The sequence below is a fragment of the Streptomyces sp. NPDC005303 genome (genome assembly GCF_040607335.1).
Lineage (GTDB): Bacteria > Actinomycetota > Actinomycetes > Streptomycetales > Streptomycetaceae > Streptomyces.
Genome location: NZ_JBEXGM010000017.1, coordinates 113909 through 165959, shown reverse-complemented (window position 1 = coordinate 165959; position 52051 = coordinate 113909). Strand labels below are relative to the sequence as shown.

Below are 52051 nucleotides of genomic sequence, written 5' to 3'. Positions count from 1 at the left end.
CCCGCTACGACAAACTCGCCCGCCACTACCAGGCCCTGGTCACCCTCGCCTGCCTACGACTCTGGCTCCCCTGACATTGCGGACAGACCCTAGGCCTGTCTCGGACTGTGGCCCTACGTCATCCCCACAGCACCGCCCCCAGCCACGCGCCCATGATGAGCAGACAGGTGAACAGTTCCGCCAGCACACTGGAGCCGCCCGAGCGCATCGCCGTGCGCAGGGCGGCCTTCGCCTCCCGGTGGCGGCCGAGGCGCAGGCGCTCGGAGACGTAGATGCCGCCCATGAACCCGGGGATCGCGCCGAGCACGGGGATCAGGAAGAAGCCGAGGAACGCGCCCACCCCCGCGTACACCCCCATGCGCGGGGTGGCCCCGCTCGCCCGCAGCCGGCGCGGCGGCAGCGACCAGCGCACCACCTGGGAGAGGAACAGGGCGACCGTGGCCCCCACGAGGACGCTCCACGCGACCGGCTGCGGATCCTTCAGCGCCCACCACAGGACCGCGGACCACACGAGCCACGACCCCGGCACGCCGGGCACCAGAACCCCGACCAGGCCGAACAGCATGACCAGGCCCACCAGCAGGAGGTCCCACACTCCCATGCGTCCAGGGTGCCCCCGGGCGGCTGGAGGCGCAGATCAGCCGGTTCGTCACCCCGACCGCGCGGTTGTCATGCCGGGGCGAGCTGTCGGGGCGACCTCTTTGAGCAACACGAGTTCGACGGTTCACTCGCCAGGCCGTTCGATGCGCGTGGTGGCACTTGATTTTCGGGATGCCCCGTTTCCATAAGGCCCGCGCAGTGGACAATTGGGGGCATGAGCCAGCAGGGGGGAAGGCCCACCGGTCACGAGGACGACTGGTGGGGGCAGCTGTACGACTCCACCGACGACACGGGCCCCACACGGGCCCCGGACACCCTGGACGACCGCTTCGCCTCGGCGGCGGGGACAGTGCGGGACGGGTCCGGGCCGGGTGCTGTGGACGAGCAGAGTCCTCGGCCCGGTACCGGGGTACCCGCGCCGCGGACAGGCGTCTCCGACGCGACGGCTCCCTCGACGGGCCGGCGCAGAGCCCCGTGGGAACCGCCCCCGGACACACCCGCGTCCTTCCCGCCCGGCCCCAAGCCACCCGGCTTCGTCGAGCGCGCCCCCGAGGACCGGACGCCCTCGGCGCCCGGTGGGCGTGCGTCCACGGAGACGCCCCCGGCCACGAACGTTCCGGCCTCACGTACGCCGACCGAACCCCCGAGGCGCCCCACGGCGGCACCCCCGCCCCCCTCCGCCCCACCTCGCCCCGCGGCTCCACCCCCGCCACCACAGGATGCCGACCGGGCCGTCGCGCCCGGCGCCGGGGACCCGGGAGGGTCGGTGCCGCGGGAAGGTGCCGATGCGAGTCCGGCGCAGGTTGCCGGCGACCGGCCCGTCCCACCCGGCCGTGGTGACACCCGTGGGCCCGGCTTCCGCGGAGGCGTCCCGGGTGAGCGCGGCCCGGACGGTGCCGTCCCCGATGAGGGTGACTCCGGGCGAGGCCCCGACCCCGCCACCACAACCCCCGCCGGCCGCGCCGAGGACGCGCCGACCCCTCGCCGCGCCGAGAGTCCTCCAGGGCCCTCGGAGCGAGGTGAGGCCGGTGCACAGCGCGGCGTAAGTGACTGGTGGGCTGCTCCAGGCGACCCAGCCCCCGCCCCCGCCCCCGCCCCCGCCCCCGAGGCCCAGGCCGTCCCAGACCCCCGCCCGGCCTCCGACCCGCGCCCCGCTGCGGGCACAGTCCCTGCCCCCGACCCCCACGCCGTCCCAGACCCCCGCCCCCCTGCGGAGCCAGGCCCCGTCCCCGACCCCCGCCCCGCTCCCGACGCCCGCCGCCTCCCCGATCCCCGCCCCGCTGCGGGCCCAGGCCCCGCCCCCGACGCCCGCCCCGCCCAGGACCCCCCTGCAGTCCCACCACCACCCCCCACCGGCCCCGGCTCCACCCAGCCCAACCCCATGCCCGAGCCCTCCGGTCACGGTCAGGACAGCGCGCCCCGCCAGGACGAATCCGGCCCCGCCCCACAGACACCCCGTACCGCCACCCGCTTGGACCTCCCCACACTCCCTCCCACTCCCGTCGGCTTCGTCGGTTCCGGTCCGCCCACCTACGACGCCGAACCCACCGCCCTCCCGCCCGCCGACCCCGACGAACTCGACGACCTGGTGGCGGACACCGTCCTGGACGGGGCCAGGTACGGGGCCTGCACGCTGCGGGCCGTGTCCGTGCGCGGGGACTCGGCCAGATTCCGGGGCGAGCCCCGGCGGGACTCCCTGCTCACCGCCCGCTTCGGCACCGGCGAGCAGGCGTTGATCCTCGTCGCCATGGCCACCGGCGCCCGTGCCACCCCCGGCGCCCACCGTGCCGCCGCCGAGGCATGTCACTGGATCGGGAGGGCCGTCGGACGCAGCCATGCCCGGCTCGCGCAGGACATCGGCGCCGCCCGCCGAGGTGACCTCAAGTCCGGGTTGCACCGGCTCACCGACCGCAGTCTCGGCAAGCTCAGGGCGAGCGCCGTGGAACAGGGCATCGACCCGGAGGAGTACGCCGCCACCCTGCGCTGTCTGCTTCTGCCCGCCGACCCGGACTGCCGTGTCCGCGTGTTCTTCGGCGTCGGCGTGGGCGGCCTCTTCCGCCTCCGCGACGGCGAATGGCACGACATCGAACCCCGGATCACCGATGTCACCGGCGAACCGGTCGTCGGCTTCGGTTCGCTGCCCTCCGAGACCCCCGACGGCGACCGCCTCACCATGGACCTCGGCATCCCGACGCCCCCGAGCCCCTACGAACCCGCACCCGAACCGCCGCGCGAAGCCTTCCGTTTCCGCGCCTCCGTCGCCCGCCCGGGTGACACCCTCCTGATGTGCACCGGCGGCCTCGCCGACCCCCTGCGCGGCGAGCCCGAACTGTGCGAGTACCTCACCAGAAGGTGGTCCGGGCCTCCGCCCGGTCTCGCCTCGTTCCTCGCCGACTCCCAAGTCCGGGTCAAGGGATACGCCGACGACCGTACAGCCGCCGCTGTTTGGGAGGCGTGATAGCGGCCAGTGTGGATTGATGGACCCAAGGAGACCGAAGGGGTGCATGGATCCATGGCCAAACAGAACGTCGCCGAACAGTTCGTGGACATCCTCGTCAAGGCCGGAGTGAAACGCCTCTACGGCGTCGTCGGCGACAGCCTCAACCCGGTCGTGGACGCGGTCCGCCGCAATGCCGCCATCGACTGGGTCCACGTACGGCACGAGGAGACCGCCGCCTTCGCCGCGGGCGCCGAGGCACAGATCACCGGGAAACTGGCCGCGTGCGCCGGCTCCTGCGGGCCCGGCAACCTGCACCTCATCAACGGCCTCTACGACGCCCACCGCTCCATGGCCCCGGTACTCGCCCTCGCCTCACACATCCCCTCCAGCGAGATCGGCCTCGGCTTCTTCCAGGAGACCCACCCGGACCGTCTCTTCCAGGAGTGCAGCCACTACAGCGAGCTGATCTCCAGCCCGAAGCAGATGCCGAGGCTGCTGCAGACCGCCATCCAGAACGCCGTCGGCCGCTCCGGCGTCAGCGTCGTCTCCCTCCCCGGCGACATCGCCGACGAGCCCGCCCCCGAGAAGGCCGCCGAGACCGCCCTCGTCACCTCCCGGCCCAGCGTCCGCCCCGGCGACGCCGAGATCGACAAGCTCGTCGAGATGATCGACGCCGCCGACAAGGTCACGCTGTTCTGCGGCAGCGGAACGGCGGGCGCGCACGCCGAGGTCATGGAGTTCGCGGAGAAGGTCAAGTCCCCCGTGGGGCACGCCCTCAGGGGCAAGGAGTGGATCCAGTACGACAACCCCTTCGACGTGGGCATGAGCGGGCTGCTCGGCTACGGCGCCGCCTACGAGGCGACCCACGAGTGCGACCTGCTGATCCTGCTCGGCACCGACTTCCCGTACAACGCCTTCCTCCCCGACGACGTCAAGATCGCCCAGGTCGACGTGCGTCCCGAGCACCTGGGCCGCCGCTCCAAGCTCGACCTCGCCGTCTGGGGTGATGTGAAGGAGACCCTGCGGTGTCTGACGCCCCGAGTGCGGGAGAAGAACAACCGGCGCTTCCTCGACAAGATGCTCAAGAAGCACGCCGACGCGCTCGAAGGGGTCGTCAAGGCGTACACCCGCAAGGTCGAGAAGCACGTCCCGATCCATCCCGAGTACGTGGCCTCCGTACTGGACGAACTCGCTGACGACGACGCGGTGTTCACCGTCGACACCGGCATGTGCAATGTGTGGGCCGCCCGGTACATCACACCCAACGGCCGTCGCCGTGTGATCGGTTCGTTCTCGCACGGGTCGATGGCCAACGCCCTGCCGATGGCCATCGGGGCGCAGTTCACCGACCGGAAGCGACAGGTCGTGTCGATGTCCGGCGACGGCGGATTCTCCATGCTGATGGGCGACTTCCTGACCCTCGTGCAGTACGACCTCCCCGTGAAGGTCGTCCTGTTCAACAACTCCTCGCTCGGCATGGTCGAGTTGGAGATGCTGGTCGCCGGTCTCCCCTCCTACGGCACCGCCAACAAGAACCCCGACTTCGCGGCCGTGGCCCAGGCCTGTGGGGCCTACGGCGTGCGCGTCGAGAAGCCCAAGGACCTGGCCGGGGCGCTGAAGTCGGCTTTCAAGCACAAGGGCCCGGCCCTCGTCGACATCGTCACCGACCCCAACGCCCTCTCCATCCCGCCGAAGATCAGCGCCGAGATGGTCACCGGCTTCGCCCTGTCCGCCTCGAAGATCGTCCTGGACGGCGGAGTGGGCCGCATGCTCCAGATGGCCCGCTCCAACCTCCGCAACATGCCACGGCCCTGAGGAGCCCGTGGATGCCAGACTGGGCGTATGCCGGAAATCGCCTTCACCGAAGTCGCGCCCGTCGTCCCGGTCCGGAACCTCGACGCTGCCCTGGAGCGCTACCGACGGCTGGGCTTCGCCGCGCGTGCCTACGACGGTCCACAGCGGTACGGCTTCGTCGAGCGGGGGTCGGTCTCGATCCACCTCAGCGAATGGTCCGAGCACGACCCGCTGCGCACCGGAGCCGTCGTCTACCTCTATGTGAGTGATGCCGACGCCGTCCACGCCGAGTGGGCCGCGTCCGGCGTCGAGGGCCGCTTCGTCGAGCCGGCCGACACGCCTTACGGGCTGCGGGAGTTCACCTACGTGGACGCCGACGGCACGGCTCACCGGGTGGGCTCCGCGGCAGTAAGGCCTTAGGTGCCGGACGGCACCCACGCCCGCTCACCGGCACTGTTCGTGCCGTACCAGAGACGGTTCAGGCCCTTGGTGCTGGTCGTGCGGAACGGGCGGCCGTGGTCGTCGATGCGGACCGTGCCGGTACGGCCCTGGGAGGACCAGTCGAGTTCGAGGTACCAGTTGCAGTCGTAGGTCTGCGTCGTCGCGGTGACCAGCAGCACCTCCGGGTCCGTGGCGGAGACGCGGTAGGGGAACTGCACCGCGGGGACGGTCTGTCCGGTCTCGTTGCCGGCGACCGGGTGGGTGACGGGGCGGTCGATGTCCAGGTTCACGTCGAAGCCGCGGGGGGTGATCCCGCCGCCGCAGCCCTGGTCCATGGAGTAGTCGATACCTGGTGCCGGGGAGCCGCGGCCCGTGATCCGGACGCGGAGCGCCTCCAGGACGACGGCCGTGGACGACCGTCCCTGCACGGTGATCTGCACCTTCGTCTCCCGCCCGTGGATCGCGCCCTGCGTGGCCGCCCAGATCCCGGCGTCCTGCACGAGCGGGGGCGGGGGCACCTCGGAGGGCGGCTTGTCGATGACGTAGTCGTGACCGCAGCTGCCCTCCCAGATCTGGGAGTTCGCGCTCCAGGTCAGGGGAGTGCCGACGGAAGTCCCCCGCGGCCCGGCCCCCGCGCCCTCCTTCGAGGTGCCGCCGCCGTGGGACGCCGAAGCGGAGGGGCGTGTCCGGGTGGCCTCGGCGGAGGGGGAGGCGGACGTGGCGGAGGGACTCGGTGACGGCGAACCGGAATGGCGGGGCAGGCCCGACGCGGTCGTCCGGGACGAGGGGTCAGGAGCCTGGGCCACCTTGTCCGAGGCGGGACGGCCGGACGGCAGCGCCGAAAGACTGCCCAGGGTGGCGAGAGTGACCACGACGGCGGCCGCGGTGACGAGGAAACGCCGGCGGCGGTACCAGGGGCGCGGCGGACGAGCGGACGCCGTCACCTGCCTGGTGTCCGGCGCACCCTCACGGTCGCCCGGTCGCTCGTCCTCGCGCTCCGAGCCCGGCCCACCGGACGCCTCCGCGCGCGGCTCTCCCCCTGCCGCGGTCGGCACGACGAGGGTCTCCGACGACTCTGTCGTCTCCACCGGCTCCGCCGGTTCCGTCGTCTCCGCGGTCCGAGGCCGCTGCCTCGCCGCCACCGCCGACAGCCACAGCCGGTGCAGTTCCATCCGCTCCTCGGCCGATGCCCCGCACAGCGCGGCGAACCGCTCCACCGGTGCGAAGTCGACCGGTACGGCGTCGCCCGCGCAGTACCGGTGCAGGGTCGAGGTGTTCATGTTCAGCCGCCGGGCCAGCGAACCGTAACTGCGGTCCGTGCGCTCCTTCAGCCGCCGCAGCAGGGCCGCGAACTCCTGGACATCGTCCTGTAATTCCGGTGCCGACAACGCTCTCCCCCTTGATCCCGCATCCCAGGCACTCCCTGTACCTGCACGTCAGACGCCCTGGGATGGTTCCATGCCGACGGATCCCGTGTCCCATGTTGCATCCGCCCGGTGTGACCGCTGATGCTCTTGGTGTCACACCGACCGGGCCGGACCGACCATCCGGCGTCGTGGTGGCATCCCACACTCATGCACGTATCTCACGGGGGACTCTCATGCCCAAGCGCAGTCGAGCAGGCGCGCTCACCGTACTCTCTCTCACCGGCCTCGCGCTGGGCGTCACACTCGCCGTGCAGGCCGGGGCCGCGCCGGCCGCGCCCAGGTTCCTCTCGGCCGGCGACCTCCCGCCGCACCCCTCGTCCCCCTGGACGGCGGGCAAGGTGACCGACGGCGTCCCGGACGAACTGCAGCTCTGTCTGAAGGACGCGCTGCCGGGCTACGACTCCCGGTACCGCGACTTCCGCACCGACCTGGACACCAGCGCCCGCCAGCTGACCATCGAGGTCGGCACCAAGGCCAAGGCCGCGGCCCTCGCCACCCGTATGAACAAGGAGATCCGCACCTGCGCGGACCGCCTCGAACAGGGCGACCCGGAACTCGAGGCGACGTACAAGGACTACGGCAAGGTCGCGGTCGAGGAGGGCGCCCGGGTGCACGGTCTGCACACGGAGTACTCGTACGGTGCCACCGACATCCGCCTGCTGTCCGTCGGCCGGGACGACCGGACCGTCACCGTCGTGGAGTGGTCCCAGATGGGCGACTTCGCCGACGCCCCGGTGAAGGCCTTCAAGAAGACGACCGCCACCGCGGTGAACAAGCTCCACTGAGCAGCGGGGCCGCCCTCCCGCACGGGGGTCGGGCGGGCGGCCCCGCACGGACCACCACACCATCACCAGCAGCAGCCGAAAGAAAACGGGGAACACAGATGAACACGACCAAGGCGACCCGCCGCACCACCCTGGCCCTCGGCCTCGCCCTGGCCCTCGGCCTCGGCGTCACCGCCCAGGCCTCCGCCGGAGCACCGCGCAGCGTCAGCGGCAAGCCCTCCGACAACATCACACGCATCGCCGACTTCTACGGCGCCTACATCGACGCGGTGACCGACGAGGGCGGCGGCGAACTCCAGGACGCCCTCCGCGCCCACTACCTCACGCCCGCCTTCCAGAAGGAACTGAACGCCTGGGAGGAGAAGGAGCACGCCGACGGCGTCCTGCGCGCCCAGAACGTGCCCCTCGCCTGGAAGGTCACCGACAACGGCACCACCGCCGCCCGCACCGAGGCCGTGGTCACCCTCACCTGGAGCGCCGGCCAGACCAGCACCCTCGTCGTCGACATGACCCGCGGCAGCCACAAGATCCTGCACATCGGCGCCAAGGGAATCGGGAGCAAGTAGCAGCGGATTCAGGCCAGTTTCCCTGCTGTCCCAACTCTTCGCCGGCTACGACGAGGTCGACAGCACGGAGTCGGCGGATCGGCGCATGCCGGGCGGTCCCGGTGTCCCGGAGCCAGGTGGGCCAGGAGCCCTACGGCACTTCGGGACCAAGGTCCACCGAGGAAACGGATGCGCCGGCTCACCCCCGCTCACCGGGCCCCGATCGACGGGCGCCGGTGGCGGGGGTGCACGCCGTTCAGGGGGCCGCGCGGTCGGTCGTACGGCAGGCTCCTCACCTGGAGGCGGCTCGGGTATGTGTGCATCCGGGGGCGGTCCCCACCTGGCCGTCCTGATCCGCCGACGCCTTCCGTTGCTCGGCATCACCCCGCCTACCAGGTGCTTTCCCAGAGCTTTCCGTCCGCGAAGGGATCGGCGCCGACCACGACATGCGGTGGGACCGGCACTCGGTTCGCCGGGCACATGCCAGTCGGCGGGAACCAGCGGCACAGGCACCGCATGACGGGCCGCCCGTGCGGACCGCCGCTTCATCCGAACTGCTCCGGCGCGCACGGCGGTTCGCGGCGCGCGGCCGGGATGCGTCCGCCCTGTCGGCGTGACCGTGGTCGCCACCGCAAACGTGGCCGAACACCTGGTCGTTGAGGATTCGACATGACTGCCGCACGAACAAGGGGGGCATGGATCCCCGTGAACGTGTTCGAGCAGGAGGGAAACCGACATCGGCACGCAGGCGGGGGTCATGAAGAGGCAGGCACGAGGAGGCGGTCCCACGGCAGCAGGGGCCTTCTCGGCACAGACAGTGGAGGGGAAGACCGACAGCGCCTGGGAGCAGCCGCAGCTCCGGCGCCGACTGGAGCGGGCGGACCTGGGGGCCGTACCGGAGACACGCAGGGCCCTGCGCGAGCTCTTACGGCACTGGGGGAAGCCGGGACGATCCGAGATAGCCGAACTGCTCACCAGCGAACTCGTCACCAACGCACTCGTGCACACCGACCACGACGCTGTCGTCACGGCCACGGTCGGACCGCGAGCCCTGAGGGTGGAGGTGCGGGACTTCGTCGCCCGAATACCCCGGGTGCGCGTAGCGGACGCCGACGACCATACGCACGGCAGGGGCCTGGCCCTGGTGCAGTCCCTCGCGGACGCCTGGGGCGTACGGGCACACGGCGTGGGCAAGGCCGTCTGGTTCGAACTCGACGCCGGAGCCGCGTGAACCATGGGAAGGGGGCGTGACCGCGTCGGTCACGCCCCCTTCCCATGGTGCTCCGGCCTTTCGGCCGCGCCCTTCAGGCCTCGGCCTTCGCCTCAGCCGAACTGCTGCTCAAGGTCCTTGAGTTTGCGCTCCAGCGAGTCGAGACGCGGTAGGGCCATTGTGTCGTCCTCCGCGGTGAGATCGACGGAGTGCGACTCAGAGCCGCGGACGGGCTGGAGAGAAGGACGCTGGCGTACGGGCAGCGGATCCGGGCTGGATATCGCAGGTTCCGTCGCGGCCCGCTCCAGGGCGGCCTGCGGCTGCTGCTCCAACTGGCGCCCGCCGCCCCGGCCGACGAAGCCGCGGTGGCCCCGGCTGATCGCCTTGAGCTGCGCCCGCTCCACCCGCTCCTGCTCGCGGCGCCTGAGACGGGCCGCCTCCTTCTGACGCTTGTCCTCGCGGACCTCGTCCACCGCCTCGTCGAGGCTGCGCACGTTCTCCAGCAGCATCAGCGACCAGGCCCTGTACGTCTCACGCGGTGCCCTCAGCCAGCGGACGATACGGATCTGCGGCAGCGGACGCGGCACCAGACCCTGCTCGCGCAGCGCGGCCCGGCGGGTCTGCTTCAGCGCGCGGTCGAACAGCACGGCCGCCGAGAGGGACATGCCGGAGAAGAACTGGGGCGCGCCGTCGTGACCGAAACCCCTGGGCGCGTGCACCCAGTTGAACCAGGCCGCGGCACCCGCGAACGTCCACACCAGTATCCGGGAGCCGAGAGCGGCGTCACCGTGGCTGGCCTCGCGGACCGCGAGGACGGAGCAGAACATGGCCGCACCGTCCAGGCCGAACGGAACCAGGTACTCCCAGCCGTTGGAGAGGCCGAGGTTCTCCTGGCCGAAGCCGACCAGGCCGTGGAAGGAGAGGGCGGCCGCCACCGCCGCACAGCAGAACAGGAGGACATAGGACGCGGTGCCGTATATGGCTTCCTTGCGCCTGCGGCGCTCCTCGCTGCGCTCCCACGAGTCGTCTTTCGCGTGCTCCCCGCCGGACCGCTTGCTCCGCGCGAGCACCGCCACCGCCGCCAGCATGCCCAGGAGCAGTACGGCGCCCGGAAGCAACCAGTTCAGCGATATGTCGGTCAGTCTCATCTGGGGTCCCTTGCATTGGGATAGGGCGTAACGCCCGCCATAGTGGCCCAATCCCAACGGCCCTCAGGCGTTTTCGGGGCAAGAGGCCGCCAAGGAAGTGCAAGGGGTTGCCCAGGGCGGCGTTCTGCTCGAACTGCCGCTTGAGGGGCGGGAGTTGAGTTCGAATAAGACTACCCGTACGGGTGGTTCCTCGGAAAGTTCCTGCGCCGAGTGAGGAAATTGTGAATTGCCTGTAACCGAACGGGCGTCCCGGTCGGCGCTGATCTTACGGGACGCCGGAGCGGTGTCCGCGGCGGGGGTCCCCTGAAGGGTCCTCAACTCGCTGCGGCCGCCGTCAGCTTGGCGATCCGGTCCGTGTCGCAGGTGCGCGGACAGGTGGCGCAGGTGTCGTCCGGATCCAGTGTGTAGTACATGCAGCAGCTGATCCGGTCCCGGGTGGACAGGGGCCTGCCGTCCGGGCCGGCGAGCACGCGGAAGGCCGGGGAGCCGGCGTAGGGCTTCGTCGTCCCGGGCAGCAGGAGATCCAGCGCGTGCTCGGCCCGGCGCTTCTCGTGCTCGCCGAGGAGTTCGGCGACGTACCAGATGCCCTCGACGATCTCGTCGGTCACCATGCCCCACAGGGCCCTGCCGCGGCGGCGCATGCGCGGGCCGAAGGCGGCGAGGAGCGGCTCCATGTGCTCGGCGATCGCGTCGCGCAGTTCGGCGCGCAGGGACTCCTCGTCGGGGACCGTGTACGCGCCGGGGAGCGCTGCGGCCGGGTCGTCCGGGAGACAGGCGAACGGGCCGGGGTGGACGGCGAGGGCCATCGGGCCCCGGGTGCGGTCGTAGGAGACGTGTGTCACGGGGTAGCGGGGGACTCGACGGTGCAGGAACCACGGGGCGGTGAAGAGGAGGCAGGCCGGCCAGGCGTAGCGGTGCAGCCCGAAGCCGGCGATCACGTCCGGGCGGCCGTTCTTGGCGTAGTCCCTGAGGACCTGTTCCTCGTCCCAGGCGAGGAAGGAGTCCAGGGCGGACGCGTTCCTCGCGAGGGCGGACGCGGTGACCCAGCCGTCGGTGGTGGGGAGGGGGGTGGTCTCGGGCAGCTCCGTGACCGTCAGTACCGGGAGGGCCTCGGTCATCCGCGCATAGGCGGCCGTGGCGGCCGAGCGGGGTGCGGGCAGCGGTGTGGGCATGCGGGGCCACCGATTCGCAGACGTATAGAGGTAAGCCTTACCTTACCAACCCGTGCGGGGATTTGAACTGGAGCGTTCTGCGCCTAAGGTGCTTGACGGGTGAGTAACATCCTGCCGTTAATGACCCGAAGTACTGACACGTCCGGAGGAGGGGCCCGTGAAGCAGGGTGCGCAGGGCTCCGCCGGGACGGGGAGCGTGGCGCGGGACAGGGGCCAGGCCGTGGCGGAGGCCCGGGTGCCGCCGCAGTCGCGGGCGTCCGGTGTGACCCGTTCGCCGGTCGAGGGGGGTTCCGGGGTCCGGGGCGAGCACACGCACAGTGAGGTGCCGATACCTCGGCCTGTCGTGCAGCGGGCCTCGGTGCGGGGGCAGATCCTCGTCGCTCTGCGCACGGCGCTGGTCGCGGGGGAGTTGCGGCCCGGTGAGGTGTACTCGGCGCCCGCGCTGGGGGAGCGGTTCGGGGTGTCGGCGACGCCCGTGCGGGAGGCCATGCAGCAGCTCGCCCTGGAGGGGGCCGTCGAGGTCGTTCCCAACCGGGGGTTCCGGGTGGTCGAGCGGGGGGCTCGTGAACTGGCGGAGCTGGCCGAGGTGCGGGCGCTGATCGAGGTGCCGGTGGTGTTGCGGCTCGCGCGGAGTGTGCCGGTGGAGCGCTGGGCGGAGTTGCGGCCGGTGGCGGAGGCGACGGTGCGGGCCGCGTCGTCGGGGTGCCCGGCGACGTACGCGGAGGCCGACCGGACGTTTCACCGCGCGATGCTTTCCCTGTCGGGCAACGAGCAACTGGTGCAGATCTCGGAGGACTTGCACCGCCGTTCGCAGTGGCCGCTGGTGGGTGGGTCCGCCTCGCGGGGCCGGGCGGATCTGATCGCGGACGCGGCGGAGCACACGGCACTGCTGGACGCGTTGATCGCGCGCGATCTGGATGTGGTGCGGGGGCTGGTGGGCGGGCATTTCGCGGGCGGGTCCTGAGGGCGGGATGCCTGCGGCGGCTGCACGGGTTCGGCCGTCGGGTGCACCGCGGGCCGGTGGGGGCTGATCGCGCAGTTCCCCGCGCCCCTGATGCCTGCGGTGGGTGGCCGGGCGGCTCGGGGTGGGGGTGACTGCACCCCCCCAGAGGCGCGGGGAACTGCGCGACCAGCCACAACCCGCTCGCGCTCGACCGACAACCCGACCCGGCACCCCCTCAGGCGCCCGGTTACGGACCCCCGTCACCTCACGCCGTAGCCGCCGGCGGTGCCAACTGTCGTGCCAGCCACGTAGGTACGCCCCCGAGCAACCGGTACAACCGTCGCGCCTCCTCGCGCAGTCGGGAAGCCTCCGGCTCCACCTCCGCGTCCGCCAGTGAGGCGAGCGCCGGTGCCGTGCCGACCAGGTACCCCAACTCCTCCCGGATCCGCAGCGATTCGGCGAAGCCGTGGCGTGCCTCCGCCAACTCCCCCTCCCGCAGGGCGAGTCCCGCGAGGTGGCGCCAGGTGAAGGACAGGAGCAGGGGGTCGGACTGGGCCGTGGCACCCGCGTGGGCGCGGCGGTAGGCCGCTCGGGCCGCCTGCGGAGCGTGGCTCAGGTTCTCCGCCAGCAGGCCCCGCCGGAAGTCCAGCAGGGCCCTGCCCTCCGCCCCCGGAGGGATCAGCGCCGCCGCGCGACCCAGCGCCGCCCGCGCCTCGTCCGCCCGGTCCCGGACCCCGTGGAGCGTCGAGGCGTACGCAAGTTGCCCCCGTTCACAAGCGGCCGCGCCCCGTTCGTCGTCGCTGTGGGCCAGCGCCTCGGCGGTGCGCAGCGCATCCTCCGCCTCCGGCCAGCCCTGCTCCGTGTACAGGCAGCGTTCCACCAGAAGTGCCGCCCTCTGCAGGGCCGCCGGTGCGGTGACCGGTTGGAGCAGGGCGGCCGCGTCGGTCCAGCAGGCCCGTGAGCGCAGCCGCCATACCGCGGTCTGGAGTGGATCGTCACCGGCGGTCGTTCCGTTACCAGACATGGCGGTATGCGCCACGTTGCCCTCCCCGAGCGCGCCGTCGAGCTTTGAGTGGTGGCGGCATCTCAGCACGAAACGACGGGCCCGGCCAAGGGGGTGGGTGAAGGAATTCACAAAGTCGTGGGAGTCCGGGCGCTCACAGGTTTCAGCTCATCCGCAGTGCCAGGAAGAAATCCAGCTTGTCCTCGAGGCGCGAGAGGTCGCGGCTCGTCAACTGCTCGATCCGCCCGACGCGGTAGCGCAGCGTGTTGACGTGCAGGTGGAGGCGGGTCGCGCAGCGGGTCCAGGAGCCGTCGCAGTCCAGGAAGGCCTCCAGGGTCGGGATCAGCTCGGCCCGGTGGCGGCGGTCGTAGTCGCGGAGCGGGTCGAGGAGGCGGGCCGTGAAGGCCCGGCGTACGTCGTCGGGCACGAAGGGCAGCAGCAGGACGTGCGAGGCCAGCTCCTGGTGGCCTGCCGCGCAGACCCTGCCGACGCGGGCGGCCGCCACCCTGCGGGCGTGCCGGGCCTCCTCCAGGGCGCCTCTGAGGCCCTCGGCGGAGTGGACCGACGCGCTGACGCCCAGGGTGACCCTGCCGTCGTCGTCGAGGCCGGCCGACAGGGGGTCGCGGACCGATGCGAGCAGCGCGTCCGCCAGGATGCCCGACTCCGAGCCGTCGTGCTCGGTCGAGACCGCGGGGAGGGGGACCAGCGCGATCGCCTCGTCGCCGGTGTGGGCCACCGCTATGCGGTCGGAGGGTTCGGGGCCCGTGGCCGACGGGTCCACCAGGATCTCCTCCAGGAGGGACTGCGCCATCGGGCCGCCCTCCAGTTCCCCGTCCTGCCACTCGACCCTCGCCACCACGACCTGCCAGTGGGGGGCGGCGCCGAGGCCGGGAAGGAGGACCGGGGCGGCGACCCGCAGGCGGGCGGCGATCTCGGCCGGTGCCGCCCCTGCCTGGACCAGTTCCAGGACCTCCTGGGCCAGGCGGCGACGGACCGTGCGGGCCGCGTCCCTGCGATCCCGCTCGACGGCGATCAGCTGGGTGACGCCCTGGAGCAGGTCCAGGCGCTCCTCCGGCCAGTCACCGGCATCCGCCTCCACCGCCAGCAGCCAGTCGGACAGGACCGTCTCGCGTACGTCCCTGGAGGCCTGGGGCGACCGCCCGCTGCTGCGGATCGGGAAGAGGGAGTACGCCGAGGAGCCGAGCGTGACCCGGTGGGGGCCTCGGCGCCCGGTGCGGGCCGCGGCGAGGTGTTCCGCCGCGAGCTTCGCGCAGGTGTCCGCGGGCAGGCCGGGACCCGCCACCTTCGGGCCCGCGATCAGACGGCCGGTCGGGGACAGGACCCAGGCGCGCAGGTCCAGGTCGGAGCCCAGGAGGTCGAGGACCACGTCCGGGCCGCCGCCCGCCGGGCCCGAGGTCATCATGCGGCGGTGGCGGTCCACCACGGCCGCCAGGTCACCCGCACGCTCGCCGGAGACCTGCCGGACGACATGCTCGGTGATCGTGGCGAAGGCCACCGACTCGTGCACCGCGAACAGCGGGAGGCGGTGCCGCGCGCAGGCGACGACCAGGTCCTCCGGGACCTCGCCCAGCTCCGCCTCGCCGGCCGCCAGCGCCACCACCCCGGCCTGCACGAGGAGTCGTACGAAAGGCTCCGAGTCGGCGGCGTCCCGGCGCCAGGCGAGGCCGGTCAGGACCAGTTCCCCGCCGGAGAGGTAGCGGCTGGGGTCGCGCAGGTCCGTGGTCATCACACCGCGCACGGTGCGGTCCAGTTCGTCCTCGCCGCCGAGCAGCCGCAGGCCCAGCGCGTCGGTGTCCAGCAGTGCGCGCAGCCGCATTCTCGTCGCCGCCGTTCTGTGTCTCGAAATCTACGATGGAGAAGGGGTCCGGTGGAGTGGGGAGCGGCTGCTGCCGCCTCCGAGGCTGTGTCCCAGGTCACGTGGGCCGTGTCGCACGTTCCGCAGGGCTGCATCGGATGTTTCCGAAGGAAAACATAGAGGTTACTGAGGACCTCCGTTCATACGAATCTACAAGATGACGGCCGCGACCAGCCAACTCCTTCATGGTTTCCGTGACTGACCCCGTCGGAGTACGCCGCTGTGTACTGACTCCATTCCGCGTGAACACCACATGAACGAGCCGGGCCCGCCGCACCCGATCTGGCTCGATCCGTACGACCCCCAAGACGAAGAAGAGAGCCGGTCATGGACTTCCTTCGCCCCGCCAGCTGGGAGGAGGCGCTCGCCGCCAAGGCCGAGCACCCCACCGCTGTGCCCATCGCGGGCGGCACCGACGTGATGGTCGAGATCAACTTCGACCATCGGCGGCCCGAGTACCTGCTCGACCTGAACCGCATCGGTGACCTCACCGAGTGGGAGGTCGGCGAGGACACCGTGCGGCTCGGCGCTTCCGTGCCGTACACGCGGATCATGGAGAGCCTGCGCGGCGAGCTCCCGGGCCTGGCCCTCGCCTCGCACACCGTGGCCTCCCCGCAGATCCGCAACCGCGGCGGCGTCGGCGGCAACCTCGGCACCGCCTCCCCGGCCGGTGACGCCCACCCCGCCCTCCTCGCGGCCGGCGCCGAGGTCGAGGTCGAGTCGGTGCGCGGATCGCGGCTCATCCCGATCGACGCGTTCTACACCGGCGTGAAGCGCAACGCGCTGGCGGCCGACGAGCTCATCCGCGCCGTGCACATCAAGAAGGCCGACGGGCCCCAGCAGTACTCCAAGGTCGGCACGCGCAACGCCATGGTCATCGCCGTGTGCGCCTTCGGGCTCGCGCTGCACCCCGGGACGCGCACCGTGCGGACCGGGATCGGTTCGGCCGCTCCCACACCCGTTCGGGCCAAGACCGCCGAGGAGTTTCTGAACGCCGCACTGGAAGAGGGCGGGTTCTGGGACAACGGCAGGATCATCACCCCGTCGGTCGCCAAGCAGTTCGCGGACCTGTGCGCCGCCTCCTGCAACCCGATCGACGACGTCCGGGGCACGGCGAGCTACCGCCGCCACGCGGTCGGCATCATGGCCCGCCGCACGCTGACCTGGGCCTGGGAGTCGTACCGCGGCACCGCCGCCACCACGGAGGGAGCTGCGTAATGCGCGTCAACTTCACTGTCAACGGACGTCCGCAGGAAGCCGACGACGTGTGGGAGGGCGAGTCCCTGCTGTACGTGCTGCGGGAGCGGCTCGGGCTGCCCGGTTCGAAGAACGCCTGTGAGCAGGGCGAGTGCGGGTCCTGCACGGTCCGCCTCGACGGCGTCCCGGTGTGCTCGTGCCTGGTCGCCGCCGGGCAGGTCGAGGGGCGCGAGGTCGTAACCGTCGAGGGGCTCGCGGACTACGCGAAGCAGCGCTCCTGCGGTTCCTCGTGCGGGACCTCGCTCCAGGACGCCCAGGACTGGGCCGCCAAGGGGCAGGACTCGCAGACCGGTGAGGGCACCGAACTCGCGCCGATCCAGCAGGCGTTCATCGACGCCGGTGCCGTCCAGTGCGGCTTCTGCACTCCGGGGCTGCTGGTCGCCGCCGACGAGATGCTGGAGCGCAACCCCAACCCGAGCGACGCGGACATCCGCGAGGCGCTCTCGGGCAACCTGTGCCGCTGCACCGGCTACGAGAAGATCATGGACGCGGTCCGCCTCGCGGCCGCCCGGCAGGGAGAGGCGGTCTGACGTGTCCACTCCCAACGGCACCCCCACCAAGATCACCCAGGGTTCGAAGACCAAGGGCGGCATCGGCGAGTCCACGCTCCGCCCGGACGGCACCCTCAAGGTCACCGGAGAGTTCGCGTACTCGTCCGACATGTGGCACGAGGACATGCTCTGGGGACAGATCCTGCGCTCGACCGTCGCGCACGCCGAGATCGTGTCCATCGACACGAGCGAGGCCCTGGCACTGCCGGGCGTGTACGCCGTCATGACGTACGACGACCTGCCGACCGAGGTGAAGAACTACGGCCTGGAGATCCAGGACACCCCCGTCCTGGCCCACGGCAAGGTCCGCCACCACGGTGAGCCGGTCGCCATCGTCGCCGCCGACCACCCGGAGACCGCCCGCCGCGCCGCCGCCAAGATCAAGGTCGAGTACCGCGAGCTGCCCGTCATCACCGACGAGGCCTCCGCGACCGCCCCCGACGCGATCCTCGTCCACGAGAACCGCGACGACCACCACATCGGGCACGTCCCGCACCCGAACATCGTGCACCGCCAGCCGATCCTCCGCGGTGACGCCGAAGAGGCCGCGAAGCGGGCCGACTTCGTCGTCAAGGGCGAGTACACCTTCGGCATGCAGGACCAGGCCTTCCTCGGCCCCGAGTCGGGGCTCGCGGTGCCGGACGAGGACGGCGGTGTCCACCTCTACATCGCCACCCAGTGGCTGCACTCCGACCTGCGCCAGATCGCCCCGGTGCTCGGTCTGCCCGAGCGCAAGGTGCGCATGACACTGTCCGGCGTCGGCGGGGCCTTCGGCGGCCGCGAGGACCTGTCGATGCAGATCCACGCCTGTCTGCTGGCGCTGCGCACCGGCAAGCCCGTGAAGATCGTCTACAACCGCTTCGAGTCCTTCTTCGGACACGTCCACCGGCACCCCGCCAAGCTGTACTACGAGCACGGGGCCACGCGTGAGGGCAAGTTGACCCACGTGAAGTGCCGGATCGTCCTGGACGGCGGCGCATACGCCTCCGCCTCGCCCGCCGTCGTCGGCAACGCCTCCTCGCTGTCGATCGGCCCGTACGTCGTCGACGACGTGGACATCGAGGCCATCGCGCTCTACACCAACAACCCGCCCTGCGGCGCGATGCGCGGCTTCGGCGCGGTCCAGGCGTGCTTCGCCTACGAGGCGCAGATGGACAAGCTGGCCGACGCGGTGGGCATGGACCGGGTGGAGTTCCGGCAGCTGAACGCCATGGAGCAGGGCACGATCATGCCGACCGGCCAGCCCGTCGACTCCCCGGCCCCCGTCGCCGAACTCCTGCGCCGCGTCAAGGCGATGCCGCTCCCTCCGGAGCAGCAGTGGCTCGCGGCCGGCGAGCAGGCCGACGTACGGCAGCTGCCGGGCGGTCTGTCCAACACCACCCACGGTGAAGGCGTCGTCCGCGGCATCGGCTACGCGGTCGGCATCAAGAACGTCGGCTTCTCCGAGGGCTTCGACGACTACTCCACGGCGCGTGTGCGCATGGAGGTCGTCGGCGGCGAGCCCGTCGCCACCGTGCACACCGCCATGGCGGAGGTCGGCCAGGGCGGGGTCACCGTCCACGCGCAGATCGCCCGCACCGAACTCGGTGTCACCCAGGTGACCATCCATCCCGCGGACACGCAGGTGGGCTCGGCGGGGTCGACATCGGCCTCCCGGCAGACGTACGTCACCGGCGGCGCCGTCAAGAACTCCTGCGAGCTGGTCCGGGAGAAGGTCCTGGAGCTCGGGCGCCGCAAGTTCTGTTCGTACCACCCGGCTTGGGCGACCGCCGAGCTGCTCCTGGAGGGCGGCAAGGTCGTCAGCGACGCCGGCGAGGTCCTCGCGGACCTGGTCGACGTGCTGGAGGGTGAGTCCGTCGAGGTCGAGGCCGAGTGGCGGCACCGGCCGACCGAGGCCTTCGACCTGCGCACCGGGCAGGGCTTCGGCCACGTCCAGTACTCCTTCGCCGCCCACCGCGCGGTCGTCGAGGTCGACACCGAACTCGGCCTGGTCAAGGTGATCGAACTGGCCTGCGCGCAGGACGTCGGCAAGGCGCTGAACCCGCTGTCCGTCATCGGCCAGATCCAGGGCGGCACGACCCAGGGCCTGGGCATCGCGGTGATGGAGGAGATCATCGTCGACCCGAAGACGGCGAAGGTCAGGAACCCCTCCTTCACGGACTACCTGATCCCCACGATCCTCGACACGCCGACCATCCCCGTCGACGTACTCGAACTCGCCGACGACCACGCCCCGTACGGGCTGCGCGGCATCGGCGAGGCACCCACCCTGTCCTCGACCCCGGCCGTGCTGGCGGCGATCCGCAACGCGACGGGGCTGGAGCTGAACAGGACGCCGGTACGGCCGGAGCACCTGACCGGCACCTGATGAACCGGTGAGTTTCCCCGGGGGACCTGGTCCCCCGGGCCCCCAACTGTCCGTCCTGGGCCGTCCCCCGGGTCGTGCACATCCCAAATCCCGTGACCGACAAGGCGGTTGCACGGGTGCCCCTGTGAACCTTGGGAGACGGCACCATGACCCAGCAGTCCCTGGAACCCAGGACCACGGCCGAAGACGCGGGAGAAGGCACCCGCGTCCCGGCCGGCAGGTCCTGGCTCGACCGGTACTTCCACATATCCAAGCGGGAATCCACGGTCGCACGTGAACTCCGCGGCGGCGTCACCACCTTCATGGCGATGGCGTACATCCTCCTGCTCAACCCCCTGATCCTGTCCGGCAAGGACGCGGCGGGGGACACGCTCGGCCAGAAGGCACTCATCACCGCGACAGCGTTCGCGGCGGCCCTCACCACACTGCTGATGGGCTTCTTCGGCAAGGTGCCCCTCGCGCTCGCCGCCGGTCTCTCCGTCTCCGGCGTGCTGTCCTCGCAGGTCGTACCCGTGATGACCTGGCCGCAGGCCATGGGCATGTGCGTGATGTACGGCGTGGTCATCATGCTCCTGGTCGTCACCGGCCTGCGCGAGATGATCATGAACGCGATCCCGCTGGCCCTCAAGCACGCGATCACCATGGGTATCGGCCTGTTCGTCGCCCTGATCGGCTTCTACAAGGCCGGCTTCGTCCACCAGGGCAGGGCCACCCCGGTGACTCTCGGTCCCACGGGTGAACTCGCGGGCTGGCCCGTCCTGTTGTTCGCCGTCACCCTCCTGGCGATCTTCATGCTCCAGGCGCGCGGCGTCCCCGGCGCGATCCTGATCGGCATCCTCGGCGGGACCGTACTCGCCGTGTTCCTCAACGCGGTCGGGGCGGTGGACCCGAGGCAGTGGGCGAGCGGTGCCCCCGAACTGCACGGCAGCGCGGTCTCCATGCCGGACTTCTCGATCTTCGGGAAGGTGGAGTTCGGCGGCTGGGGCGAGGTCGGCGCGATGACGGTCGGCATGATCGTGTTCACGCTGGTGCTCGCCGGGTTCTTCGACGCGATGGCCACCATCATCGGCGTCGGCACCGAGGCGAAGCTGGCCGACGCGCAGGGCCGGATGCCGGGACTGTCCAAGGCGCTGTTCATCGACGGCGCGGGCGGAGCGATCGGCGGGGTGGCCGGTGCCTCCGGGCAGACGGTCTTCGTCGAGTCGGCCACCGGAGTCGGGGAAGGAGCCCGTACCGGCCTGTCCTCCGTCGTCACCGGCCTGTTCTTCGCGGCCTGTCTGTTCTTCACCCCGCTCACGGCGATCGTGCCGGGCGAGGTCGCGGCCGCCGCCCTCGTGGTGATCGGCGCCATGATGATGATGAACGCCCGCCACGTCGACTGGGCCGACCGCGCCACCGCGATCCCGGTCTTCCTGACCGTCGTGATCATGCCGTTCACCTACTCGATCACCGCGGGCGTCGCCGCGGGCGTCATCTCGTACGTGGCGATCAAGGTCGCGCAGAGCAAGGCGCGCGAGATCGGCGCCTTCATGTGGGGACTGACGGTGATCTTCCTGGTGTACTACGCCCTCAACCCGATCGAGAGCTGGCTGGGCGTGCACTAGCCGCCGGAACGCACCTGTACGCAACCGCTGTTAAGGAGACCGAGACATGCTGGACATCGCCGACGAGCTGCACCGGTGGGTCGAGCAGGGACGCGACGTCGCCGTGGCCACCGTGGTGGCCGTGGGCGGCAGCGCGCCCCGCCGGCCCGGCGCCGCCCTCGCGGTGGACGCCGACGGCTCGGCGATCGGCTCGGTCTCCGGCGGCTGCGTGGAAGGCGCGGTCTACGAACTGTGCCAACAGGCTCTGCAGGACGGGGAGTCGGTGCTCGAGCGCTTCGGCTACAGCGACGACGACGCCTTCGCCGTCGGCCTGACCTGCGGCGGCGTCATCGACATCCTCGTCACCCCGGTCCGGGCGGGCGACCCCGTCCGTACGGTGGTCGCGGCCGCGCTGGAGGCCGCCGCGAAGGGACAGGCGGCGGCACTGGCGCGGATCGTCTCCGGGCCGCGGGAACTTGTCGGCCGCGCGCTCGTCGTAGGACCCGAGGACCTCTCCGGGTACGGCGGTTTCGGCGCCCATCCCGAGCTGGACCGCACGATCGCCGCGGAGGCCGGAGCCTTCCTGGACGCGGGGCGCACGGGCACCCTGGAGATCGGCGAACAGGGCTCGCGCTGCGGCGCCCCGCTCACCGTGCTCGTCGAGTCCTCCGTGCCGCCGCCGCGGATGATCGTCTTCGGCGCGATCGACTTCGCGGCGGCTCTGGTGCGGATCGGCAAGTTCCTCGGCTACCGGGTCACCGTGTGCGACGCACGTCCCGTCTTCGCGACCGAGGCGCGCTTCCCGGAGGCCGACGAGGTGGTCGTCGAGTGGCCGCACCGGTACCTGGAGCGCACCGAGGTCGACGCCCGGACGGTCCTGTGCGTCCTCACCCACGACGCCAAGTTCGACATACCCCTGCTGCGACTGGCCCTCAGGCTCCCGGTCGCCTACGTGGGCGCCATGGGCTCCCGCCGCACCCACCTCGACCGCAACGAACGCCTCCGCGAAGCCGGCGTGACCGAACTGGAGTTGGCGCGGCTGCGGTCACCCATCGGCCTGGACCTCGGCGCCCGTACGCCCGAGGAGACGGCCCTGTCGATCGCGGCCGAGATCGTGGCCGACCGGCGGGGCGGCAGCGGGGTCTCCCTCACCGGCGCGCACACGCCGATCCATCACGACGGGACGTCGGTACCCACCCGGCGGATCGGCTCGGTGGCCTGAGCGGACACCTGGGGCCGGTCCGGTTCGGCCGGGCGAAGGCGTACCGCGGGTCGCCGCCCCGGCTCAGCCGGACGGAGCGCAGCAGTTCGCGCACGATGCCCGCGCAGCGAGTCCTCCTCGTGGCCGTCGACGGCGGCGGCAACACCGCGGCCCGCGCGGAGTGCCAGATCGGCGTAGGAGTCGTCGCCGAAGTGCCGCCAGGCCCCCAGGAGTACGGTGACGCCCGTCCCCGGACTCCTGCGGCCGCCACCAGCCACCGCGGCCCGACCACCGCGAGCTCCCCGACCTCGTCCAGCCGTGCGGTCGTACCGTCGACTGCCGTCAGGGCGCCCCCTGTTGCTCGCCCGTCACGCCCCCCGCAGCAGCCGGTTCAGCGCCCGTCCGAACACCGACCGGGCGGCCACGCCCAGCAAGGGGTCGGGGACCAGCGGAAACCGCAGTGTCTCCCGCCAGATCACCCGCGCCCGGCCCCCCGGCCCCGGGTGGACCTCCAGTTCGGCCCAGCCCTTGACCACCCGGCCGCGCTTCTCCAGGCGGCACAGGCCGGAGACGCCCTCCGCCGGCGGGCGCCAGACGGTGACCTCCATGGGGTCGGCGAAGCCGAGCGGGCCGATCCCCGAACGGGCGACGACGAGCGTGCCCTCGGTCGTCGGCCCCGGCGGCACGACGGTGACGCGCGTCAGGGGGACGACCTCGCCATGGCGGGGCCACTCCGTGAGGCGGCGCCAGGCCTCGTCCTGGGAGAGCGGGGCCGTACGTTCGAGGAGGAAGGTGACCACGAGCTGATCCTAGGGAATCCGTCCTGCTCAGCGGGGATTTCATGAGGAGCGCGACCGCACGGCGGCCCCAGGGGGAGGTCCTTCGGGCAGCCAACCGCAGGACGGGCCGCCGCATGGACCGACCGTACCCGGTTACTCGCGAGGGGAAGAAGTGCACGCGAGAGCCGGGAGGTGGCCCATGACGCACGTGCGTACGGTGCTGTTCGACCGTGACAGCATCCTCGCCGAAGACACCCCCGACCTCGACCGGGTGCGCCCGGCGCCCGGTGCCCGTGAGGCGCTCGGCTTGCTGCGCCTGCACGGTGTCCGCACCGGGTTCGTGGCCGTGCAACCGGGTATCGCGCACGGGCGGCTCAGCGACGCCGACGTACGCGCCGTCAATCACCGCGTCGACGAACTGCTCGGCTCCTTCGACATCTGGGGGGTGTGCCCCCACGGGCCCGAGGACGGCTGCCACTGCCGTCCACCCGAACCGGGCCTGATCCTCTGGGCGGCGGGCCGGGTGTGCACCGGGCCGGCCGACTGCGCGGTCGTCGGCACCGCCGCGGACGCCGAAGCCGCGGCCCGGGTGGGCGCCCACGGAATCCTCGTACCGGACGAGCGGACCCGGCCGGAGGAGACGGCACGGGCCGGTCATGTGGCGCCGGACGTCCTGACCGCCGTACGCGCGTTGCTCACCGGGCCGCCGCAGGGGCGGGTCCTGGTCGACGAGCGGCCGATCGAGGCGGCCTTCGAGAAGGGCGAGGCGTGAGCCTCAGGGTTCCGTCCAGCGGCACAGCAGCCGGAACAGGGCGAACAGGGCCAGTGGCCAGACGGCCGCGAAGGTCCAGATCGCCGCGGGCCGCGAGGTGACGATGCCCGTCACCATGAGCGCGATGGACACCGCGAGCAGCAGGATCACGGTCAGGACGTGCGGCCGGTAGTGCGTCACCCGGGACAGGTCCGGCCGCCGGCGCAGCCGCCCCGTGCGAAGCCGGCGGTCCAGCCGGCGGTCGCGGCGCAGGGCGCGTTCCATCTCGTTGAGTATGCGCTGTTCGTGATCGGGGAGTCGCCCTGTCGTCACTGTCGCTCCTCGTGCTTCCGGAGAGTCCTTCTACAGGTGCCCGGAGAAGGACCCGTGAACCGTCCGGTCGCTGGGCGTCGAAGGTCGCGCAGTGGCTCCTGCGGTGCGTCCCGAGGAAGTTATTCGGATCAGGTGGCCGGTACGGAACACCACTGCCGGCAGGCCGGGAATCGGTGGCCGCCATGGTGCCCGTGCCGAGCGGCACGGGCACCATGGCGGCACGTGGGCGGGTCAGTTCTTGCCGAGGAGCTTCTTCATCTCGCTGATCTCGGCGTTCTGCGCGGTGATGATGTCACCGGCCATGGCCGTCGCGGCCTGGTCCTCGCCCTTGGCCTTCTCGGTGGTGGCCATCTCGACGGCGCCCTCGTGGTGCTCGACCATCATGGTCAGGAACATGGAGTCGAAGTCCTTGCCGGACGACTTCTTCAGCTTCTCCATGTCGGCGCTGTCCATCATCCCGGCCATACCGGAGTGCGCCGAGTGGTCCATGCCGGGCATGGCCTCGGGAACCTTCTCGTCCCAGGTCTTCAGCCAGTCGGTCATCGTCTCGATCTCCGGGCCCTGTGCCTTCTCGATCCGGGCGGCGAGGTCCTTGACCTCGAGGGAGGAGGCGCGGCCGTCGGCCAGTCCGGCCATCTCCACGGCCTGCTGGTGGTGCGGGATCATGCCCTGCGCGAAGGAGACGTCCTGGGCGTTGTGAGCGGCGGCGGAGGTCTCGGCGGACACCGAGGGCGACGAGGCGGCCGAGCCGCTGTCGTCGCTGTCGCCGCCACAGGCGGTGAGGGTGAGAGCGGCGCTCACGGCGACCGCCGCGAGACTGGCACGGCGGATCAGGGTACGGGTGGTGCGCATGCTGGAACTCCAGTGCTGTGAAAGGTGATCTGGACGCGGCGGAGCACGCCGTGTCTAGATCCGCAGGAGCTGGAGTTCCGCGAGGGAGGGCGGCGCGCGGGCGCCCTCCTGGGCCGCGGTCGTCTGAGCGCACAGGGGGGCCGTGCCCAGGGCGCCTCCGGACGGGTCGGGAACGAGCGCGGGCAACGCGGGCCCACCGCTCAGCGCTCCCGACGCGCAGGTCGCGTCGGCGTGGTGGAGATGGTCCGAGCCGCAGCCGTCGTGACAGACCGTGTCGACGACGCCGGAGGCCGTCGCCATGTGCGCAGACCTGCCCTCGTGCCCACCCATGCCGCCACCGGGCGCCAGGGCGTGCATGCCCAGCACCCCGACGAGCAGCCCGAGCACGAGCAGCGCCCGCCACAGGGGCGGACGCGCGGTGGACTGCTCGGAGCTGGTCATCGGTCTCATCCTAGAGGGGGCTGTGCCACGGCTGTGCACCCACGCCGTCCGTCCTGGGTACGGCCCGGCACCGCCCTGTGTTCAGAGCCCGTCCTCCCGCACGGGGCACCGTCCCTGCCGCCGCCGTCCGCCTACTGCGGGCGACGAAGGCCGCGCCGTAAAAGGAGTCCGCCACGCGTGGACCCGCGGCGTACGTTCTCCGGGAGCCCGTCGAGGGACGGTGGGCCGGGAAGGACCGTGTGGACACCGACAGCCGAGTCAAGGCACAGCGCTTCGCCGATCTGCACCGGGAGGGGTGCTTTCTGCTCCCCAACGCGTGGGACGTGGGCAGCGCCCGGATCCTGGAGGCGGCCGGGTTCCCGGCCGTGGCGACCACGAGCGCGGGCGTCGCGTTCTCCCTCGGACGGCCCGACCACGACTTCTTCGCCGAACAGCCGCCCGAGGACCGCGTCGACCGCGAGACCATGCTGCGCCGGGTCGGTGAGATCGCGGCCGGGATCGCGGTGCCGCTCAGCGCGGACCTGGAGGAGGGCTACGGCGAGTCGCCCGAGGCCGTCGCCACCACCGTCGCGAGGGCCCTCGCCGCCGGAGCCGCGGGCGGCAACATCGAGGACTTCACCGGCGACCGCACCCGTCCGCTCCACGACGAGAAACTCTCCGCCGACCGTATCCGCGCCGCCCGCGAGACCCTGGCGGCCGACGGCGCCCCCTTCGTCCTGGTCGGCCGCACCGACACGCTCCTGGTCGGCGGCACGCTCGACGAGGCCGTACGGCGGGCCAACGCCTGTCTGGACGCCGGTGCCGACTGCGCGTTCGTGCCCGGCGCCGCCGACGCCGAGACCATCGCCACCCTGGTCCGCGAGATCGACGGCCCGCTCAACGTGGTCATGGGCCTGACCGGGAACGCGCTCTCCCTCGACGACCTGCGCGCACTCGGCGTCCGGCGGGTGACGGTCGGCGGCAGCATCGCCCGTGCGATGTACCGCCGTCTGCTCGACGCCGCACGGGAGTTGGCCGACCTGGGCACCTTCTCCTACGCCGCCGACCAGCTCTCCCAGACGGAACTCAACGACCTGTTCCGGCGGGACCGGAAGCAGGGCTAGCGGCAGGGCTCAAGGACGCCACCGCACAGCTCGGCGCCTCGGGGGCGTCCTCGGCGTGCCGCGTCAGCGCGCAGACCGTACGCAGGGCGACCTTCCAACCGCCGTCATGGAGTACGGCCGCCCCCGGACCGCCGGTGTCCAGGCGGTGCCCCTCGCGCGTGAGCTCGTAAGCCACCTCGGCGTGCACGTCCGAGGTGTACGACACGGAGGTCACCTCGGCTCGCAGCTTGCCGCCGCTCGGATCGCGAAAGAGGTTGTCGATCATCAGGGCGTTCTCGTCACCGTCCTCGACGACGTCACTGCGCTGGTCCAGGGAGGACTTCGGGTCGAAGAGAACCGACCACGCCTGTCGGATGTCCCGCTCGGCCTGCTCCGGGTCCGAGGGCGCGGTCGCGGTCGGTGACGGGGAGGCGGAGAGCGAGGGGGAGCCGTCGGCCGTGGTCGCGCCCGGGGACCCGGCGGTGGAGGACCGGGCCGGACGGGAGGCCCCGCCGCCACTGCCGCCGTCGTTGTCGTCGCAGGCTCCGGTGAGGACGAGGGCGGTGACGGCCAGGGCCACCGCCCAGGTCCCGCGCCGTGCAGGGGAGTTCGCGCAGGTCATGGCACTCCATCTCCGGGTGGGCCGTGGGGCTGGCCTACCCGGAGGCGGGGGATTCATCCGGGGCTCGCGGGAAAACCCCCGGACCGGGTGCGGCTACTCCTCGGCGCCGCCCCGCCGCCGTACCGCGAAGACCACCGCGGCCACCGCCACGAGGATGCCCACGCCGATCCCGGTCCAGGCACCCGCGGACAGCCCGCTCTCGTCGTCCGTCTCGGTGTCGGCGGCCTGCGCAGAGGCCGCGGGCGTCGTTTCCACGGCTGTCGGGGTCGGGCTCGCGGAGAGGCTCGGGGAGGGGTCGGCCGGCTTCGCGTCCGGTGCCGCCGCCTTCAGCTTCAGTGTCGGCGCCGGGTTCTCCCCGTTCTCGTCCAGCTCGATCCAGCGGTCGACGTGCCCGTCGCCGTAGGTCTGGAGGGTCTTGAAGGGCACTTCCTCCGCGTCGGGCAACTGCCGTACGACGACGGAGTACTCGGCGCTCTCACCGGTCTTCAGTTCCGTGCCCTTGACGGTGTAGCCGTCGGCGGTCGCGCTGAACTTCCAGCCCTCGGGTCCCTTGCCGTACGTCACGTCGGCCGGGGCGATGCCCTCGGGCAGGACCACCCGTACCTCCTTGATCCCGGAGGTGTCGGACTCGGCCTCGGCGTGGAAGGAGACGGTGACGTTCTCGGCGAGGGCCTGCGCCTTGTCGGCCTCGACCTCGGTGTGGGCGGCGGCCGGAACGGCGGTCAGGAGTACGGCGGTCGCGGCTCCGGCGGCGGCGACGGACAGACGCGACAGCGGAATGCGGGTCAGGGGGGTACGGGGAAGGGGGATACGGGACATGGAGGTCTCCAGGCAGGGCGTACGGCGGGGCGGCCGTCCGGCGTGGGCCGAGACGGCGTCCCCGTGGGGTCAGTGGGCGAGAGCTGCGCTCGTCGCCGGAGGACCCCGCCGTACCACCGTGTGTGCCAGCAACGGCCGTGCCGTGAGCGGCCGTTCGTCGTACGTCGGCACGACCGTCACCCCGGCCGTCGGTGCGGGTGACGTGGGCCGGGTGAACAGCGGCAGGGCGGCGGCCAGTCGGTCCCGTACCGCGTCGAGCGCCGCCGTGACCCCGCGGGCAACCGTCCAGCAGGCCGCGTCCGCGCGGTGCAGCAGGACGGCGACGAGCGCGGCGACCAGCGAGTGGGCCGCCGTCATGGCGAGGGAGTCGTGGAGCCGCTCGTGCCATGCCGAGTGGGCGTCGTGCGCGTGTCCGCCGGGGTGATGCGGGGCCGCGGTGAGCGTCAGCCACAGATGCAGCCCGGACTGTCCCGCCACACTGCACGCGACGACCGACGCCAGGCTTCTGGGCCGCTGCACACCGACGAGACCCACCGCGAAGAGCACGGCCGTCGCGGCGGCGGCGTGCCTGAAGGGCACCTCGCCCTCGGCGAGCAGATGGTGGGCGCTGACCCCGAGTACCGTGCCGACGACGGCGAACACCGCGGCCCGCAGAAGGGGCAGCGGCGCGCGCGTCGTCGTGGCCGGCGGGTGCATGACCCGCTCATCATGGATCATCGCGGGGCCGGGCGGCGGGGAAACCGCGGACCGCGCAAGGGTGCCGGGTGTCTCAGCGGGTGCCGTGCCCCGGTTCGGTCTCCCCTGTGGTCCCCGGCCGGAGGACCTCTCCCTGGATGACCTGGGGCTTCGGGCGGTCCTGCGCCGCGCGGGCCTCCGCCCTGAGGATGCGCGCCGACCTGCCCGCCGTACGCGTCAGCTCCGGGCCCTTTTTGACGGCGATGACCGCTATGACGACGATCAGGATGATCGCGAGCTCGCTCAGTCCGAACATGGGGAAGGCCTCCGTCAGGGTGACGCCGATGTCGGACGAGATGCCCGCCGGACCGGCAGCGTACCCCGCACCCCCACGGGCCGGGAGGCTCGGCGCTCCCCTTCCGCTTTGCCCATCCTTTACTCTTGGGTGGAACGTCCCCGACCGACGAGAAGGAGCCACAGTCCCGCAATGGGTGAGCCTCCCAGTACCAGCCGTGCCGTCCGCCGCCCGACCGGGGGAGCGGGGGTGGCCCGGTGACCGAGATCCTGCTGCTTGTTTCGGCCCTGCTTCTCACGCTGGCCTGTGCCGTGTTCGTCGCGGCCGAGTTCTCCCTGACCACCGTCGAGCGCGGTGACCTGGAGCGGGCCGCCGAGGCCGGTGAGCGGGGCGCCGACGGCGCGCTGAAGGCCGTACGCAGGCTGACCTTTCAGCTCTCCGGCGCCCAGCTCGGCATCACGGTCACCTCCCTGGTGATCGGCATGCTCGCCGAGCCCTCCCTCGCGGCGCTCCTCAAGGGCCCGCTGAAGGCCGTCGGCCTGGGCGGGGCCGCCGCTCCGGTGGCGACCGCGCTGGGCGTGGCCCTGTCCACCGTCGTGCTGATGGTGGTCGGGGAGCTGGTGCCGAAGAACTGGGCGATCTCCCGGCCGCTGGCCGTCGCCAAGGTCGTCGCCGGACCCCAGAGCGCCTTCACCGCGGTCTTCGGCCCGTTCATCCGTCACCTCGACGACACAGCGAACCGTGTCGTACGGCGCTTCGGTCTGGAGCCCGCCGAGGAACTGGTCTCCGCCCGCAGTCCCGAGGAACTCGTCGCCCTCGCCGAGCATTCCGCCGCCGAGGGCGCCCTGGAGGCCGACTCCGCCGAACTGTTCGTGCGCACCCTGCACCTGGGCGAGCTGACCGCCGAGAACGTCATGACACCGCGTGTCGACGTCAAGGCCCTCGAAGCCCACGCCACGGCCGCGGACGCCGCGAACCTCACGCACGCCACCGGCCTGTCCCGCTTCCCGGTCTACCGCGACAGCCTGGACGAGGTCATCGGCACCGTGCACATCCGTGACGTGCTCGCCCTGGAACCGGAGAAGCGGGTCGCCACCCCGGTCACCGAGCTGGCCACCGCGCCCCTGCTGGTCCCGGACAGCCTCACCGCCGACCGGCTCCTGGAGCGGCTGCGGGCCACCCGCACCATGGCCGTGGTCATCGACGAGTACGGCGGCACGGCGGGCGTCGCGACGGTCGAGGACATCGTCGAGGAGGTCGTCGGCGAGGTCCGCGACGAGCACGACCCCGTCGGGACACCTGATGTGCGGCCCGCCGGTGACCGGGCGTGGGAGGCCGAGGGATCCGTCCGCGTCGACCGGCTCGGCGAGATCGGGCTCACGGCGCCCGAGGGACCGTACGAGACGGTGGCCGGACTGGTCGCCACCCGCCTCGCACGCATCCCCGCCAAGGGCGACGGCATAGAGGTGGGGAGCGGCTGGCGTATCGAGGTCCTGGAGGTCGACCACCACCGGGCCGACCGTGTCCGGATCACCGCACCGGCCCTGGTCCGGACGGGGGAGGAGACCCGGTGACCACCGTCCAGCTGCTCGTCGGCGCCCTGACACTGCTGACCAACGCCTTTTTCGTGGGCGGCGAGTTCGCCCTGATCTCCGTGCGCCGCAGCCAGATCGAGCCACGCGCGCGTGCGGGCCACAAGCGGGCCCGGATGACCCTGTGGGGTCTCGAACACCTCTCCGCGATGATGGCCACCGCCCAGCTCGGCATCACCGTCTCCTCGCTGGTGCTCGGCGCGGTCGCCGAACCCGCCATCGCCCACCTGCTGGAGCCAGGCTTCGAGGCGGCCCGCGTCCCGGACGGCCTGGTCCACCCGATCGCGTTCGTGATCGCCCTGTCGCTCGCCACCTATCTGCACATGCTGATCGGCGAGATGGTGCCGAAGAACATCGCGCTCGCGGCCCCCGTGCCGACCGCGCTGCTGCTCGGACCGCCGCTCGTGGCCCTCACGCGCGCGTTGAAGCCCTTCGTGTTCGGCATCAACGCCTTCGCCAACGCCCTGCTCAAGCTGGCCCGCGTCGAACCCAAGGACGAGGTCGAGTCGGTGTTCACCGACGACCAGCTCGCCCGCATGGTCGTCGACGCGAGCGAGGCCGGGCTGCTCTCGCCGGCCGACGGCGAACGGCTGCGGGACGCGCTGGAGCTCGGCACCCGGCCGGTCGGCGAGATCCTGGTCCCGGTGCCGAAGATGCGGACCGTCGACGTCTCGGTCACCCCGGCCCGCCTGGAGCGGGTCGCCGCCGAGGCGGGCTACTCCCGCTTCCCAGTCACCGCCCCGGACGGCACCCTGCTGGGCTATCTGCACATCAAGGACACCCTCGGTGTCACCGACCGCGACCGGCCCTTCCCGCGCGCCACCCTGCACCCGGTCACCCGGGTCCGCATCGACACCCCGCTGGACGACACCCTCACCGCGCTGCGGGCCGACGGAAGTCATCTGGCGGCGGTGACGGGGCAGACGGGGACCGTCCTCGGCTTCGTGACCATGGAGGACGTCCTCAGCGAGCTGGTCGGGCCGACACCTGCGGCCGTATGACCGCCGGGCGGTCCCGCCGCCCGGCTGGTAGATCTGGGGAACGCCGCCCTGGCCCCGGCCGTTCACACAGCGCACATCACTATCGAAGGAGCAAGCCCGTGTCCGCCACACCGACGGACTCCCACCCCGCGCGATCGACCCGCCGTTGAGTACCACGAATGCCGTCCTCGGCCTGCTGGCCGTCTTCCTGCTGACCGCCGGCACCGGCTACTTCGTCGCCCAGGAGTTCGCGTACGTCTCCGCGGACCGGCTCGCCCTCTCCCGCGACGCGGACGCCGGTGACCGGAAGGCCGCCCGCGCGCTGAAGGTGCTGGAGCGGCTGTCCTTCATGCTCTCCGGCGCCCAGCTGGGCATCACCGTCACCGGTCTGGTCGTCGGCTTCATCGCCGAACCGTCGGTCTCCGCGCTGCTCGAACCCGCCCTGACCGGCCTCGGCGTCCCCGAGGGGGCCGTCGGCGGGATCTCCGTCGTGCTGGCCTTCGTCCTGGCCACCGTCGTCCAGATGGTCCTGGGCGAGCTGGCCCCGAAGAACCTCGCGATCGCCGTCCCGGAGCGGCTCGCGAAGGCCCTCGCCCCCTCCACGCTCGGCTACCTCAAGGTCGTCGGCCCGCTGGTGCACGTCTTCGACGGGGCGGCCAACCGCCTGCTCCGCACGGCCGGCATCGAACCCGTCGAGGAACTCCACCACGGCGCCACCCTGGAGGAGCTCGGCCATCTCATCGGCGAGTCCCACGAACAGGGCGAACTGCCCAGGGACACCGCAGAACTCCTGGACCACGCCCTGGAGTTCTCCGAGCGCACCCTCGACGAGGTGATGGTGCCGCGCGTCGACGCCGTCTTCGTGCGCAAGGACGCCACCGCCGCCGAGGCCGTCGACCTGATCGCCGAGCACGGCCACTCCACCTACCCCGTCCTCGGTGACCACCCCGACGACGTCCCGGGCGTCCTGGGCGTACGGGAGTTGACGCGCCTGCCGGCCGACGAGCTGACCCGGACCACCGCGGGCGCCCTCGCCCGCCTCCCGCTCCTGCTGCCCGACACCCTCCCGCTGCCGGAGGCGGTCGAGCAGATGCGGGAGCGGGACGACGAGTTCGCCGTCGTCCTGGACGAGCACGGCGGAGTCGCCGGCATCGTCACCTACGAGGACATCGCCGAGGAACTGGTCGGCGACATCGCCGACGAGACCGACACAGTCACCGAACTCGCCGTGCCCGACGGGGACGGCTGGCTTGTCGACGCGGGCCGGCGTCTCGACGAGATCGCCGACGCCACCGGCGTCGACCTGCCCGAGGAGGAGGACTACGACACCGTCGCCGGGCTGGTCGTGGACCGCCTCGGCCGCTTCCCGGCGATCGGGGACCGGGTCACCGTCGACCTGCTCGACGGAGGCCGCGCGGTGATCGACGTACGGACACTGGACCGGCACGTACCCGAACGGGTGCGCGTGGAGAGGGTGGAGTCGGCATGAGCTTCCCGATGGCGCTCTTCGTCACCGTCCTGCTGCTGATCGGCAGCGGCTTCTTCGTCGCCGCCGAGTTCGCGCTGGTCGCCGCCAAGCGGCACCGCATGGAGAAGGCCGCGGCCGAGGGGCGGCGCGGTGCGAAGGCGGTCCTGGCCGGGATGCGCGAGCTGTCGCTGATGCTCGCCGGTGCCCAACTGGGCATCACCGTCTGCACCCTGGGCCTCGGTTCGGTCTCCAAGCCCGCGATCTCCCACGAACTCGACCCCCTGCTGCACGACTTGGGACTGCCCAGCGCGGTCAGCTACGGCGTGGCCTTCGTGTTCGCGATGGTGGTCGTGGTGTTCCTGCACATGGTGGTCGGCGAGATGGCCCCCAAGTCCTGGGCGATCGCCCACCCCGAGCGCTCCGCGATGCTGCTCGCACCGCCCTTCAGGGGCGTCGTCAAGGTGGTCCGGCCGCTGATCTCCGTGCTGAACAGGATGAGCAACGCGCTGGTACGGCTGTGCCGGGTCACCCCGCGCGACGAGCTGGCCGCCGTGCACAACCGCGAGCAACTCACCCATCTCGTCGAGGAGTCGCAGCGTCTCGGACTGATCAGCGAGGCCGACTCGGAGCTGCTCACCCGTTCGCTCACCGAGCCCGAGACCCCGGTCGGTGACCTGCGTATCCCGGCCGCGGAGATCACCTCGGTGCCCGGCACCGCCGACCTCGACGCCATCCTGCGTACGGCCGCCGACCACGACCGCACCCGCATGCTGGTCCGCGAGGGCGACCTCGTGCTCGGCTCGCTCCACGCCCGAGACGCCCTGGTCGCCCGCGCCCAGGGTCGCACCGCCACCGCCCGGACGCTGGCCCGCCCGGTCCCGGAGCTGACGGAGGACACCAAGGTCGCCGACGCGATCGACCTCCTGCGCCGCAACCGGTCCTCCCTGGCGGTGGTACGGGACGGGACCGGCACCCTCACAGGCATGGTGACGCTGGACGACCTGCTGGCGCGGTACCTGCAACCGCAGTCGGGCTGAACGCGTTCCGCTTCCGCGTGGGCATATGAGGAAAGGCAAGGAGGTCACCACCTCCCTGCCCTCTTCAACGTATAGCCCACGGGGGGTCTTGCGGCAAGGCCCCGGTGGTGCCGCACAATCCCCGTCCGAGGCCAGAACCTGCGGAAACGGGGATTCAGTGTTCGACGTGATCATCGCCGGTGGCGGCCCGACCGGTCTGATGCTGGCCGCCGAGTTGCGGCTGCACGGTGTACGGGTGGTCGTACTGGAGAAGGCGGCGCAGCCGACCGAGATCGTCCGCTCGCTCGGCCTGCACGCGCGCAGCATCGAGGTGCTGGACCAGCGCGGAATGCTGGAGCGGTTCCTCGCGCACGGAAGGCAGTTCACTGCAGGCGGCTACTTCGCCGGCATCGACAAGCCCTGGCCGGCCGCTCTGGACAGCGCGCACGCCTACGTCCTCGCCATCCCGCAGACCGTCACCGACCGCCTGCTGGCCGAGCGTGCGGTCGAGCTCGGCACCGAGATCCGGCGCGGCTGCGAGCTGGTCGGGCTGAGCCAGGATGCCGACGGGGCCGGGGTGAGCGTCGAACTCGCCGACGGTACGCGGCTGCGCGGGCGCTTTCTCGTCGGCTGCGACGGCGGCCGCAGCACCGTGCGCAAGCTGCTCGGGGTCGGCTTCCCCGGCGCACCCGCCAAGGCCGAGACGCTGCTCGGCACGATGGAGGTGGGCGTGGAGCCGGAGACGGTCACCGCCGTGGTGACCGAGATCCGCCGGACCCAGAGGCTGTTCGGCCTGGGACCCGTCGGGGACGGGCTGTACCGGGTCGTCGTGCCCGCCGAAGGGGTGAGCGGTGACCGCTCGGTCGCGCCGACGCTCGACGAGTTCAAGCGACGGCTCCGGGCGGTCGCCGGCACCGACTTCGGCGTCCACTCACCGCGCTGGCTCTCCCGCTTCGGCGACGCCACCCGCCAGGCCGAGCGCTACCGCGTCGGCCGGGTGCTGCTCGCCGGTGACGCGGCCCACGTCCACCCGCCGGTGAGCGGACAGGGCCTCAACCTCGGTCTCCAGGACGCGTTCAACCTGGGCTGGAAACTGGCCGCGGAAGTGGCCGGATGGGCGCCGGAAGACCTGCTGGACAGCTACCACGCCGAACGGCACCCGGTAGCCGCCGACGTCCTGAACAACACCCGCGCGCAGATGGAGCTGCTGTCCACGGAGCCCGGGCCGCGGGCGGTGCGTCGGCTGCTGTCCGAGCTGATGGACTTCGACGAGGTGAACCGGTACCTGATCGAGAAGATCACCGCGATCGGCGTCCGCTACGACCTCGGCGAGGGCCATGAGCTGCTCGGCCGGCGCCTGCGGGACCTCGAGGTGCGGGGCGGCCGCCTCTATGAGCTGATGCACGCCGGACGCGGACTGCTCCTCGACCGAACCGGCCGCCTCTCGGTGACGGGCTGGACAGACCGGGTCGACCACGTCGTCGACACCGGTGACGCACTGGACGCCCCCGCGGTACTGCTGCGGCCCGATGGCCATGTGGCCTGGGCCGGCGAGGACCAGCGGGAACTGCTGGACCGACTGCCCAGGTGGTTCGGCGCGGCCGCCTGAGCGTGTCCCCGTAGGGGCGGCCGTCCGAGGCGGGCGCAGGCAGACGTCGCAGTCGTAGGTGACCGCGCTCGGGTTGCCGTCCGCGTCCGGCATCGGCGCCGACCTCGGCACCGACATCGGCCTGGCCCACGGCCCGGATGGTGGAGTGGGGGGCAGGAGCAGGGGCGTGACGCGGCGCGGTGCAGCGCGGGCCGGGGCGGGTTCCGTTCGGCGTCAGTGTCAGGCCGGGGTGTGCCGCCGGCTGTCGGGGAGCGGGCTGCGGTCTGCCTCGTCCTGGACGAGCAGGGACAACAGCGACGCCACGGTCAGGCCGGCCTCGGCGGGATGGCGCAGGACCTTGCCCGGGTCGATGCGGTAGGTGTTGGTGCGCCCCTCTCGCACGTGCGAGAGGTATCCGTCCTGCTCCAGGTCGGAAATGATCTTCTGTACGGCGCGTTCGGTGAGCCGGCAGTGCGCGGCGATGTCGCGGATCCGGGTGCTGGGGTTGTCCGCGATCGCGGCCAGCACCCGCGCATGGTTCGTGACGAACGTCCATCCGGTGTGAGACTCGGGCACTCCATCCATGGCAGCAGTCTAGCGACCAAGCATTCACGCATCCAAAAACCTGAACTTCATTTCGTGTATTGGTTGACGTATGTTGGCGGTGAAGGGAATCTGGGGAGAGGCAGCCGAGCACATGAGGGAGAGGGCCATGCCGGAATCTGCGCACTCGGCGCAGCCCCTCACCACGCTGGACGCGCGCCCGCCGTGTCTGGCCACGATCGAGGCTGTGGTGGCCGGGGGACGGGCGGTCGTCACCTGTCGCGGTGAGTTCGACGTCGGAGCCCAGGAGCTCCAGGCGGATCTGTACGCGGTCCTCGACCGCTCGGCCACCGGGGTGGACCTGGACCTGGAAGAGGTCCGGTTCTGCGACTGCGCCGGCCTCAACGTTCTGCTGAGCCTGCGCCGGGAGGCCCTCGACCAGGGCAAGACGGTTACGATCCGGGCCTGCAGTCCGACCGTCGCCCGCCTGCTCGACCTGACCGGGGCCCGGGAGTTGTTCGTGACCGAGGACTTTGGAAACCCCGCCGCTTCGAAGCCCCCGGCCGTCGAGCCCATCCCCGTTGTGGAGGAACTGCCCGAGCCCGTGGACGTCGACCGGGAGCTGCGTCTGGAGGTCGACCAGCTGCGCCGGGCGATGCGGACCCGGCCGGCCATCGACGTGGCCCGCGGGATCGTCATGGCCTCGTTCGGGCTGAGCGCGGAGGACGCCTGGACGGTGCTCGTCACCGCCTCCCAGAACACCAACACCAAACTGCACCACCTCGCCGAGGACCTGATGGGCGCCGTCCACGGCACGCCGGTGCCGGAGCAGCAGCGACAGCAGATCGCGGCGGCGGTCGCCAAGGTGCGGGAGGCGGGGCCGATCAGCAGGCCCCCGTCGTCACCGGCCGCGTGAACTGCGGCGGCGGCAGTCTCCACCGCCTGCGCGAGCTCCGGGGGCCTTGCCGCAGCTCGGCGACCCCACGGCCAGAACCGGCTGCGGGGTCCGGGTACCGCTGAAGGCCCGGGGCTTCCTCGACCGTCGCCCGTCTCGACGCGTCCCCGCGGCCGGTCAGTCGCTCGCAGTGCCGCCGAACGCCCCGAGGATCCGCTCGGCGGCCAGCGTGGCCGTCAACCGGCCGTCCCTGACCTGCTGTTCGAGCTCCGGTGCGAGGGACTGGACGGCCGGGCTGGCGTGCAGCCGGCCGAGCAGCTCGTCCCGGACCATCGCCCACGCCCAGCCCACTTGCTGGTCCCGGCGCTTGGCGGTGAGCCTCCCGGTGGAGTCGAGAAGCGTCCGGTGTTGTTCCAGGCGCTCCCAGACCGCATCCAGTCCGGTCCCCTCGCGGGCGCTGCAACTGAGCACCGGGGGAGTCCAGAAGGCGTCCTTGCCGTGCATGAGCCGCAGGGCGCCCGCCAGTTCCCGTGCCGCCGCGCGGGCGTCGCGCTCGTGCGGGCCGTCCGCCTTGTTGACCGCGATCACGTCGGCGAGCTCCAGAACACCCTTCTTGATGCCCTGGAGCTGGTCACCGGTGCGGGCCAGGCTCAGCAGCAGGAAGGAGTCGACCATGTCGGCGACCGCGGTCTCCGACTGCCCGACCCCGACGGTCTCGACCAGGATCACGTCGTAGCCGGCGGCCTCCATCACGACCATCGACTCCCGGGTCGCCTTCGCCACCCCGCCGAGCGTGCCCGCGCTGGGGGAGGGCCGTACGAAGGCGGCCGGATCGACGGCCAGGCGCTCCATGCGGGTCTTGTCGCCGAGGATCGAGCCCCCGGTACGAGTGGAGGACGGGTCCACGGCGAGCACCGCCACCCGATGCCCGAGCGAGGTGAGCATCGTGCCGAACGCGTCGATGAACGTCGACTTCCCCACACCCGGCACACCACTGACCCCGATCCGCCGCGCCCGGCCGCTGTGCGGGAGCAGCTCGGTGAGCAACTCCTGGGCGAGCGACCGGTGTCGGGGGTGGGTGGACTCGACCAGGGTGATGGCGCGGGCGACGATCGCCCGCTTCCCGTCGAGGACGCCCTTCACATACGTGTCGAGATCGATCACTGCCCGTGCCCGAGGTCGGCCGACAGACGCTCCACCAGGTCGTGGGCCGCGTCCGGGATCACCGTCCCCGGCGGGAACACGGCGGCCGCGCCCATCTCCAGGAGGGTCGGCACGTCCTGCGGGGGGATCACCCCGCCCACCACGATCATGATGTCCTCCCGGCCCTCCTCGGCCAGCGCCTCCTTCAGCGCCGGTACGAGGGTGAGGTGACCGGCCGCCAGCGACGAGACGCCGACGATGTGCACGTCGGCCTCGACGGCCTGGCGGGCCACCTCGCCCGGGGTCTGGAACAGCGGGCCGACGTCGACGTCGAAGCCGAGGTCGGCGAAGGCGGTGGCGATGACCTTCTGGCCCCGGTCGTGGCCGTCCTGGCCCATCTTGGCGACCAGGATGCGCGGTCGGCGGCCCTCGGCCTCCTCGAAGGTGTCCACCAGCGCACGGGTGCGGTCCACGTTCTCCGACTCCCCTGCCTCGTTGCGGTACACGCCGGAGATCGTACGGATCTGGCTGGCGTGACGGCCGTACACCTTCTCCAGGGCGTCGGAGATCTCCCCGACGGTGGCCTTGGCGCGGGCCGCGTGCACAGCCAGCTCCAGCAGGTTGCCCTCGCCGTCGGCGGCCCGGGTCAGCGCGTCCAGGGCGTCCCGGCACGCGGTCTCGTCCCGCTCCGCGCGCAGCCGCCGCAGCTTCTCGATCTGCTGGGTCCGCACGGAGGAGTTGTCGACCTTGAGGACCTCGATCGCCTCGTCGGTCTCGACGCGGTACTTGTTGACGCCGATGACGGGCTGGCGGCCGGAGTCGATGCGGGCCTGGGTGCGGGCCGCGGCCTCCTCGATGCGCAGCTTGGGGATGCCGGCGTCGATCGCCTTGGCCATGCCGCCCGCCGCCTCCACCTCCTGGATGTGCTGCCAGGCCTTGCGCGCGAGGTCGTACGTCAGCCGCTCCACGTACGCGCTGCCGCCCCATGGGTCGATGACCCGGGTGGTGCCCGACTCCTGCTGGATCAGCAGCTGGGTGTTGCGGGCGATGCGCGCCGAGAAGTCGGTGGGCAAAGCCAGTGCCTCGTCGAGGGCGTTGGTGTGCAGCGACTGCGTGTGGCCCTGCGTGGCCGCCATCGCCTCGACACACGTGCGCGTGACGTTGTTGAACACGTCCTGCGCGGTCAGCGACCAGCCCGAGGTCTGCGAATGGGTGCGCAGGGACAGCGACTTGGGGTTCTGCGGATCGAACTGCCGGACCAGCTTGGCCCACAGCAGGCGTGCCGCCCGCAGCTTGGCGATCTCCATGAAGAAGTTCATGCCGATCGCCCAGAAGAAGGACAGCCGGGGCGCGAACGCGTCGACGTCCAGGCCGACTTCGCGTCCCGCGCGGATGTACTCGACACCGTCCGCCAGGGTGTACGCCAGCTCCAGGTCGGCCGTCGCGCCCGCCTCCTGGATGTGGTAGCCCGAGATGGAGATCGAGTTGTAGCGGGGCATCCGCTGCGAGGTGAACGCGAAGATGTCGGAGATGATCCGCATCGACGGCTTCGGCGGATAGATGTAGGTGTTGCGGACCATGAACTCCTTGAGGATGTCGTTCTGGATGGTCCCGGCCAACTTCTCGGGCGGTACGCCCTGTTCCTCCGCCGCCACGATGTACAGCGCCAGCACCGGCAGCACGGCGCCGTTCATCGTCATCGACACGGACATCTTGTCCAGCGGGATCCCGTCGAACAGCTGCCGCATGTCGTAGATCGAGTCGATCGCCACGCCCGCCATGCCGACGTCACCGGTCACCCGCGGGTGGTCGCTGTCGTAGCCGCGGTGCGTGGGCAGGTCGAAGGCGACCGACAGACCCTTCTGGCCGGCCGCGAGGTTGCGCCGGTAGAAGGCGTTGGACTCCTCGGCGGTGGAGAAGCCGGCGTACTGGCGGATCGTCCAGGGCTGGTTGACGTACATCGTCGGGTACGGGCCGCGCAGGTACGGGGCCACCCCCGGGTACGTCTCCAGGAAGTCCAGGCCCTCCAGGTCGGCGCCGGTGTAGAGCGGCTTGACCGCGATGCCCTCCGGTGTCTCCCACACCGGATCGGCCTCCTGCGTGGCGTTCTTCACCGCCGTACGCCATTCGTCGGCGCCGCCTTCGGATGTGGGGGTCCCCAGGTCGATGCCGGTGAAGTCGGGGACGGAAGGGCCGGCGGGGGCGGTCATCAGGACACTCCCATGCGGTCGAGGGTGGCGGTGAGCACGGCGACGGCGTCGCAGCCCGCGAAGACGTAGGAGTCCACGCCGGAGTACTGCCCGGGCCGCCCGGCGAGGAACACATGCCGCGCGCCTGCCGCCTTCAGGGCCCGTACGACGTCGTCCGCCCGCTCCTCGTACAGCGCGTCGCTGGAGCACAGGCAGGCCTCGGTGGCGCCGCTCTCCTCGAAGGTGCCCTCCGTGACCGGCTCGATGCCGCCGGCCTGGAAGAGGTTGGCGGCGAAGGTCAGGCGCGCGGTGTGGGCCGCGGCGGGGCCGAGCGTCGCCAGGAAGACGCGAGGCCGGGACCCGGTCGCCGCGAGGTGGGCGTCGGAGCGGGCACGCAGCTCCTCGTACGCCTCGTCCCGCCGCACACGGGGCAGGCCGCCGGTCCGGGGCTCGGGTGCCGGGGTGCGCTCCACGGGCTTCTCGCCGAGGTGCGGGAACTCGCTGACGCCGGTGACGGGTTCGCGCCGGGTGGCGAGCTTCTTGGAACGCTGCGCCCACGTCGTCGCCAGATCGGTGCGGATCCGGCCGGAGCGCAGGACGGCCGCCTGGCCGCCGTCGCGTTCGATCGTCCGGAAGAACCGCCAGGCGGCCTCGGCGAGTTCGTCGGTCAGCCGCTCCACGTACCAGGAACCGCCCGCCGGGTCGATCACCCGGGACAGATGCGACTCCTCGACCAGGATCGTCGAGGTGTTGCGCGCGACGCGGCGCGCGAACGCGTCCGGCAGGCCGAGCGCGTGGTCGAAGGGCAGCACGGTGACGGCCTCCGCGCCGCCCACTCCGGCGGCCAGGGTGGCGATCGTCGCGCGCAGCATGTTCACCCACGGGTCGCGGCGGGTCATCATCACCGGCGACACCACGGCGTGCTGTGCCTGCGCACCGGCACCGGGCGCCCCGCACACCTCGGCGACCCGCGCCCACAGCCGGCGGGCGGCGCGCAGCTTGGCGATCGTGAGGAACTGGTCGGCCGTCGCCGCATACCGGAACTCCAGCTGCGCGCAGGCCTGTTCGACACTCAGACCGGCCTCGGTCAGCCCCCGCAGATAGGCGACACCGGTGGCGATCGAGGCGCCCAGCTCCTGCGCGGCCGAACCGCCGGCCTCGTGGTACGGCAGCGCGTCCACGGTCAGCGCCCGCAGCCCCGGGTACTCCTCGGCGCACGTGCGCGCGAGCGGGACGACCGGCGCGAAGTCCAACGCCTCGCCCGTACGGGCCTCGTGGCCCAGCGGGTCGGCGCCGAGGTTGCCGCGCGCGGCCTTGCGGTCGATGCCGCGCTCGTCGTAGATCCGCAGCAACTTCTGTGCGGCCGGGACGACTTGGCTGCCCGCGTCGAGGACGACCGGCGCGAGGTCGAGGTAGACGCCGTCGAGGACCTGGCCGAGCGAGGCGACCGGGATGCCGCCCTCGCCCGCGACGAGCCACAGCGAGGTGACGCCGTTCTCCAGGTCCGTGAGCACCGCGCTGTTGTCGGCGACCGCGTGCCGCTGCCGTACGTCCCAGCCGCCGGTGGTGTTCCCCTCGGCACGGGCGCCGCGCACAAAGGGCGCGAAGCCGGGGAATCCGGGGTCGGGTGCGGCATCGTGCGCGGTGTACAGGGGGCGGGTGCGCAGCCCGTCCTCCAACGCGGTGGACAGGGCGTCCTCCGCTGCCGCGCCGGAGACTTCCTTGCCCGACTTGCGCAGGACACCCGCCACCAGGCTGTGCCACTGATCAAGGTTCGCGTCAGGGAACTCGGCGGCCAGCGAGAGCCCGTCGTCAGGCAGGACCGTCATGCTCGGATGCTAGGCCAGATCGCCGAACGAGCAGCAGAGGGCACGGCTGTGACCTTGCCCGCAACGACACTGTGACGCCCGTCTCCCCTGTACAAATGGGGCGTATGGACGCCGAAGCGCAGACCTACATCGATGGCATCGACCCCGAGCACCGCCCGCTCTTCGACCGGATCCACCGGCTGATCCTGCGGGCGTACCCCGAGGCGGCCGTCGTGCTCTCCTACGGAATGCCCACGTACCGGGTCGGGGGCCGCCGGCTGCACGTGGGCGTGTGGCGGCACGGGGTCTCGGTCTACGGCTGGGACACGGACGCCGGCGCGGACCTGCTCTCCCGGCACCCGGAGCTGCTCAGCGGGAAGGGGACGATCAGGCTGCGGTCGAAGGAAGCGGCGGACGTGACCGACGACGAGCTGAGCGGTCTCGTCCGCGCCTCACTGGGACCCGGGACCGCTCACTGAAGCCGGTCGGTGTGCAGGCGCCTGGTGACCTCGGTCAGGTCGGCGACGAACATGCCGGCGAGTTCGGCGGTGAAGCCGGTGCGTACGACCAGGCGCAGCACGGAGACGTCCTGCCAGGGCGCCGGGAAGGTGTACGCCGGCAGGTGCCAGCCGCGGGCGCGCATGGCCTGGGAGACGTCGAACACGGTGAGGCCCTCGGTGCCGGGAGCGAGGCGGAAGGCGAACGCGGGGAGGTCGGAGCCGTCCGTGACCAGCTCGTAGGGTCCGATGGCCCGGATCCGCGCGGCGAGCGCACGGGCCGTCGTACGGTTGCGGGCCGCCAGGTTCCGCAGCCCCTCGAAGCCGTACCGCAGGAAGCTGTAGTACTGCGCGACGACGTGCGCGCCGGGACGGGAGAAGTTCAGGGTGAAGCTGGGGGAGCTGCCGCCGAGGTAGTCCACCTCGAAGACCAGGTCGTCGGGGAGGGCCTCGGCGTCGCGCCACAGGGCCCAGCCGAGGCCGGGGAAGACATGCCCGTACTTGTGGCCCGAGGTGTTGATGGAGGCGACCCGTTCGAGCTGGAAGTCCCACATCAGACCCGGGTCGAGGAACGGGGCCACCATGGCGCCCGAGGCGCCGTCGACGTGCACGGGGATGTCGGTGCCGGTGGCCGCCTGGTAGCCGTCCAGGGCCAGGCAGATGTCCGCCACGGGTTCGTAGGAGCCGTCGAAGGTGGAGCCGAGGACGGCCACGACACCGATGGTGTTGTCGTCGCAGCAGGCGGTGAGCGTGTCGGGCGTGAGGTGGTGGCGGCCCGGCTCCATCGGGACGTGACGTGGCTCCACCTCGAAGTAGTTGGCGAACTTCTTCCAGCACACCTGGACGTTCGAGCCCATCACCAGGTTCGGGCGCGCGGTGTCCTTGCCCTGGGCGCGTCGGCGGGCCTGCCAGCGCCGCTTGAGCGCGAGCCCGCCGAGCATCGCCGCCTCGCTGGAACCCGTGGTGGAGCAGCCGCGGACCTGCTCCGGGCGGGGCGCGTGCCAGAGCCGGGCGAGCATCCGCACACAGCGTTCCTCCATCGCCGTGATCTGCGGGTACTCCGCGCGGTCCGCGAGGTTCTTCTCCGCGGTCTCCGCCATCAACTCCCGCGCCTGCGGCTCCATCCACGTGGTCACGAAGGTGGCGAGGTTGAGCCGGGCGTTGCCGTCGAGCATCAGCTCGTCACGCACCCGGCGGCAGACCGCGTCCGGCTCCGACATCGACGCGGGCAGCTCGTCGACCGGAAGCAGGAGGGGGTCGGCGGGCGGGTGGCCGGGGCCGGTCGAGGAGGTCAGGGTGTCGAACTCGATGGCGGGCATGACGTCGGTGTTCGGGATGGGCATGAGTGACTCGATGCCTTTCTGGCTCGTACGGCCCCGTGCATTCCGACGCTAGATCCCCGCAGGGACCGGCATGTGTGCCGATTACACCGATCCAGCGACGCATTTGCGCACTGATGAACCGGATTTTCCCTTGTACATACTGACGCCCCGGCAAACCGTCCGACGCCGGTCGATCCAGCGGCCCTGTTTCTCCAGTCCGGGCAGGTGCGCGGCGATCGATTGCAGCACGCGGTACTGGAGGTTGCCCGACGGCACTGGTCCGAAGCCGCACCAGCGTGTTCACCAGCTGGGGCCTATGGATGCGTTGTCACTGCAAGCGGGTACGCCGCTCCGAGCGTCACCCGGCTGACGAGACGGCTGCCGCCAGTCGACTGATGGCGAGTTCCGCGAGCAGTGCGGCCCCGTCGGCGAGCACGGAATCGTCGAACACGGCCTCTGGGGAATGGTTGTAGGGCGCTGTGTCGGGGTCACGGTCCGGAGGACAGGCACCGAGTAGGAGGTATGCGGAGGGTATCCGCTCGGCAACGTAGGAGAAGTCCTCGGAGCTGGAGACGGGTCGGGGCAGCTGCACGAAGCGGTCTTCGCCCAGTAGTCCGCGGGCCACCGAGGCCGCGAAGTCGGTCTCCGCGGGGTCGTTCACCGTGGGGGGATAGCCCTCCTCCCACCGGACGTCGGCCGTCAGACCATGGGCCTCGGCCACACCCGTGATGGTGCGGAGCGCCTCCTCGCGCAGCTTTCCGCGAGCCTTCGGCGTGAAACAACGGGCGGTCGCCTCGTAACTGGCCGTGGCCGGGATGACGTTGGCCACCTCACCGGCGTGGATGCTGCCGACCGTCACGATCACCGGGTCGAAGACGTCGAACCGCCTGGTGACCATGGACTGCAGGGCAAGGACGGTTTCGCACACCACCGGTACGGGATCCAGGGCGCTGTGCGGGACGGAGCCGTGTCCACCCCGGCCGTGCACCGTCACCTTGATCGTGTCGGCGGACGCCATCAAGGTCCCGGGACGGCTGGCAACCACCCCGGACGGCAGTGCGGCCGAGGCCACGTGCATCGCGTAGGCCGCCACGGGCTGTGCACCGGCGACCTCGAGCACCCCCTCTTCCATCATCAGCCGTGCACCGGCGCCCTCCTCCTCGCCGGGCTGGAACATCAGCACCACCGAGCCGTGCACCTCGTCCCGCCTGCGGAGCAGCTCATGTGCGGCTCCCACCAGCATCGCGGTGTGCAGGTCATGTCCGCAGGCGTGCATGCGCGCACAGCCGGCGGACCCGGGCGGCGTTCCCGGCTCCGCCATGGGCAGGGCATCCATGTCGGCACGGAGCAGCACCGTGGGTCCCGGGCGCGTGCCCTCCATGACAGCGGTCACCGAGGTGAGCCGGCGACCGGTGGTGATCCGCAGTCCCAGCCCCGACAGGGCCTTGAGGACCAGTTCCTGTGTGCGTGGCAGGTGCAGTCCGGTCTCGGGCACCTGGTGCAGCGCGTGCCGCAGCAGCATCAGCCGGCGTTGCGCAGCCGCCGTCTCCGCGGATACGGCGCGGGAGTGCTGCGTCGCGGCAGACTGACCGGACTGCCTCCGACCCGGCGGTTTCGGCCCTGCGGTCGGTGTCCGGGCCGTCTCGGCCACCGCCCTCTCAGCCATCGGCCTTCGCCAGGAATCCGCTGATGGCCTCGGTGATCTCCTTCGGCTTCTCCTCCTGGGGAAAGTCGCCGCAGTCCGGCAACTCGACCAGGGACGCGTCGGAGAGCAGGGATGCGAAGCGTCGCCCGGTGGACACGGGGACCAGTCGGTCCTCGGCGCCGAAGATCAGCAGCGTGGGAATCGCAAGGCCGCTGATCGGCCCGGCCAGCGCGTCGAAGCGCTCCCCGTAACTCAGCCGCAGTTCCAGACCCACTCGGGCCATCTGGGCACCCTGGCGCCGTAGTTGCCGGAAATAGCGGTCCAACACTCCGGGCTCCGGACGATAGCCCGGGCCGTGAGCCGCCAGCCACCGCCGCTCGAACATCCCCTTCGGGAACAGCCGGGCGATCCAGGCGCCCAGCCACCGGTGGGCGAGCAGCCGGTACAGCGTCAGGTTCGCCTCGGACTCACCGAGAGCCCCTGCCGCCATGAGGACCAGACGGTCCACCCGCTCGGGACGCAGAGCGGCGAACCAGGCGGCGAGTGATCCCCCCATCTGACTGCCGACGAGGATGGCACTGCCGATGCCCAGTTCCTCGAGGAGTTCCTCCACGAGCCGGATCCAGTGAGCGGCGTCCCATCGGCCGTCCCCGGGCGGAGGCGTGTCGCCGCTGCCCGGCAGGTCCACCAGGATCACCCGGTAGCCACCGGTGAACGCGGGATAGACATTGCGCCAGGTGAACGCCGAGGTCAGAAAGCCGTGCAGGAAGACCAGCGCCGGCCCGTCCGGCCGGCCCTTCTCATAGACGCGGACCTGCCCAGCCGCCAGGTCGACCAGCCGCCCGGCGCGCGTTTCCTCAGATGGCGGGGTCACCGCTCCGCCCCGAAGAACTCGATGACAATCTTGTTGAACGGCAGCGGCGCCTCGACCGGGGGCACGTGTGCGGCGGGCAGCAGTTCCAGCGACGCGTTGGGGATCGCCGCCGCGAGCGCCTCGGTCACGGACGGCGGGAAGAGCATGTCCTCCATCCCTCCGATCACCAACGTGGGGCTGCGTACCTCGCCGAGCGCGGCCAGGAGGTCGTGCTCGCGTGCCTGGCCGTAGATGCTGCGCAGGGCCGCGGTCGTGTACTGATCGAACATCGCCCGCCGCAGGTGCGTCTCCATCCGGGTCATGCGTTCCCAGCCGGCGGCCGAGAACAGGAAGCTCTTGAGTACCTCCCAGAAGTTCGGCAGGTCGTCGCGGTCGAGGAAACCGTTGAGCATGTTGAGGAAGATGCCCGTGGAATTGCCCGGCCTGGCGAAGGTCGCGACCAGACCGAGACGGCGGACCCGGTCGGGATGGCGCAGGGCGAAGTGCTGGGCGACTAGACCGCCGTGGGAGAGCCCGAGCACGGAGGCCCGGGGGATGCCCAGCGCTTCCAGCAGCCGGTCCAGATCGTCGGCGTGCTCCGCGTTGGAGGGGAATCCGTGCTGGGACGGAGAATCGCCGAAGCCGCGCATGTCGTAGGTGATGACGGAGAAGTGCTGCGAGAGTTCGGGGAGCTGCCGTATCCAGGTGCCGGCCAGTGTCGACACCAGGACGAGCGGCGGGCCCTCCCCCTGGATGCGGTAGCTGATGCTGCCGTTCCCGAGATCGACGGTTTGTCGCGTCATGGTCATCCCCTCACGCTGAGCCACTGTGCGCCGGCGCCGTAGATCTCCTCGATCTTGTGTCGACGGGGCTTGGAGGTTTCGGTCAGACAGCCGTCCTCCACGGAGGGCATGGCAGCCACGACCGAGAAGTAGTGCAGGCGCTCCCAGGGGTGTAGGCGTTCGTTCACCGCCTTGAGCAGGGTCCGGCATTCGTCCTCGCTCCTGCCCCCCTCCGGGGAGGCCGGATCGAAGAACAGCAGGACGCCCAGGTGGGATGCATCGGTCTTCATCACGGCGCACAGCCCGGCACCGGTGGCGGCCGCGGCGGACTCCTCCAGGGAGCGCAGGAAGACCTTCTCGCCGTTGGGCAGGGCCACGAAGTCCCGTATGCGTCCGTACACGGTCACGTAGCCGTCCGCGTCGGCGGCGCCGACGTCGCCGGTCGGCCACCAGGTGTCCGGGTCCCGTACCACGGGGACGATGCGGTGCCCCAGCACCTCGCCGTAGAGGAAGGGCGTGGGGGTGCGGACCAGGATCTCGCCGGTGGCCGGGTCCGTCGTCACTTTCCCCCAGGGGATGGGGCGGCCGACGGTGCCCGGCCGGGTGGCCCCGGGGATGTTGAGGCCGATCATTCCGAGCTCGGTGGTGCCGTAGACCTCGTAGACCGGCAGCCCACCGGCGTGCATTTCTGCGAGCAGCGCCGGATCGGTGGGCGCGCTGCCCACGAAGACCGCCTTCAAAGCCGTCCCGAACACCGACGCGTAGGCCTTCGCCATGCCGCCGTCAGCGCCGTCCAGCCCCTGTCGCCGCGCGATGTCCTGTGCTCGCCTGTGCAGGTGCTGCAGCGAGCGCGGTACGGCCACGTGGAGGGTGGGGGACAGGTCGGCGCTGTCCGTCGTGATGTGGATCGGATCGCTGAGGACGAAGTCCATCCCCTGGCCGAGGCCCCAGTACAACATCATGCGCTGCGGCAGGTGGGACAGCGGCAGGTAGAGCAGCAACCGGTCCTGGCCGCCGAAATCGTACAGTTCGGCGAACCGGTCCATGGTGTAGAGCAGCGGGGCGGAGTGGACCGCGAAGAGTTTCGGTTCGGAGAGGGTGCCGCTGGTCGAAACGATGGTGAACGGGCCGTTTCCTCGGTCCGCCGGCTCGAAGACGTCCGGTGCGGCAGCGGCTTCGCCGATCAGGTCGGCCACCGACGGCGCCGCGTCGGCGCCGTCTCCCAGGATCACCACGTCCATTCCCGCGGCGTGGAAGGCGGCGACGCAGTCCGTCTGGTCGGTGAGGACCGTACGACAGTCGGCTTCACGGGCTGTAGCCACGGCCCGGTCCTTCGGGGCGCTCGGGTACAGCGCCACCGAGACAGCCCCGGTCAGCAGGACCGCGAGATCGGCCAGGACCCACTCGTAGGACGTCGCGCCGTGAATCGCGACCCGGGACCCGGTGGTGACGCCCCGCCGCCGCAGGGCGGCGGCGAGCAGCAGGGCGTCACGGTGGCACTCCGGATAGGACACGGACGTCCGGGCCCCGCCGCGCCGGCACACCAGAGAACTCGACGTCATGCTCGGCATGGCGGCGACGAGCGCGGTGAGCGAACAGGAGTCGTTGATCATGTCCATGTCACCAGTTTCCATGTCATCCGATCCGCGGGGCCGCGGTGGCCAGGTCCGAGCCGCCTCGCTCCAACGCGTCGGTGAACAGCTGTGCGTACGCGCGAAGGGTGTACTTCCAGGCGGCGACCATCACCGTGTACGCCTCCGAGGACTCCGCGCAGCGCTCGAATCCCTTGCGGACCGTCTCGATGTGCTCCTGGTCCTCGGCCGAGTGGACCTTGAGGAAGGACAAAGCGTCCTTGGCGAAGTCGTACTGCTGCATCGCCTCGGCCACCTTGGGGGCGAGAGAGGCCCCGAGCCCTTCGGTGGCGGCGGCGAAGCCGATGATCCCCGCGGGACTGGCCGCGCGGGCCAGGTAGTGGTTCTGTCCCACCATCGTCCAGGTGCCGAGGCCGGGGACGGCGCCGAGGTACCCGTCGGGGTCGATGCCCAGCTTCTTCAGGTCGCGCACGCAGAGCCTGTTGTGGTGGCGCTCGTCGCGCGCCAGGTCCAGGAACCAGTCCTGCAGCCATTCGCTGTCGCTGTGCGAGGCGGCGGCCGACAGGAAGTAGGGGGTCTGGGTCACCAGGTGGTAGGTCTCGCGCAGGTAGGCCGCGTAGACCGACTCGGTGAGCGTCCCCTTCAGGATGCACTCGATGAAGGGGTGCTTGTCGATGTACTCCGCCAGCACCGGCGCGGTCTCGGCTTCCGCCCGCTCGAACGCAGTCGTGGTCATCTCATGCCTCCAGAAGGCCCAGCTTGGACATCGTCTCGTCGAACCGCGCGCGGGTGCGGGGGATGTAGTCGGCCTCGACGAAACCCTGGCCGATCGCCCACGAGATGGTCTGCGACAGCTCGCCGCCGAGGTAGTTCTCGAGGTGCTCCGAGTACCACTTGCAGTACTCGATGCCGCGGCGCCGGGTGTCCTCGTTCTCGTCGAGCAGGCGCTTGGCCACCGTCAGGCCGAAGCCCATGTGACGGCGCTCCTCGCGCTCGATGCGGGCGAACGCCGGGAAGTACTCGGGCTTGTTCCGGCCGAGCTGGTGCAGTTCCTCCATGGCGAGCACGCCCTCGGCGTAGAGGTTCAGCCCGATGAGGACCTCGATCTCGTCGTCGCTCTCGAACAGCCTGCGGAACCGCTGGTCGATGTCGTCGATGCGGTACTTGCCGTGGTCGAACTCGTCCCAGACCAGTCCCAGCCGCTCGACACCCTCCTTGAACAGGCGGGCGTGCACTACCTCGTCGGACGCGTGGTGGAGGAGGTACGACTTCTCACGCAGGTCCTCCCGTCGCGGGATCCAGCGCGCGCACAGGTCGATGATCTCCAGCTCGGAGTAGTAGAAGTTCAGGTACACGGTCAGCACGAGGTCCAAGGCGTTCTGGCCGTGCTTCTCGATGATCTCGTCCTTGAGGGTGGGGGTGCTCATGACGACGCCTCCTTCGCTCCGGATGCCGTCGGGGCGGAAAAGATCTCCTCGACGTCGATGGACAGGGCCTTGAGGAACCTGCTGGTGAGGTTGTACGTGCCGATCGCGAGCACGATGTTGACGATCTCCGCCTCGCTGAACGCTTCACGCAGCCGCTTGCGCAGTTCGTCGGTGGTGCCGTCCGGATCCTGTGTCAGTCGATCGGCGAGTTCGAGGATCAGCGCTTCCTTGGGGTCGAACACCTGGGCCTGGACCACGGAGTTGCCGACGGCACTGATCTCGTGCTCGTCCATGCCGGCCCGGCGCGCCGAGGCGCTCATGTGGGCCACGCAGTACGTGCACTCCTGGGCCTTCGCGGTGCCGAGCGCCGCCAGGGCACGCAACCGTGGGCCGATGGTGGGTGAGGCGTAGACCTGCGCCCAGAAGGGGACGAAGGCCTGGAGCAGGTCCGGGCAGTGTGCCATCGCCCGGAGGATGTTCGGCACGAACCCGTATTCCTCATGGACCGCGGCGAAGGTGGCGCGCACCTCGGGAGCGACGTCCTCGTCCTGCTGAAGGTCGACGAATGCCATCGGATGCCGCCTCTCAGTCTTCCGCCGGTCCCTGGGGCGCGAACAGCCCGAGGGCGATGGCCTCGTGCAACAGTGCCCGGGCCCGGTCCGCGGATTCGAGCTCCTTCTCCACCAGCAGGCCGATGAGGTCGTCGGCCGATCGGCTGCCGTCGGCCAGGTCCCGCAGCGCCGACAGCGCCGGGGTGAGCTGCATGCTGGTGCCGGAGGGGTGGCGCAGGATCTGAGACGGCCTCAGATGTCCGCCGTCCACCGCGAGTTCCTCCCCGACCTCGATCCCCTCGGACGGTACGACGGGCTGCTGCCAGTCCACGTTGACGCCGACGGACTTGCCGTCGAAGATCCCCTCGATGGTGCTGCGCAGGTCCGCGGGGACGTCCAGCCGTTCCAGGTACCTGCTGTACCAGGAGCGGTGCTGGAAGGCACCGGCGATAAGGGAGATGAAAGCTTTCTCCGGTTCAATTCCTGGCACGTCGAACTGACTGCGCGCGTGCCAGAAATAGGACTCCTTCGACCCGCCGTGACCGCCGTAGAGGAAGTAGACCTGGGCGCGGAGCCGCTCGAACTCCTTGCGGTAGGCACCCTCGTAGAAGTCCAGCACCGTGTCACGGCCGATCTCGGGCTTGTCCAGGATGGTGTTCACCGCGGTCGCGGCCAGGTATCCGCTGAGCATCGCCAGGTGCACCCCGGTCGAGAACAGCGGGTCGATGAAGCAGGCCGCGTCGCCGACGGCGATGTAGCCGTCCCCACTGAACCGGTCGTAGATGTACGACCAGTCGCGCTGGGCGTGCATCGTGTCCACCTGTTCGGCGTCCTTCAGCCGCTCGGCCAGCTCGGGTGTCCGCTCCAGGCAACTCCGGTAGTAGTTGTCCAGGCCGGATTCCTTGTTCTTGAGGTACGACTGGCGGTCGACGACGACGCCGACGCTGGTGATGTCGTCGCGCAGCGGGATGAACCACCACCAGCCCTCGTCGAAGGTGGGCAGGAAGGTGTTGCCGGCGTCCAGCCCGGCCGGGCGCTTTGCCCCGCGCCAGTAGGTCCACATCGCCATGTTCTTGAGGTACGGGTCCCACTCCTGCTGGTGCAGGCGCTTGGTGACCAGGCCGCCCTGCCCCGAGGAGTCCACGAGCCAGCGGGCGCTCACGGATC

Annotated in this window: 48 protein-coding genes (1 of these 48 only partly in view); 21 read left to right on the top strand and 27 right to left on the bottom strand. The window is 71.2% G+C overall.

The genetic code is table 11. The annotated features are described in order from the left end of the window. Positions 1 to 118 precede the first annotated feature (118 nt). On the bottom strand, positions 119 to 601 hold the full coding sequence (locus ABZT93_RS23940; RefSeq protein ID WP_356107793.1) for a DUF456 domain-containing protein: 483 nt from the start codon (positions 599 to 601) through the stop codon (positions 119 to 121). A gap of 213 nt (positions 602 to 814) precedes the next feature. Between ABZT93_RS23940 and ABZT93_RS23935 the strand changes: the two genes are divergently transcribed. From ABZT93_RS23935 to ABZT93_RS23925, 3 genes are read left to right on the top strand one after another with little or no spacing between them, the layout of a single operon-like run. Further along, positions 815 to 3058: a protein phosphatase 2C domain-containing protein gene (locus ABZT93_RS23935; protein ID WP_356107790.1), complete on the top strand. Its 2244-nt coding sequence runs from the start codon at positions 815 to 817 to the stop codon at positions 3056 to 3058. Between the two features lie 54 nt (positions 3059 to 3112). Next, positions 3113 to 4855: a pyruvate dehydrogenase gene (locus ABZT93_RS23930; protein ID WP_356107787.1), complete on the top strand. Its 1743-nt coding sequence runs from the start codon at positions 3113 to 3115 to the stop codon at positions 4853 to 4855. A 27-nt stretch (positions 4856 to 4882) separates the two neighbouring features. Beyond that, positions 4883 to 5254, top strand: a complete 372-nt coding sequence (locus ABZT93_RS23925; RefSeq protein ID WP_356107784.1) for a VOC family protein — start codon at positions 4883 to 4885, stop codon at positions 5252 to 5254. Here the strand turns inward: ABZT93_RS23925 and ABZT93_RS23920 are convergent. Then, complete coding sequence (locus ABZT93_RS23920; RefSeq protein WP_356107782.1) at positions 5251 to 6663, bottom strand: helix-turn-helix transcriptional regulator; 1413 nt, start codon at positions 6661 to 6663, stop codon at positions 5251 to 5253. The genes ABZT93_RS23925 and ABZT93_RS23920 overlap by 4 nt on opposite strands. 212 nt (positions 6664 to 6875) lie before the next feature. Here ABZT93_RS23920 and ABZT93_RS23915 point away from each other — a divergent pair, with 212 nt between their 5' ends. The 3 genes from ABZT93_RS23915 to ABZT93_RS23905 all read left to right on the top strand — a co-directional run bounded on the left by ABZT93_RS23915 (position 6876) and on the right by ABZT93_RS23905 (position 9263). Further along, the gene (locus ABZT93_RS23915) at positions 6876 to 7487 is read left to right on the top strand and encodes a hypothetical protein (RefSeq protein WP_356107780.1); all 612 of its coding nucleotides are present in this window, start codon (positions 6876 to 6878) and stop codon (positions 7485 to 7487) included. A gap of 98 nt (positions 7488 to 7585) precedes the next feature. Further along, the gene (locus ABZT93_RS23910) at positions 7586 to 8053 is read left to right on the top strand and encodes a hypothetical protein (RefSeq protein WP_356107777.1); all 468 of its coding nucleotides are present in this window, start codon (positions 7586 to 7588) and stop codon (positions 8051 to 8053) included. A gap of 736 nt (positions 8054 to 8789) precedes the next feature. Further along, positions 8790 to 9263: an ATP-binding protein gene (locus ABZT93_RS23905; RefSeq protein WP_356107774.1), complete on the top strand. Its 474-nt coding sequence runs from the start codon at positions 8790 to 8792 to the stop codon at positions 9261 to 9263. A 92-nt stretch (positions 9264 to 9355) separates the two neighbouring features. On the opposite strand, the gene ABZT93_RS23900 is transcribed toward ABZT93_RS23905, so the two are convergent. Both ABZT93_RS23900 and ABZT93_RS23895 read right to left on the bottom strand, forming a co-directional pair. Next, the gene (locus tag ABZT93_RS23900) at positions 9356 to 10390 is read right to left on the bottom strand and encodes a DUF2637 domain-containing protein (protein WP_356107771.1); all 1035 of its coding nucleotides are present in this window, start codon (positions 10388 to 10390) and stop codon (positions 9356 to 9358) included. 314 nt (positions 10391 to 10704) lie between these two features. After that, positions 10705 to 11562, bottom strand: a complete 858-nt coding sequence (locus tag ABZT93_RS23895; protein WP_356107768.1) for a (2Fe-2S)-binding protein — start codon at positions 11560 to 11562, stop codon at positions 10705 to 10707. A 157-nt stretch (positions 11563 to 11719) separates the two neighbouring features. On the opposite strand from ABZT93_RS23895, the gene ABZT93_RS23890 reads away from it, so the two are divergent. After that, positions 11720 to 12526, top strand: coding sequence for a GntR family transcriptional regulator (locus ABZT93_RS23890; protein WP_356107765.1), 807 nt, complete (start codon positions 11720 to 11722; stop codon positions 12524 to 12526). A 244-nt stretch (positions 12527 to 12770) separates the two neighbouring features. Here ABZT93_RS23890 and ABZT93_RS23885 read toward each other — a convergent pair whose 3' ends face one another. Both ABZT93_RS23885 and ABZT93_RS23880 read right to left on the bottom strand, forming a co-directional pair. Then, positions 12771 to 13544 (bottom strand): hypothetical protein, encoded by a 774-nt coding sequence (locus ABZT93_RS23885; RefSeq protein ID WP_356107762.1) that lies wholly within the window; start codon positions 13542 to 13544, stop codon positions 12771 to 12773. A 127-nt stretch (positions 13545 to 13671) separates the two neighbouring features. After that, on the bottom strand, positions 13672 to 15345 hold the full coding sequence (locus tag ABZT93_RS23880; protein ID WP_356107759.1) for a PucR family transcriptional regulator ligand-binding domain-containing protein: 1674 nt from the start codon (positions 15343 to 15345) through the stop codon (positions 13672 to 13674). A gap of 366 nt (positions 15346 to 15711) precedes the next feature. Here ABZT93_RS23880 and ABZT93_RS23875 point away from each other — a divergent pair, with 366 nt between their 5' ends. The 5 genes from ABZT93_RS23875 to ABZT93_RS23855 all read left to right on the top strand — a co-directional run bounded on the left by ABZT93_RS23875 (position 15712) and on the right by ABZT93_RS23855 (position 22365). Continuing rightward, positions 15712 to 16602, top strand: coding sequence for an FAD binding domain-containing protein (locus ABZT93_RS23875; RefSeq protein ID WP_356107756.1), 891 nt, complete (start codon positions 15712 to 15714; stop codon positions 16600 to 16602). Continuing rightward, on the top strand, positions 16602 to 17171 hold the full coding sequence (locus tag ABZT93_RS23870) for a (2Fe-2S)-binding protein (protein WP_031050203.1): 570 nt from the start codon (positions 16602 to 16604) through the stop codon (positions 17169 to 17171). Before ABZT93_RS23875 ends, ABZT93_RS23870 begins: the two co-directional genes overlap by 1 nt. A gap of 1 nt (position 17172) precedes the next feature. After that, positions 17173 to 19560, top strand: a complete 2388-nt coding sequence (locus ABZT93_RS23865) for a molybdopterin cofactor-binding domain-containing protein (protein WP_356107752.1) — start codon at positions 17173 to 17175, stop codon at positions 19558 to 19560. Between the two features lie 146 nt (positions 19561 to 19706). Continuing rightward, a complete protein-coding gene (locus ABZT93_RS23860) occupies positions 19707 to 21164 on the top strand; it encodes an NCS2 family permease (protein WP_356107749.1) in 1458 nt (485 codons plus the stop codon). A gap of 46 nt (positions 21165 to 21210) precedes the next feature. Continuing rightward, a complete protein-coding gene (locus ABZT93_RS23855) occupies positions 21211 to 22365 on the top strand; it encodes an XdhC/CoxI family protein (protein ID WP_356107746.1) in 1155 nt (384 codons plus the stop codon). 347 nt (positions 22366 to 22712) lie between these two features. Here ABZT93_RS23855 and ABZT93_RS23850 read toward each other — a convergent pair whose 3' ends face one another. Continuing rightward, entirely contained in the window at positions 22713 to 23144 is a 432-nt protein-coding gene (locus ABZT93_RS23850; RefSeq protein WP_356107743.1) for an SRPBCC family protein, read from the bottom strand. Positions 23145 to 23322: 178 nt separating this feature from the next. Here ABZT93_RS23850 and ABZT93_RS23845 point away from each other — a divergent pair, with 178 nt between their 5' ends. Further along, entirely contained in the window at positions 23323 to 23895 is a 573-nt protein-coding gene (locus tag ABZT93_RS23845) for an HAD-IIIA family hydrolase (protein WP_356107740.1), read from the top strand. Positions 23896 to 23898: 3 nt separating this feature from the next. Here ABZT93_RS23845 and ABZT93_RS23840 read toward each other — a convergent pair whose 3' ends face one another. The 3 genes from ABZT93_RS23840 to ABZT93_RS23830 all read right to left on the bottom strand — a co-directional run bounded on the left by ABZT93_RS23840 (position 23899) and on the right by ABZT93_RS23830 (position 25500). Next, entirely contained in the window at positions 23899 to 24207 is a 309-nt protein-coding gene (locus ABZT93_RS23840; protein WP_356107738.1) for a DUF3040 domain-containing protein, read from the bottom strand. A 231-nt stretch (positions 24208 to 24438) separates the two neighbouring features. Next, the gene (locus tag ABZT93_RS23835) at positions 24439 to 25059 is read right to left on the bottom strand and encodes a DUF305 domain-containing protein (RefSeq protein ID WP_356107735.1); all 621 of its coding nucleotides are present in this window, start codon (positions 25057 to 25059) and stop codon (positions 24439 to 24441) included. 54 nt (positions 25060 to 25113) lie between these two features. Continuing rightward, positions 25114 to 25500 carry a DUF6153 family protein gene (locus ABZT93_RS23830; RefSeq protein ID WP_356107732.1) on the bottom strand — a complete coding sequence of 129 codons (387 nt, stop codon included), beginning with the start codon at positions 25498 to 25500 and terminating at the stop codon, positions 25114 to 25116. A gap of 239 nt (positions 25501 to 25739) precedes the next feature. On the opposite strand from ABZT93_RS23830, the gene ABZT93_RS23825 reads away from it, so the two are divergent. Continuing rightward, entirely contained in the window at positions 25740 to 26603 is an 864-nt protein-coding gene (locus ABZT93_RS23825) for an isocitrate lyase/phosphoenolpyruvate mutase family protein (protein ID WP_356107730.1), read from the top strand. Here the strand turns inward: ABZT93_RS23825 and ABZT93_RS23820 are convergent. From ABZT93_RS23820 to ABZT93_RS23805, 4 genes are all read right to left on the bottom strand, one after another. After that, positions 26566 to 27204: a hypothetical protein gene (locus ABZT93_RS23820; protein WP_356107727.1), complete on the bottom strand. Its 639-nt coding sequence runs from the start codon at positions 27202 to 27204 to the stop codon at positions 26566 to 26568. The two genes, ABZT93_RS23825 and ABZT93_RS23820, sit on opposite strands and share 38 nt — an antisense overlap. Positions 27205 to 27297: 93 nt before the next feature. After that, positions 27298 to 28023: a DUF1775 domain-containing protein gene (locus tag ABZT93_RS23815; RefSeq protein ID WP_356107724.1), complete on the bottom strand. Its 726-nt coding sequence runs from the start codon at positions 28021 to 28023 to the stop codon at positions 27298 to 27300. Positions 28024 to 28092: 69 nt separating this feature from the next. Next, positions 28093 to 28719, bottom strand: coding sequence for a hypothetical protein (locus ABZT93_RS23810; protein ID WP_356107722.1), 627 nt, complete (start codon positions 28717 to 28719; stop codon positions 28093 to 28095). Positions 28720 to 28792: 73 nt separating this feature from the next. Next, positions 28793 to 29014: a twin-arginine translocase TatA/TatE family subunit gene (locus tag ABZT93_RS23805; RefSeq protein WP_356107719.1), complete on the bottom strand. Its 222-nt coding sequence runs from the start codon at positions 29012 to 29014 to the stop codon at positions 28793 to 28795. 236 nt (positions 29015 to 29250) lie between these two features. Between ABZT93_RS23805 and ABZT93_RS23800 the strand changes: the two genes are divergently transcribed. The 5 genes from ABZT93_RS23800 to rox all read left to right on the top strand — a co-directional run bounded on the left by ABZT93_RS23800 (position 29251) and on the right by rox (position 35658). Further along, positions 29251 to 30567 carry a hemolysin family protein gene (locus ABZT93_RS23800; protein WP_356107716.1) on the top strand — a complete coding sequence of 439 codons (1317 nt, stop codon included), beginning with the start codon at positions 29251 to 29253 and terminating at the stop codon, positions 30565 to 30567. Further along, positions 30564 to 31586, top strand: coding sequence for a hemolysin family protein (locus tag ABZT93_RS23795; protein ID WP_356107713.1), 1023 nt, complete (start codon positions 30564 to 30566; stop codon positions 31584 to 31586). Before ABZT93_RS23800 ends, ABZT93_RS23795 begins: the two co-directional genes overlap by 4 nt. Before the next feature lie 145 nt (positions 31587 to 31731). Beyond that, complete coding sequence (locus ABZT93_RS23790) at positions 31732 to 33054, top strand: hemolysin family protein (protein ID WP_356107710.1); 1323 nt, start codon at positions 31732 to 31734, stop codon at positions 33052 to 33054. Continuing rightward, positions 33051 to 34070 carry a hemolysin family protein gene (locus tag ABZT93_RS23785; RefSeq protein WP_356107707.1) on the top strand — a complete coding sequence of 340 codons (1020 nt, stop codon included), beginning with the start codon at positions 33051 to 33053 and terminating at the stop codon, positions 34068 to 34070. Before ABZT93_RS23790 ends, ABZT93_RS23785 begins: the two co-directional genes overlap by 4 nt. A 157-nt stretch (positions 34071 to 34227) precedes the next feature. After that, positions 34228 to 35658 carry a rifampin monooxygenase gene (rox, locus tag ABZT93_RS23780; protein ID WP_356107705.1) on the top strand — a complete coding sequence of 477 codons (1431 nt, stop codon included), beginning with the start codon at positions 34228 to 34230 and terminating at the stop codon, positions 35656 to 35658. Between the two features lie 219 nt (positions 35659 to 35877). On the opposite strand, the gene ABZT93_RS23775 is transcribed toward rox, so the two are convergent. Beyond that, on the bottom strand, positions 35878 to 36222 hold the full coding sequence (locus ABZT93_RS23775) for a winged helix-turn-helix domain-containing protein (protein WP_356107702.1): 345 nt from the start codon (positions 36220 to 36222) through the stop codon (positions 35878 to 35880). Between the two features lie 127 nt (positions 36223 to 36349). On the opposite strand from ABZT93_RS23775, the gene ABZT93_RS23770 reads away from it, so the two are divergent. Beyond that, complete coding sequence (locus tag ABZT93_RS23770) at positions 36350 to 37096, top strand: ANTAR domain-containing protein (protein ID WP_356107699.1); 747 nt, start codon at positions 36350 to 36352, stop codon at positions 37094 to 37096. A 156-nt stretch (positions 37097 to 37252) separates the two neighbouring features. Here ABZT93_RS23770 and meaB read toward each other — a convergent pair whose 3' ends face one another. The 3 genes from meaB to ABZT93_RS23755 are packed head-to-tail and all read right to left on the bottom strand — an operon-like array spanning position 37253 to position 42236. Next, the gene (gene meaB / locus ABZT93_RS23765; RefSeq protein ID WP_356107696.1) at positions 37253 to 38239 is read right to left on the bottom strand and encodes a methylmalonyl Co-A mutase-associated GTPase MeaB; all 987 of its coding nucleotides are present in this window, start codon (positions 38237 to 38239) and stop codon (positions 37253 to 37255) included. Further along, entirely contained in the window at positions 38236 to 40428 is a 2193-nt protein-coding gene (scpA, locus tag ABZT93_RS23760) for a methylmalonyl-CoA mutase (protein ID WP_356107694.1), read from the bottom strand. The genes meaB and scpA overlap by 4 nt, the downstream gene beginning before the upstream one ends. Continuing rightward, a complete protein-coding gene (locus ABZT93_RS23755) occupies positions 40428 to 42236 on the bottom strand; it encodes a methylmalonyl-CoA mutase family protein (protein WP_356107691.1) in 1809 nt (602 codons plus the stop codon). The genes scpA and ABZT93_RS23755 overlap by 1 nt, the downstream gene beginning before the upstream one ends. 104 nt (positions 42237 to 42340) lie before the next feature. Here ABZT93_RS23755 and ABZT93_RS23750 point away from each other — a divergent pair, with 104 nt between their 5' ends. After that, entirely contained in the window at positions 42341 to 42694 is a 354-nt protein-coding gene (locus tag ABZT93_RS23750) for a DUF1801 domain-containing protein (protein ID WP_356107688.1), read from the top strand. Here the strand turns inward: ABZT93_RS23750 and ABZT93_RS23745 are convergent. The 9 genes from ABZT93_RS23745 to ABZT93_RS23705 form a co-directional block, all read right to left on the bottom strand. Further along, the gene (locus ABZT93_RS23745) at positions 42688 to 44055 is read right to left on the bottom strand and encodes a glutamate decarboxylase (RefSeq protein ID WP_356107685.1); all 1368 of its coding nucleotides are present in this window, start codon (positions 44053 to 44055) and stop codon (positions 42688 to 42690) included. The genes ABZT93_RS23750 and ABZT93_RS23745 overlap by 7 nt on opposite strands. A 337-nt stretch (positions 44056 to 44392) precedes the next feature. After that, on the bottom strand, positions 44393 to 45556 hold the full coding sequence (locus ABZT93_RS23740) for a M20 family metallopeptidase (protein ID WP_356107682.1): 1164 nt from the start codon (positions 45554 to 45556) through the stop codon (positions 44393 to 44395). A gap of 136 nt (positions 45557 to 45692) precedes the next feature. Beyond that, positions 45693 to 46553 carry an alpha/beta hydrolase gene (locus tag ABZT93_RS23735; protein WP_356107679.1) on the bottom strand — a complete coding sequence of 287 codons (861 nt, stop codon included), beginning with the start codon at positions 46551 to 46553 and terminating at the stop codon, positions 45693 to 45695. Continuing rightward, positions 46550 to 47335, bottom strand: a complete 786-nt coding sequence (locus tag ABZT93_RS23730; RefSeq protein WP_356107676.1) for an alpha/beta hydrolase — start codon at positions 47333 to 47335, stop codon at positions 46550 to 46552. The genes ABZT93_RS23735 and ABZT93_RS23730 overlap by 4 nt, the downstream gene beginning before the upstream one ends. Before the next feature lie 2 nt (positions 47336 to 47337). Then, positions 47338 to 48933 (bottom strand): AMP-binding protein, encoded by a 1596-nt coding sequence (locus tag ABZT93_RS23725; protein WP_356107674.1) that lies wholly within the window; start codon positions 48931 to 48933, stop codon positions 47338 to 47340. A 16-nt stretch (positions 48934 to 48949) separates the two neighbouring features. Beyond that, complete coding sequence (locus ABZT93_RS23720; RefSeq protein WP_356107671.1) at positions 48950 to 49642, bottom strand: iron-containing redox enzyme family protein; 693 nt, start codon at positions 49640 to 49642, stop codon at positions 48950 to 48952. 1 nt (position 49643) lies between these two features. Then, complete coding sequence (locus ABZT93_RS23715) at positions 49644 to 50333, bottom strand: hypothetical protein (RefSeq protein WP_356107669.1); 690 nt, start codon at positions 50331 to 50333, stop codon at positions 49644 to 49646. After that, positions 50330 to 50905, bottom strand: coding sequence for a peroxidase-related enzyme (locus ABZT93_RS23710; protein WP_356107666.1), 576 nt, complete (start codon positions 50903 to 50905; stop codon positions 50330 to 50332). The genes ABZT93_RS23715 and ABZT93_RS23710 overlap by 4 nt, the downstream gene beginning before the upstream one ends. A gap of 13 nt (positions 50906 to 50918) precedes the next feature. Then, on the bottom strand, positions 50919 to 52051 hold the 3' portion of the coding sequence (locus tag ABZT93_RS23705) for an NAD(P)/FAD-dependent oxidoreductase (protein ID WP_356107663.1). It continues 466 nt past the right edge of the window; the window shows 1133 of its 1599 coding nt (coding positions 467-1599); the start codon falls outside the window, past its right edge; it ends in the stop codon at positions 50919 to 50921.

Bases quoted from the DNA above. Each gene is read 5' to 3' on its own strand.
- ABZT93_RS23940 (WP_356107793.1), bottom strand. From the start codon at position 601: ATGGGAGTGTGGGACCTCCTGCTGGTGGGCCTGGTCATGCTGTTCGGC.
- ABZT93_RS23935 (WP_356107790.1), top strand. From the start codon at position 815: ATGAGCCAGCAGGGGGGAAGGCCCACCGGTCACGAGGACGACTGGTGG.
- ABZT93_RS23930 (WP_356107787.1), top strand. From the start codon at position 3,113: ATGGCCAAACAGAACGTCGCCGAACAGTTCGTGGACATCCTCGTCAAG.
- ABZT93_RS23925 (WP_356107784.1), top strand. From the start codon at position 4,883: ATGCCGGAAATCGCCTTCACCGAAGTCGCGCCCGTCGTCCCGGTCCGG.
- ABZT93_RS23915 (WP_356107780.1), top strand. From the start codon at position 6,876: ATGCCCAAGCGCAGTCGAGCAGGCGCGCTCACCGTACTCTCTCTCACC.
- ABZT93_RS23910 (WP_356107777.1), top strand. From the start codon at position 7,586: ATGAACACGACCAAGGCGACCCGCCGCACCACCCTGGCCCTCGGCCTC.
- ABZT93_RS23905 (WP_356107774.1), top strand. From the start codon at position 8,790: ATGAAGAGGCAGGCACGAGGAGGCGGTCCCACGGCAGCAGGGGCCTTC.
- ABZT93_RS23900 (WP_356107771.1), bottom strand. From the start codon at position 10,390: ATGAGACTGACCGACATATCGCTGAACTGGTTGCTTCCGGGCGCCGTA.
- ABZT93_RS23895 (WP_356107768.1), bottom strand. From the start codon at position 11,562: ATGCCCACACCGCTGCCCGCACCCCGCTCGGCCGCCACGGCCGCCTAT.
- ABZT93_RS23880 (WP_356107759.1), bottom strand. From the start codon at position 15,345: ATGCGGCTGCGCGCACTGCTGGACACCGACGCGCTGGGCCTGCGGCTG.
- ABZT93_RS23875 (WP_356107756.1), top strand. From the start codon at position 15,712: ATGGACTTCCTTCGCCCCGCCAGCTGGGAGGAGGCGCTCGCCGCCAAG.
- ABZT93_RS23870 (WP_031050203.1), top strand. From the start codon at position 16,602: ATGCGCGTCAACTTCACTGTCAACGGACGTCCGCAGGAAGCCGACGAC.
- ABZT93_RS23860 (WP_356107749.1), top strand. From the start codon at position 19,707: ATGACCCAGCAGTCCCTGGAACCCAGGACCACGGCCGAAGACGCGGGA.
- ABZT93_RS23855 (WP_356107746.1), top strand. From the start codon at position 21,211: ATGCTGGACATCGCCGACGAGCTGCACCGGTGGGTCGAGCAGGGACGC.
- ABZT93_RS23845 (WP_356107740.1), top strand. From the start codon at position 23,323: ATGACGCACGTGCGTACGGTGCTGTTCGACCGTGACAGCATCCTCGCC.
- ABZT93_RS23835 (WP_356107735.1), bottom strand. From the start codon at position 25,059: ATGCGCACCACCCGTACCCTGATCCGCCGTGCCAGTCTCGCGGCGGTC.
- ABZT93_RS23830 (WP_356107732.1), bottom strand. From the start codon at position 25,500: ATGACCAGCTCCGAGCAGTCCACCGCGCGTCCGCCCCTGTGGCGGGCG.
- ABZT93_RS23820 (WP_356107727.1), bottom strand. From the start codon at position 27,204: ATGACCTGCGCGAACTCCCCTGCACGGCGCGGGACCTGGGCGGTGGCC.
- ABZT93_RS23815 (WP_356107724.1), bottom strand. From the start codon at position 28,023: ATGTCCCGTATCCCCCTTCCCCGTACCCCCCTGACCCGCATTCCGCTG.
- ABZT93_RS23810 (WP_356107722.1), bottom strand. From the start codon at position 28,719: ATGCACCCGCCGGCCACGACGACGCGCGCGCCGCTGCCCCTTCTGCGG.
- ABZT93_RS23805 (WP_356107719.1), bottom strand. From the start codon at position 29,014: ATGTTCGGACTGAGCGAGCTCGCGATCATCCTGATCGTCGTCATAGCG.
- ABZT93_RS23785 (WP_356107707.1), top strand. From the start codon at position 33,051: ATGAGCTTCCCGATGGCGCTCTTCGTCACCGTCCTGCTGCTGATCGGC.
- ABZT93_RS23775 (WP_356107702.1), bottom strand. From the start codon at position 36,222: ATGGATGGAGTGCCCGAGTCTCACACCGGATGGACGTTCGTCACGAAC.
- ABZT93_RS23770 (WP_356107699.1), top strand. From the start codon at position 36,350: ATGCCGGAATCTGCGCACTCGGCGCAGCCCCTCACCACGCTGGACGCG.
- scpA (WP_356107694.1), bottom strand. From the start codon at position 40,428: ATGACCGCCCCCGCCGGCCCTTCCGTCCCCGACTTCACCGGCATCGAC.
- ABZT93_RS23755 (WP_356107691.1), bottom strand. From the start codon at position 42,236: ATGACGGTCCTGCCTGACGACGGGCTCTCGCTGGCCGCCGAGTTCCCT.
- ABZT93_RS23750 (WP_356107688.1), top strand. From the start codon at position 42,341: ATGGACGCCGAAGCGCAGACCTACATCGATGGCATCGACCCCGAGCAC.
- ABZT93_RS23745 (WP_356107685.1), bottom strand. From the start codon at position 44,055: ATGCCCATCCCGAACACCGACGTCATGCCCGCCATCGAGTTCGACACC.
- ABZT93_RS23740 (WP_356107682.1), bottom strand. From the start codon at position 45,556: ATGCTGCTGCGGCACGCGCTGCACCAGGTGCCCGAGACCGGACTGCAC.
- ABZT93_RS23730 (WP_356107676.1), bottom strand. From the start codon at position 47,335: ATGACGCGACAAACCGTCGATCTCGGGAACGGCAGCATCAGCTACCGC.
- ABZT93_RS23725 (WP_356107674.1), bottom strand. From the start codon at position 48,933: ATGGACATGATCAACGACTCCTGTTCGCTCACCGCGCTCGTCGCCGCC.
- ABZT93_RS23720 (WP_356107671.1), bottom strand. From the start codon at position 49,642: ATGACCACGACTGCGTTCGAGCGGGCGGAAGCCGAGACCGCGCCGGTG.
- ABZT93_RS23715 (WP_356107669.1), bottom strand. From the start codon at position 50,333: ATGAGCACCCCCACCCTCAAGGACGAGATCATCGAGAAGCACGGCCAG.
- ABZT93_RS23710 (WP_356107666.1), bottom strand. From the start codon at position 50,905: ATGGCATTCGTCGACCTTCAGCAGGACGAGGACGTCGCTCCCGAGGTG.